Source organism: Rhodococcus sp. A14 (assembly GCF_011603105.1).
GTDB lineage: Bacteria > Actinomycetota > Actinomycetes > Mycobacteriales > Mycobacteriaceae > Rhodococcus_F > Rhodococcus_F opacus.
The window spans coordinates 114203-171873 of sequence record NZ_JAAOQS010000001.1 but is presented as its reverse complement, the minus strand read 5'-3'; the positions used below and the strand labels follow the sequence as shown (position 1 = coordinate 171873).

At 68.2% G+C, this 57671-nt stretch carries 51 protein-coding genes and 2 pseudogenes (1 of these 53 cut by a window edge); 9 read left to right on the top strand and 44 right to left on the bottom strand.

What is annotated here, in order from left to right; genetic code table 11:
• The first annotated feature begins 17 nt into the window (after window positions 1-17).
• Window positions 18-545, top strand: a complete 528-nt coding sequence (locus G9373_RS00860) for a M23 family metallopeptidase (RefSeq protein WP_133986850.1) — start codon at window positions 18-20, stop codon at window positions 543-545.
• Here the strand turns inward: G9373_RS00860 and G9373_RS00855 are convergent.
• The 3 genes and pseudogenes from G9373_RS00855 to G9373_RS00845 form a co-directional block, all read right to left on the bottom strand.
• Complete coding sequence (locus tag G9373_RS00855) at window positions 542-1567, bottom strand: MinD/ParA family protein (RefSeq protein WP_133986547.1); 1026 nt, start codon at window positions 1565-1567, stop codon at window positions 542-544. The genes G9373_RS00860 and G9373_RS00855 overlap by 4 nt on opposite strands.
• Before the next feature lie 125 nt (window positions 1568-1692).
• Window positions 1693-2356: pseudogene (locus tag G9373_RS00850) on the bottom strand (tyrosine-type recombinase/integrase); the annotation flags it as partial.
• A 513-nt stretch (window positions 2357-2869) separates the two neighbouring features.
• Window positions 2870-3439, bottom strand: coding sequence for a transposase (locus tag G9373_RS00845; RefSeq protein WP_240960284.1), 570 nt, complete (start codon window positions 3437-3439; stop codon window positions 2870-2872).
• Between the two features lie 277 nt (window positions 3440-3716).
• Between G9373_RS00845 and G9373_RS00840 the strand changes: the two genes are divergently transcribed.
• A complete protein-coding gene (locus tag G9373_RS00840; protein ID WP_240960283.1) occupies window positions 3717-5591 on the top strand; it encodes a zinc ribbon domain-containing protein in 1875 nt (624 codons plus the stop codon).
• Here the strand turns inward: G9373_RS00840 and G9373_RS00835 are convergent.
• Window positions 5546-5848, bottom strand: a complete 303-nt coding sequence (locus tag G9373_RS00835) for a site-specific integrase (RefSeq protein WP_240960282.1) — start codon at window positions 5846-5848, stop codon at window positions 5546-5548. The genes G9373_RS00840 and G9373_RS00835 overlap by 46 nt on opposite strands.
• Before the next feature lie 85 nt (window positions 5849-5933).
• Here G9373_RS00835 and G9373_RS00830 point away from each other — a divergent pair, with 85 nt between their 5' ends.
• Complete coding sequence (locus G9373_RS00830) at window positions 5934-7103, top strand: multidrug effflux MFS transporter (protein WP_133986546.1); 1170 nt, start codon at window positions 5934-5936, stop codon at window positions 7101-7103.
• A gap of 18 nt (window positions 7104-7121) precedes the next feature.
• On the opposite strand, the gene G9373_RS00825 is transcribed toward G9373_RS00830, so the two are convergent.
• The 7 genes and pseudogenes from G9373_RS00825 to G9373_RS00795 form a co-directional block, all read right to left on the bottom strand.
• A complete protein-coding gene (locus tag G9373_RS00825; RefSeq protein ID WP_133986545.1) occupies window positions 7122-7901 on the bottom strand; it encodes a siderophore-interacting protein in 780 nt (259 codons plus the stop codon).
• Between the two features lie 72 nt (window positions 7902-7973).
• Window positions 7974-9520, bottom strand: a pseudogene (locus G9373_RS00820) (acyl-CoA carboxylase subunit beta).
• Window positions 9521-9960: 440 nt separating this feature from the next.
• Window positions 9961-11115 carry a DNA-processing protein DprA gene (dprA, locus tag G9373_RS00815; protein ID WP_283292058.1) on the bottom strand — a complete coding sequence of 385 codons (1155 nt, stop codon included), beginning with the start codon at window positions 11113-11115 and terminating at the stop codon, window positions 9961-9963.
• Window positions 11112-12620, bottom strand: a complete 1509-nt coding sequence (locus G9373_RS00810; RefSeq protein ID WP_133986544.1) for a YifB family Mg chelatase-like AAA ATPase — start codon at window positions 12618-12620, stop codon at window positions 11112-11114. Before G9373_RS00810 ends, dprA begins: the two co-directional genes overlap by 4 nt.
• Window positions 12620-12976 (bottom strand): YraN family protein, encoded by a 357-nt coding sequence (locus tag G9373_RS00805; protein WP_005259362.1) that lies wholly within the window; start codon window positions 12974-12976, stop codon window positions 12620-12622. The genes G9373_RS00810 and G9373_RS00805 overlap by 1 nt, the downstream gene beginning before the upstream one ends.
• Window positions 12977-13185: 209 nt before the next feature.
• Window positions 13186-14058, bottom strand: coding sequence for an LLM class F420-dependent oxidoreductase (locus G9373_RS00800; RefSeq protein ID WP_005571189.1), 873 nt, complete (start codon window positions 14056-14058; stop codon window positions 13186-13188).
• 53 nt (window positions 14059-14111) lie between these two features.
• On the bottom strand, window positions 14112-15014 hold the full coding sequence (locus tag G9373_RS00795; RefSeq protein WP_005571191.1) for an AsnC family transcriptional regulator: 903 nt from the start codon (window positions 15012-15014) through the stop codon (window positions 14112-14114).
• A gap of 222 nt (window positions 15015-15236) precedes the next feature.
• Here G9373_RS00795 and G9373_RS00790 point away from each other — a divergent pair, with 222 nt between their 5' ends.
• Together G9373_RS00790 and G9373_RS00785 are read left to right on the top strand one after the other, a co-directional pair.
• A complete protein-coding gene (locus tag G9373_RS00790) occupies window positions 15237-16955 on the top strand; it encodes an amidohydrolase (protein WP_005571193.1) in 1719 nt (572 codons plus the stop codon).
• The gene (locus tag G9373_RS00785; RefSeq protein ID WP_167113572.1) at window positions 16952-18286 is read left to right on the top strand and encodes an MFS transporter; all 1335 of its coding nucleotides are present in this window, start codon (window positions 16952-16954) and stop codon (window positions 18284-18286) included. Before G9373_RS00790 ends, G9373_RS00785 begins: the two co-directional genes overlap by 4 nt.
• Window positions 18287-18343: 57 nt before the next feature.
• Here the strand turns inward: G9373_RS00785 and G9373_RS00780 are convergent, their stop codons facing one another.
• The 7 genes from G9373_RS00780 to G9373_RS00750 form a co-directional block, all read right to left on the bottom strand.
• Window positions 18344-19387 (bottom strand): patatin-like phospholipase family protein, encoded by a 1044-nt coding sequence (locus tag G9373_RS00780; RefSeq protein ID WP_005571198.1) that lies wholly within the window; start codon window positions 19385-19387, stop codon window positions 18344-18346.
• A 33-nt stretch (window positions 19388-19420) separates the two neighbouring features.
• On the bottom strand, window positions 19421-19738 hold the full coding sequence (locus tag G9373_RS00775; RefSeq protein WP_005240496.1) for a DUF2469 domain-containing protein: 318 nt from the start codon (window positions 19736-19738) through the stop codon (window positions 19421-19423).
• 37 nt (window positions 19739-19775) lie between these two features.
• Window positions 19776-20456, bottom strand: a complete 681-nt coding sequence (locus tag G9373_RS00770; protein ID WP_043792350.1) for a ribonuclease HII — start codon at window positions 20454-20456, stop codon at window positions 19776-19778.
• Window positions 20453-21235, bottom strand: a complete 783-nt coding sequence (gene lepB / locus G9373_RS00765) for a signal peptidase I (RefSeq protein ID WP_005259374.1) — start codon at window positions 21233-21235, stop codon at window positions 20453-20455. The genes G9373_RS00770 and lepB overlap by 4 nt, the downstream gene beginning before the upstream one ends.
• Before the next feature lie 81 nt (window positions 21236-21316).
• On the bottom strand, window positions 21317-21658 hold the full coding sequence (gene rplS, locus G9373_RS00760; protein ID WP_005240490.1) for a 50S ribosomal protein L19: 342 nt from the start codon (window positions 21656-21658) through the stop codon (window positions 21317-21319).
• 94 nt (window positions 21659-21752) lie between these two features.
• Window positions 21753-22658: a hypothetical protein gene (locus tag G9373_RS00755; RefSeq protein WP_005571203.1), complete on the bottom strand. Its 906-nt coding sequence runs from the start codon at window positions 22656-22658 to the stop codon at window positions 21753-21755.
• Between the two features lie 74 nt (window positions 22659-22732).
• On the bottom strand, window positions 22733-25066 hold the full coding sequence (locus G9373_RS00750; protein WP_169695603.1) for a Tex family protein: 2334 nt from the start codon (window positions 25064-25066) through the stop codon (window positions 22733-22735).
• Between the two features lie 75 nt (window positions 25067-25141).
• Between G9373_RS00750 and G9373_RS00745 the strand changes: the two genes are divergently transcribed.
• Entirely contained in the window at window positions 25142-26179 is a 1038-nt protein-coding gene (locus tag G9373_RS00745; RefSeq protein ID WP_206031412.1) for a serine hydrolase, read from the top strand.
• Window positions 26180-26204: 25 nt separating this feature from the next.
• Here the strand turns inward: G9373_RS00745 and trmD are convergent, their stop codons facing one another.
• The 14 genes from trmD to G9373_RS00675 form a co-directional block, all read right to left on the bottom strand.
• Window positions 26205-26897: a tRNA (guanosine(37)-N1)-methyltransferase TrmD gene (gene trmD, locus G9373_RS00740; RefSeq protein ID WP_005259386.1), complete on the bottom strand. Its 693-nt coding sequence runs from the start codon at window positions 26895-26897 to the stop codon at window positions 26205-26207.
• A gap of 10 nt (window positions 26898-26907) precedes the next feature.
• Window positions 26908-27459: a ribosome maturation factor RimM gene (gene rimM, locus G9373_RS00735; RefSeq protein ID WP_005564862.1), complete on the bottom strand. Its 552-nt coding sequence runs from the start codon at window positions 27457-27459 to the stop codon at window positions 26908-26910.
• 13 nt (window positions 27460-27472) lie between these two features.
• Window positions 27473-27715: an RNA-binding protein gene (locus G9373_RS00730; RefSeq protein ID WP_005240479.1), complete on the bottom strand. Its 243-nt coding sequence runs from the start codon at window positions 27713-27715 to the stop codon at window positions 27473-27475.
• Window positions 27712-28173 (bottom strand): 30S ribosomal protein S16, encoded by a 462-nt coding sequence (rpsP, locus tag G9373_RS00725; RefSeq protein WP_005240477.1) that lies wholly within the window; start codon window positions 28171-28173, stop codon window positions 27712-27714. Before rpsP ends, G9373_RS00730 begins: the two co-directional genes overlap by 4 nt.
• Window positions 28174-28350: 177 nt before the next feature.
• Window positions 28351-29436 carry an amidohydrolase family protein gene (locus tag G9373_RS00720; protein ID WP_005564861.1) on the bottom strand — a complete coding sequence of 362 codons (1086 nt, stop codon included), beginning with the start codon at window positions 29434-29436 and terminating at the stop codon, window positions 28351-28353.
• Between the two features lie 3 nt (window positions 29437-29439).
• Window positions 29440-31026, bottom strand: a complete 1587-nt coding sequence (gene ffh / locus G9373_RS00715) for a signal recognition particle protein (protein ID WP_133986542.1) — start codon at window positions 31024-31026, stop codon at window positions 29440-29442.
• Window positions 31027-31102: 76 nt separating this feature from the next.
• Window positions 31103-33655, bottom strand: a complete 2553-nt coding sequence (locus G9373_RS00710; protein WP_005564857.1) for a [protein-PII] uridylyltransferase — start codon at window positions 33653-33655, stop codon at window positions 31103-31105.
• Window positions 33645-33983, bottom strand: a complete 339-nt coding sequence (locus G9373_RS00705; protein ID WP_005240467.1) for a P-II family nitrogen regulator — start codon at window positions 33981-33983, stop codon at window positions 33645-33647. Before G9373_RS00705 ends, G9373_RS00710 begins: the two co-directional genes overlap by 11 nt.
• A 4-nt stretch (window positions 33984-33987) precedes the next feature.
• Window positions 33988-35355, bottom strand: a complete 1368-nt coding sequence (locus G9373_RS00700) for an ammonium transporter (protein WP_167113569.1) — start codon at window positions 35353-35355, stop codon at window positions 33988-33990.
• Between the two features lie 211 nt (window positions 35356-35566).
• Window positions 35567-37006 (bottom strand): signal recognition particle-docking protein FtsY, encoded by a 1440-nt coding sequence (gene ftsY, locus G9373_RS00695; RefSeq protein WP_206031410.1) that lies wholly within the window; start codon window positions 37004-37006, stop codon window positions 35567-35569.
• A 66-nt stretch (window positions 37007-37072) separates the two neighbouring features.
• Window positions 37073-40678 (bottom strand): chromosome segregation protein SMC, encoded by a 3606-nt coding sequence (gene smc, locus G9373_RS00690; protein ID WP_133986540.1) that lies wholly within the window; start codon window positions 40676-40678, stop codon window positions 37073-37075.
• Between the two features lie 22 nt (window positions 40679-40700).
• Window positions 40701-40970, bottom strand: coding sequence for an acylphosphatase (locus tag G9373_RS00685; protein ID WP_011598391.1), 270 nt, complete (start codon window positions 40968-40970; stop codon window positions 40701-40703).
• Window positions 40971-40975: 5 nt separating this feature from the next.
• Window positions 40976-41905: a hypothetical protein gene (locus G9373_RS00680; protein WP_081276545.1), complete on the bottom strand. Its 930-nt coding sequence runs from the start codon at window positions 41903-41905 to the stop codon at window positions 40976-40978.
• On the bottom strand, window positions 41905-42345 hold the full coding sequence (locus G9373_RS00675) for an OsmC family protein (RefSeq protein WP_005240454.1): 441 nt from the start codon (window positions 42343-42345) through the stop codon (window positions 41905-41907). Before G9373_RS00675 ends, G9373_RS00680 begins: the two co-directional genes overlap by 1 nt.
• Before the next feature lie 147 nt (window positions 42346-42492).
• Here G9373_RS00675 and G9373_RS00670 point away from each other — a divergent pair, with 147 nt between their 5' ends.
• A complete protein-coding gene (locus G9373_RS00670) occupies window positions 42493-43197 on the top strand; it encodes a pyridoxamine 5'-phosphate oxidase family protein (RefSeq protein ID WP_133986539.1) in 705 nt (234 codons plus the stop codon).
• Here G9373_RS00670 and mutM read toward each other — a convergent pair.
• From mutM to G9373_RS00620, 10 genes are all read right to left on the bottom strand, one after another.
• Window positions 43139-44017 (bottom strand): bifunctional DNA-formamidopyrimidine glycosylase/DNA-(apurinic or apyrimidinic site) lyase, encoded by an 879-nt coding sequence (mutM, locus tag G9373_RS00665; RefSeq protein ID WP_007296873.1) that lies wholly within the window; start codon window positions 44015-44017, stop codon window positions 43139-43141. The genes G9373_RS00670 and mutM overlap by 59 nt on opposite strands.
• Window positions 44010-44768, bottom strand: coding sequence for a ribonuclease III (gene rnc / locus G9373_RS00660; RefSeq protein WP_005566192.1), 759 nt, complete (start codon window positions 44766-44768; stop codon window positions 44010-44012). Before rnc ends, mutM begins: the two co-directional genes overlap by 8 nt.
• A gap of 19 nt (window positions 44769-44787) precedes the next feature.
• Window positions 44788-44970: a 50S ribosomal protein L32 gene (gene rpmF / locus G9373_RS00655; protein WP_005240446.1), complete on the bottom strand. Its 183-nt coding sequence runs from the start codon at window positions 44968-44970 to the stop codon at window positions 44788-44790.
• A 2-nt stretch (window positions 44971-44972) separates the two neighbouring features.
• On the bottom strand, window positions 44973-45533 hold the full coding sequence (locus G9373_RS00650) for a DUF177 domain-containing protein (RefSeq protein WP_005259408.1): 561 nt from the start codon (window positions 45531-45533) through the stop codon (window positions 44973-44975).
• A 158-nt stretch (window positions 45534-45691) separates the two neighbouring features.
• Window positions 45692-46465, bottom strand: coding sequence for a DivIVA domain-containing protein (locus tag G9373_RS00645; RefSeq protein ID WP_005566190.1), 774 nt, complete (start codon window positions 46463-46465; stop codon window positions 45692-45694).
• Between the two features lie 108 nt (window positions 46466-46573).
• Window positions 46574-47068, bottom strand: a complete 495-nt coding sequence (gene coaD, locus G9373_RS00640; protein ID WP_005240440.1) for a pantetheine-phosphate adenylyltransferase — start codon at window positions 47066-47068, stop codon at window positions 46574-46576.
• Window positions 47065-47631, bottom strand: a complete 567-nt coding sequence (rsmD, locus tag G9373_RS00635) for a 16S rRNA (guanine(966)-N(2))-methyltransferase RsmD (RefSeq protein WP_133986538.1) — start codon at window positions 47629-47631, stop codon at window positions 47065-47067. Before rsmD ends, coaD begins: the two co-directional genes overlap by 4 nt.
• Entirely contained in the window at window positions 47628-51032 is a 3405-nt protein-coding gene (locus tag G9373_RS00630; RefSeq protein ID WP_005259420.1) for a pyruvate carboxylase, read from the bottom strand. Before G9373_RS00630 ends, rsmD begins: the two co-directional genes overlap by 4 nt.
• Window positions 51033-51187: 155 nt before the next feature.
• Window positions 51188-53446: an ATP-dependent DNA helicase RecG gene (recG, locus tag G9373_RS00625; protein WP_133986537.1), complete on the bottom strand. Its 2259-nt coding sequence runs from the start codon at window positions 53444-53446 to the stop codon at window positions 51188-51190.
• An 8-nt stretch (window positions 53447-53454) separates the two neighbouring features.
• On the bottom strand, window positions 53455-55149 hold the full coding sequence (locus G9373_RS00620) for a DAK2 domain-containing protein (protein WP_133986847.1): 1695 nt from the start codon (window positions 55147-55149) through the stop codon (window positions 53455-53457).
• Window positions 55150-55385: 236 nt separating this feature from the next.
• Between G9373_RS00620 and rpmB the strand changes: the two genes are divergently transcribed.
• A complete protein-coding gene (rpmB, locus tag G9373_RS00615; RefSeq protein WP_005240429.1) occupies window positions 55386-55577 on the top strand; it encodes a 50S ribosomal protein L28 in 192 nt (63 codons plus the stop codon).
• Between the two features lie 148 nt (window positions 55578-55725).
• Window positions 55726-56514 (top strand): enoyl-CoA hydratase-related protein, encoded by a 789-nt coding sequence (locus G9373_RS00610; RefSeq protein ID WP_007296866.1) that lies wholly within the window; start codon window positions 55726-55728, stop codon window positions 56512-56514.
• A 77-nt stretch (window positions 56515-56591) separates the two neighbouring features.
• On the opposite strand, the gene G9373_RS00605 is transcribed toward G9373_RS00610, so the two are convergent.
• A complete protein-coding gene (locus G9373_RS00605) occupies window positions 56592-57269 on the bottom strand; it encodes a uracil-DNA glycosylase (protein ID WP_206031438.1) in 678 nt (225 codons plus the stop codon).
• Window positions 57266-57671 carry the 3' portion of a gamma carbonic anhydrase family protein gene (locus tag G9373_RS00600; RefSeq protein ID WP_005561411.1) on the bottom strand. 116 nt of this gene lie beyond the right edge of the window, so 406 of the gene's 522 nt are visible here — the last part of the coding sequence; the start codon falls outside the window, past its right edge; it ends in the stop codon at window positions 57266-57268. The genes G9373_RS00605 and G9373_RS00600 overlap by 4 nt, the downstream gene beginning before the upstream one ends.

The window sequence follows — 57671 nt, the reverse complement described above, 5'->3', positions numbered from 1 at the left end:
TGCGGGATCGTTCATCCATGACGAAGTTCGGGGCGATTCTGCGGGCGCTCACGGCGACGGCCACGGCGTCCACGCTGCTGACCGCCGCGGCGCTCGTCGCCCCGCCCGCCGATGCCGCGCCGAGCGGCGACTTCGACTGGCCGCCGCACCCACGACCGCGGGTGGTCCGGGCGTTCGACAACCCCGAGCACGACTGGCTTCCCGGCCATCGCGGCGTGGATCTGGGTGGCGTGCCCGACGAGGCCGTCCTGTCCGCAGATGCGGGTGTGGTGGTATTCGCCGGCACGGTGGCCGGCAAGCCCGTCGTCTCCGTCGACCACCCGGGTGGGCTCCGCACCACGTACGAACCGGTGACCGCCCGGGTCACCCCCGGACAGCGCGTGGGCCGCGGGACCGTCGTCGGCACGCTCGAACCCGGACACCCGGGCTGCATCGCACCCGTCGCCGCGTGCCTGCACTGGGGTCTTCGACGCGACCGCGAATACCTCGACCCGCTCGGACTCGTCCGCGTGACTCCGGTACGGCTCGAACCCGTCGGCGGCTAGCGCCACTCCGCGACGGCGTGCCTGCCTGCCGACTCCGGGAAGTCGTCCGCGACCATCGCCGCGAGTTCGACGAACGCCTTCCGCGTCGCGGGACGCAGCAGATCCAGATCCACCACCGAACCCTCGGCGAGGTGCTCGTCGAACGGCACCACCTTCACGGCCCGGCACCGGAGCAGGAAGTGATTGGTCAGTTCCGTCATGTCGATCGTGCTCGAGCCGGGCCGGGCGGCGCTGATCACGACGACCGTCCGCGAGACCAGGTGCCCGTAACCGTGGTGCTGCAACCAGTCCAGCGTGGCGGCGGCACTGCGGGCGCCGTCTATTGCCGGCAAACTCACCAGCACCAGGGAATTGGCGAGTTGCAGAACACCGTTCATCGCCGAATGCATGATGCCGGTGCCGCAGTCGGTGAGGATGATGTTGTAGTACACCTGCAGGATGTCGATCGCCCACCGGTAGTCGTCCTCACTGAACGCCTCGGAGATCGCCGGGTCCTGTTCGCTCGCGAGCACCTCGAGACGGCTCGGCGCCTGCGACGTGTGGGCCCGCACATCCGAGTACCGCCGGATCGTCGACTCCGCCCCGATGAGATCACCGACGGTCGAATGCGTCTGCAGCGGCACGCGCTGCGCGAGTGTCCCGAAGTCGGGGTTGGCGTCGACGGCGATCACGCAGTCGCCGCGCAGTGACGCGAACATCGATCCCAGCCCGATCGTGGTCGTCGTCTTGCCGACACCGCCCTTCAAGGACAGGAATGCAATTCGATAGTCCCCCTGGATCGGCTGCCGGATGCGGTCGAGCAGTGCCGCTTCGCGCGCCTCACCTGCCGACTCCCCCGGATTCACCGATCCCCCGGTGAGCCGGTGCAGTCCGCGCCGCCACCCTCGGCTCGGCGCCCTGCGTGCCCGTTCGAGGAGAGCATCCGCCACCAGATCCTGACTGGTCACCTGATGCCGGCTCGGCTCCAGGGCGGGACCGTCCCAGGATTGCCGCCCCCACGGATCTGCCGCAGTGTCGCCCACCGGGGCGCCGCCACCATCGTTCAGCCAGGACGGCTGCGGTCGAGCCAAATCTTCGCGGTCAACTACTTACCCCGGGATAGTGCAGAAACAACTGCAGATTCGTGGCGCGACGCTACCAAACCGGGTCAGGCCCGGGGATGCGCCTGATCGTGCACCGCACGGAGCCTCGCCACGGACACGTGCGTGTACAGCTGGGTGGTCGCGAGGCTCGCGTGCCCGAGGAGTTCCTGCACGACGCGCAGGTCCGCGCCGCCTTCGAGGAGGTGCGTGGCCGCCGTGTGGCGCAGGCCGTGTGGGCTCAGGTTCGGTGCGCCGGGGACCGCGGACAGGACCTCGTGGACGACGCTGCGCGCCTGCCGCTGGTCCAGACGCTTCCCTCGTTTGCCAAGGAGAAGCGCCAGCCCGGAACTGTCCGTCGCGACCGCGCGCCTGCCGACGTGCAACCAGAGGTCCACGGCGTCGGCGGCCGGTTTTCCGTACGGCACCGAGCGCTTCCTTGTCTCCCTTGCCGATTACGCGAAGCAGCCGCCGTTCGCGATCGACCGAACCGAGGTCGAGGCCGCACAGCTCCCCCGCCCGTATTCCCGTTGCATAGAGCAGTTCCACGATGAGACGGTCGCGCAGGGCGATCGGATCGTTCCGCTGAGCGCCCGATTCGGCGGCGTCCGTCACATCGGCCGCCTGCGACTGCCGCAGCACCGGGGGCAGCGTCCGGTGGGCCTTCGCGGCCCCAGCCGGGCGCCGAGATCGGCGGCGATGCGCCGGGTCCGCAGCAGCCAGCCTTAAACTGTTGCCGATATATCCAACACTAATTATTCGGTTCTGACACTGTCTGCCGGTGTGAATTGGCGAGGCCGCGGAATACTTGGATGGCGGTGGTTGGGGTGTGCAGGGCGGCGTGGGAGGGCCGGTGGCCTTTTCGGCGCACCGGTTTCGGGTCACCGAATCTTTGACCGCGCGGACCTCGACTCCTATCCGGGCAGGCCCGGATGGGAGTGTGCGGGAGCGACGCCGGGGAGGGCGGAGGCAGTGTATTGCCCGGTGTCGGGCTCGACAGGACAAAGGGGCGTCGATGGCCGATCGGGATAAGGATGTTGCGGGAGAGCGCTACTGGTGAGGTGAATCGGGGGTGTACAAGGTGGTTCGCGGTTCGGGTCGCGAGGGGGCAGTGGGCGGGGCGCGGCCGGATGCTCGACGACGCGACCGAGGGTCGGTTCGCGGTGGTGCGGGTGGTGTGGGCGAGATCGTTTGGCCCGGTTCGCCGGTGGTGTGGAGGGGCGGTGCTTGAGTTCCTAACGGAGGTCAAGCCACATGGCGGCTCGCAGGCTTGGTCTTGGCGGGCTGGGCTGTTGGAGCGCATCGCGACTCCTGGGACTCCTGGCCCGCCGCCTGCTTGCGGCGCTCACGCATCCGCTGGTATCGGACGTTGTCGCGCCGCCGCGGGTCGATCTTGTAGCGCGCCTTGACGATCGCCCGGCCCTCGGCCTCGGTGATCGGCGTGCCGTCGACGTGCCGCAAGGCGTACGGCTGGCCGGTACGCATGCAGGCGGCGATCCGGGTGACCAGATCGGTGGCCAGATGACAGATCGCGGACTCGTGGTGCCGGTCGCCGACCATCAACCGCTGGTACTTCGCCGCGAACTGGGGATCGACCCTGCGGGCCTGGTCGGCAGCGGTGCACAGCATCTCACGCAACAGCGGATCCCCGGCCTTGGTGATCGAGGACTCGACCTTGCTGACGCAGGACTGGCTGACCTTGGGAACCCGGTGTGCGCGCGGATCGCGGCCAGGAACGTGAACCGTTGCCCCGCCCGGACAGCCACGTCGATCCCTAACGTCAATGCCATCGTCATTGCTCCTGTCGGTCCACATCCCTGTTCACCAGGTGACTGACCATCGCGGCCACGGCCCAGACATTCTCTAAGCAGGAGTCCACGCCTACCGGCCGGCTCCAAGTTCCCGAACAAGGACACCGCTCGACCAGACACCGAGCCCGCAGACGACCACTCAAAAGCCAGGGATCACCAGGTATCCCGGTCGGACGTTCGGCCCGCCTGCGGACTCTCCACAGAGGCTAAATGTCGGAGGTCGGCGTTACAGTACGAGGCCGTACGAGAGGGGGGTGCCACATGTGCTGGTGGGAGGGTTGATGGATGACGTCACGGCGGTGCCGGCATCGTTGTTCGGCCCGTTCTCTGGGCGCTGTGGTCGAAACAGAATCAACGACGGGGTCTCCACGACGCCGCGGCAGTTCGCGTTTACCACCCGCGCCCATGTGGCGGTCGACGACGCGACCGGCGAGCCGATCGGCCTCGACGACGTCGATATCCGGGTGGGGTGGCTGCTCGACCTGATCGCCGCAGCCGGCGGCGAGTTGATGTCGCGACTGTGGCAACCGGCGACGTTCGACGTGCTCGCCGCCGGCCGTGACCGCCACGACCACAGACTGCCCACACAAGGTCACGTCGCCGCGGCCCGCCTCGGCTGGAACCCGCGATACCCGGACGGGGCTTATGTGCCGTCGCGGGTGAGCCGGGTGGTGACCGCTCAGGTGGTGGCGACCCTGCGAACGCTGGCCTACCGTGACGCCGCGATCGCGGCGCTGTCGACCCGATTCGATCCGGCCACCGGGGTTGTGGCGCCGCCGATCGGGTCGGGCGATCACGTGTCTGCGGGTTTCGCTCGGGGCGTGCAACGTCAGCTCGTCGCCCGCGCCCGCTCCAGTGGCGGGGCACCGGCCGGCCGGGTGCGGATCACCGACCTGCAGGGACCACCGCGAATGGCGGCCATGGCCCGACTCTCCGCCGCCGATCGACAGCTCGCACAGATCACCGTGGCAGACCACGAGCTGGTGTTGACGGTGAACCTGCCAACCAGCCCCGCACCGGCCGGGCGGGCGCAGTGGCGCGGGGTCCGGCTGACCGCCGCCATCCCCGCGCACCTACACCGCCGGGCGATCACCGATTGGCATCTGCCGACCCTGATCCTCGACCGCCGGGGCCTGCTCTGGCAGTGCGCCGCGACCGAACTCGTCCCCGCGGACGACCCGGAATCGGCCGCGGTCGCGGTCGGGGTCGACTGGTCCCCGTCCACGCTCGGTGCCGCCGCCATCACCACCGAGAACCCGGAGGGGCTGGTGTCGGATTACCGAGGTTGGACCTACGACGACCGCGGCCTCGGGATCAAACTGGCGCGCCTCCAAGCCGAGGGGCAGCTGCTACACCGGAAGGCCGCCCGGCTGACACAGCTCGCCGCCACCGCCGAACCCGAGGTCCGCGCCCTGCTGGAGGAGAAGATCGCCGTCCTGAACGAGCATCGCGAGGCGGTGGGCATCAAGCGGGGGAAGATCAACCGGGAACTGGCGTTCCACTTCGGCCGTCAGGTCACCGACTACGCCGCCGCCGCCCAGGCGCAGCTGATTGCGGTGGAAGATCTCACCACCCTCGAGACCCGCGGCCACGGACACGTCAACAACAACCGGGCCGCGCAGTCCGCCCGCCGCCAAGCCGTCGCCGCCCTCGCCCACACCGCCGCCGGTGTCGGCATCACAGTGGTCTCAGTGCCCGCCCGAGGATCCTCCGCACAATGTCCGGGCTGCGACGAACCACTCGCACGCCCCGGCGGCTACCACACCGCGTGGTGCCCTGGCTGCCGGGTCGGCGGCAACCGCGACCACGTCGCGGGGGTGAACCTGGCCAAACGCGCACTGCTCGCCAGAAACAAGCCCACCCGGCGGCGCGGGCAACTGCCCGCGATCCGGGTCGCCGAGCACGCGCCGGTGCGCCGGTGCCGCGACAAGAACAGTCCCACCCCGAGCAGGCCACGGCACCGCCGGGTCCGCCGCAGCCTGCCCACCGTGACACCGCGGATGGGGGTGACTCCGAAACAGCATGTTCCTGCACCACAAGCGTCGGTGTGGGACACGGTCAAACCCACACCGCCACACGGTGATACGGGTAGCCGTGACACACGTCTATCTCAGGCGCCTGCCACACCAGCGGCAGACAGTATGAGATCTACGTAGACGCTGTGAAGTTGCGCACCGCCGGTCGTCCGGGCGATGCTGGCCGCAGACTGACCCGCGAGCCGCGACCGCAGCACCTGGATGTCGAGCTCGCCGAGGTGTGCCTCCGGTGACGTCGACAACCAGTGCCGCAGCAGCGACTGCGCGTCCGCGACGTACGCCTTCACGGTGTGCTGCGATCGGCCGCGTTCGAGCCCGAGATGACGCGCGTACTCCTCGAGTATCAGCGCCAACGGTGCCGGAAAGTCTCTGCTCATTGAGGCAACCGTCGACCCGGGCCGGAGATAAATCAAGCAGCCGCGCCGCTAGAGTTCTTTTGTGCAGCGAACGATCTCCATTCCCATGTTGTGTGTCCTGGCATTACTGTCCGCGATCGCGCCGCTGGCTACCGACATGTATCTCCCCGGCCTCCCCCTGATGACGGAGAGCCTGAACACGTCGGCGCCGAGCGTGCAGCTGACGTTGACCACGTTCATGGCCGGGCTCGGCATCGGTCAGCTCGTCGTCGGACCGCTGTCGGACGGCCTCGGACGCCGGCGCCTGCTGATCGGCGCCACCGTCGTCACGACCCTCGCCGCGATGGCGTGCGCTCTCGCGCCGACCGTCGAAACGCTCATCGCTGCACGACTTTTCCAGGGGCTGAGCGGTGGCGCGGCGATCGTGGTCGCACGCGCCTGTATTGCCGACCGGGCCCGCGGAGACAACGCCGCCCGGCTCTTCAGCATCATGATGATCATCGGCGGGGTCGCGCCGGTCGTCGCGCCGCTGATGGGCGGCGCCCTGCTCGGGCCGGTCGGCTGGCGAGGGATCTTCTGGGTTCTCACCGCCGCCGGTGTGGCGATGTTCGCGGGAGTGCTGATCCTGGTCCCGGAGACGCTTCCCATGGAGAACCGGCACGGCGGCGGGCTCACTGCACTGGTCCGGAATCTGCGCTACGTCGTCGGGAACCGTGTCTATCTGGGTTACGCGTTCACGTTCATGTTCGGGTTCGTCGCGCTCTTCTCGTACATCTCCGCGTCCCCGTTTGTCGTGCAGAACGTCCTCGGGCTCAGCCCGGGGCAGTTCTCCATGGTGTTCGCGGTGAACGCGGCGGGCATGGTGGGCGCCGCGATCGTAAACACGCGGCTCGTGGGCACATTCCATGCGCGGCAGCTGCTGGGTTTCGGGGTCACGCTGCTCCTGGCAGGGGGCGTCGCGCTGTTGCTCGCCGCGACGCTGATCGATTCGCCGCCCTGGTGGGCGATCCTCATTCCGCTGTTCGTCTCGGTGTCGAGCATCGGTTTCGTGATGGGCAATGCGACGGCGCTGGCTCAGGGCGAGGTGACCAAGGCGTCCGGCACTGGGTCCGCGCTCCTCGGTGCCGGCCAGTTCGGCCTCGCCGCGGTGGTCTCGCCGCTCGTCGGCATCGCCGGCCCCGACACCGCGGTTCCGATGGCCGTCGCGATCCCGTCGGCGGGCGCCGTGGCGATGCTGTCTCTGCTGGTGCTGACGCGGCGGACGCCCATCTCGTAGCGCGTCCGCCGCAGTGGGTCAGCGGAAGGCACCCTCGCTCGCGGCGAGCTCGGACTTCCACACCCGGAAGCCCTCCTCGGTGCGACCGCGACGCCAGTAACCGGAGATCGACGCGGCCGACGCGGGGACGCCCCGTTCCTTGCGTACGTAGGAGCGCAGGTTGTGCATGACGGCCTGCGCCTCACCGTGAATGAACACCTGCGCCGTTCCGGGCAGCCACGCGGTGTCGCGCACCGCCGCGACGAGGGGTGCGTTGTCCCCCGACGCGTCTTCGCCGATCCGGTCCGACGTGTCGCCGCGGTGGATCCACGTGACGTCGACGCCCGCGGGCGAGCCGAAGGCGATTTCGTCCTCGGGGCCGGCGACCTCGATGATCACCCGTCCGACCGCCGACGCGTCCAGCTTCTCGACGGACGCCGAGATAGCGGGGATTGCGGTCTCGTCGCCCGCGAGCAGGTACCAGTCGGCTGCCGGGTCCGGCGCGAACGCGCCTCCGGGGCCACGTAGCCGGAGCACGTCGCCGGCCGCCGCGGACGCCGCCCACGGTCCGGCGACACCGGCGTCGCCGTGCACCACGAAGTCGATGGCGATCTCTCGCTTCACCGGATCCACCGACCGGATCGTGTACGTGCGCAGGACGGGCTCTTCGGGACTCCCGAATTCGAGTTTCGCGTACGCATCGGTGAAGGCATTGGGAACGAAGCTGTCGAATCCCGGGTCGCCGAGGAATACCCGCACCATGTGCGGGGTCAGCCATTCGGCCCGGAGCACGGTCAGTGTCGCAGTCGGCTTTGCCACAGGCATCTCTCCAATGAACTCAAGTTGGTTAGTGTTACCTAACTACGGTACATGAGTGACTGCCGACGGCGGTCAGAGCGGAATCAAGTGGTGCTTCTCCTCGCCGCGGGCGGAGTGCTTGTCGCGGAGCAACGTCAGCGCCCGCCGGATCTCAAGCCGGGTGGCGGACGGTTCGATCACCGCGTCGATGTAGCCGCGCTCGGCGGCCGAATACGGAGTCGCGACGTTCTCGTTGTAGGCGTCGACGAGTTGCTGCCGCATCGCGTCCTGTTCGTCGCCGGCGGCTTCGAGTTCGCGGTGGTAGAGGAGACTGATCGCGGCCTCGGCGCCCATGACCGCGATGCGTGCGGTCGGCCAGGCGAAGTTCACGTCGGCACCGAGTTGCTTGCACCCCATCACCGCATATCCACCGCCGTAGGACTTGCGGACCACCACAGTCACTTTCGGCACCGTGGCCGCCGCGAACGCCTGCAGGAAGCGGCCGCCGCTGCAGAGCACACCGTTCCGCTCCTGTTCCAGCCCGGGCAGGAAGCCCGGTGTGTCCACGACGAACACGAGGGGAATCTCGTACGCGTCGCAGATCCGCACGAAGCGGGCCGCCTTGTCCGCGCTGACCTGATCCAGTGCCCCACTGAGAAATTGCGGCTGGTTGGCCACGACTCCGACGGATCGCCCGTCCACCCGGGAGAATCCGGTGATCACGTTCGGTGCCGTCTGCGCGGCGAGTTCGTGAAAGTCACCGTCGTCGAAGATGTTCAACAGCAGGTCGTGCATGTCGTAGGCGTCGTTGTCGGCGTCCGGCATGAACTCGTTCAATGCCAGATCGTTGTCGGTGATCTCGGGTTCGAGGCCGGGGTTCACGATCGGCGCCTCTTCGTGCCTGCTGGACGGGAGGAAGCCGAGATACTCACGCACCCAGGCGAACGCCGCCTCTTCGCTCGGCGCGACGTGGTGGACGTTCCCGTTCTCGGCCTGGGCGCGGGCGCCGCCGAGTTCGTCGAGGGTGACGTCCTCGCCGGTGACGGATTTGATGACTCCGGGACCGGTGACGAACATGTACGCCTGCTCGTCCACGGCGACAACGAGATCGGTGTTGATCGGGGCGTACGCCGCACCGCCCGCACATTTGCCGAGGAGGATCGAGACCTGCGGGCACACTCCGGACAGCGGGATCTGGCGGCGGCCCATCTCGGCGTACCAGGCGAGCGACGTGACAGCGTCCTGTACGCGTGCGCCGCCAGAGCCGTTGATGCCCACGCAGGGGCAGCCGATCCGCGCCGCGAACTCCATGATCGACGCGACCTTGCGACCGAACATCTCCCCCCACGCTGCCACCGAACACGGTGTGGTCGTGCGAGAACACCGCCACCGGACGTCCGTCGACAGTTCCGTGGCCGGTGACGACGCCGTCACCGTACGGGTTGTCGGGGGCTCCCGGGTTCCTCGCCATCTGTCCGACCTCGATGAAACTACCGCGGTCGAGCAGCATCCGGATCCGTTCGCGGGGTCCGGGCAGGCTTCTCCTTGCGGCGCGCGATGGCCCTCGGGCTCCCTGGATTCAGCGATTGCTCGAGCCGAACCTCCAGGTCAGCGAGCAGTTCCGCCGTGGTCCTGGTCATGTGAGATTCCTCCTCGAGACGCCCCCTCGAGCGGATTGCACTCGCGGCGCGCCGGTAGTTACCTCATCAGAGACCGTACGTGCACCGACCGGGCGCTGCACCGGTGAACGGACTGGAATCCAGGCAGCCACGACGCGCGTAACTACCCCTCCGACACAACGCTGGGTGGAGTGGTACGTGTCGACCGGAGGCGCCGTGAGGAGGCAAATACCTCCGCTACGAGCCGGAAGCGATCAACAGGCTCAACACCTGCGCGACAAAGTTCCGCCACAAGTCCTCGGCTGATCCCATATCTCACTCCTTCGTGCGGTTGTGAGGTGCGTTATAGGAAAGTTTCTACCCCAACCTGTCGTCGAGCGGTCGCTTCGACTCGCACTTCGGACAACCGAGCACGATGAAGTACGCGCCGAGCGGACTCTCGACCGGCTCGGCCTCAGGTGTCACCTCTGCCGCGACCATCCGGTGTCGTCGGAGCCGACGAAGCCCTCCATCTCCAGCAACGGCAGCACGGCCCGAACCTGCTCCAGCGCGACGCCGGACAGTTCGGACAACTCCCGGACCCCACGCGGCCCGACCGCAGGCAACGCCTCGTACACCCGCAAGGCATCACCGGACAGCGCATCGAGATCGCGGACCACGTCGAGGCCTTCCCGCAGCCCGATCGGCCCGGCCTCCTCCACCACGTCACCGGCATTCGCGACCAACCGCGCCTCCCCTTCCCGAATCATCCGATTGCACCCCGTCGACGACGCCGACGTCACCGGCCCCGGTACCGCCATCACCGGACGCCCCAGTTTGCGGGCCCAACTCGCCGTGTTCCGCGCACCGCTGCGCCACCCCGCCTCCACCACGACCAACCCGTCGGACAGGCTCGCCACCAAACGATTCCTCGTCAGAAACCGATGCTTCGCCGGTGTCGTGCCCGGCGCGTACTCACTGATCACCGCACCGTTCTGCGCGATCTGCCGCAGCATGCGCGCATGCCCCGCCGGGTACGCACGATCCACACCACACGCCAGCACCGCGACCGTCAGCCCCCCGACACCCAACGCCGCACGATGCGCGGCACCATCGACCCCGAACGCCGCACCCGACACGATCGTCCACCCGTCGACGGCGAGATCACCGGAAATCTCGCCAGTCACGTGCTCGCCGTATCCACTCGCCGGCCGCGTCCCCACGATCGAGATCGCCCGATCGGTCAGTTCGGCCACCGGCCGCGAACCGAGCACCCACAACGCCAACGGCGGGCCCTCGTCCCGCGACCGGGACAGATTCCCGAAACCGAGAAGCCGCCACTGCGGCCACTCGTCGTCGTCCGGCGTCACGAGCCGGCCACCCATCCCCGCCACCAGTTCGAGATCGTGTGCGGCGGTATCCACATGCGCCCGGGCAATCGTGCGCTCCCCCAGCATCTCCGACAGGTCCCGCTCCCGCACGGCACGCGCAGCTTCCTCCGGACCCACCTCCTCGACGAGCCGCGACAGCGCCGGGCACGGCCCCTGAACCACCTTCGACAGATACGCCCACGCCAACCGCCGCGGATCCTGAACCCCACTCGGATCGCCTGCACCACTCCGACTTTCCACCGTCACTGAAAGCTCCGATCACGAAATCCCAACGCGGTGACCACCTGCTCCGGGCCCGGCATGTCGAGCCCCGCCAGATCGCCCACCGTCCAGGCCACACGCAACGCCCGATCGGCGCCTCGGGCCGTGATCAGTCCCTTCCGCAGCGCTCGCTCCACCGGCGCCAGCGCGGGCCGCGCCAACCGGAACTTCTGCCGCAGGGCCGGTCCGGGCACCTCCGCGTTGGTGCGCCACCCGTAGTCGCTCCACCGCTCGCCGGCGGCGGCCCGCGCCTCGGCCACCCGCTGCCGGACGTCCTCGGTGCTCTCACCGACCTCGTCGATGAACGCCCCGGTCGCGACGGCCTGCATCCGCACCCGCAGATCCACCCGATCCATCAACGGTCCCGACAGCTTCCCGAGGTAGCGTCGCCGGGCGGTCGGCGCGCACACGCAGTCGGCCTCCCGCGCGGGCGCGCACGGGCAGGGATTGGCCGCGAGGATCAGCTGGAAGCGCGCCGGATAGCGGGCGACCCCGTCCCGGCGCGCGATACGCACCTCCCCGTCCTCGAGCGGGGTCCGCAGGGCTTCGAGGACCTTGGTTCCGATCTCGGCGCACTCGTCGAGAAACAGCACCCCACGGTGGGCGCGACTGACGGCGCCGGGCTTCGCGACACCGCTTCCGCCGCCGACGAGCGCGCTCACGGACGCGGTGTGGTGCGGTGCGATGAACGGCGGCACGTCGATGAGGGGACGCTCGGGCGGCAGGAGCCCGGCCACGGAGTGGATGGCAGTCACCTCGAGCGATTCACTCTCGGTCAGCGGGGGCAGAACGCCGGGAAGTCGTTGCGCCAGCATCGTCTTCCCCACGCCGGGTGGGCCGGTGAGCATCAGGTGGTGCGCTCCCGCCGCCGCCACCTCGATGGCCCAGCGCGCCTCGGCCTGACCCACCACCTCACTCAGATCGGCGCGCACCGGTTGCGCGACCCACTGGGCCGGCTCCGGGTACTCGAGATCGCGCTCCTCCCGCAGCCACGCGATCGCCGCCCTCAGATCGTGCGCGCCGAGCACCTCGACACCACCGACGAGTCCCGCCTCGGGCAGCGACTGCACCGGGACCACCACCGTCGCCCACCCCGCATTCTTCGCCGCGAGCACCGCGGGCAGGATCCCGCGCACCGACCGGAGCCGCCCGTCCAGCGCCAGTTCTCCGAGCAGAACGGTCTCGCGCAGCCGCTGCCGCTTCACCTGCTTGGCCGCGTCCAGCACGGCAGCGACGAACGCGAGATCGTAGACCGACCCGACCTTCGGCAGCGTCGCCGGCGACAACGCGAGGATCACCTTCGAATCCGGCCACTCCTCGCCCGAATTCGCCACGGCAGCCCTGATCCGGTCCCGAGCCTCCTGCAGCGCAGTGTCCGGCAGCCCGACCAGATGCACCGCGGGTAGCCCGCGGCCGATATCGGCCTCGATCTCGACCAGTTGACCGTCGACCCCGGTCACCGCCACCGAATGTGCTCGCCCCAGTGCCATCAGAACGCATCCCGGACGTGTTCGATCTGGGGCTGCGGACCGTGCCCGATCATGATCGCGACCACGTCGAACCGCACCCGCGACCAGTGCCGGCCCGAGTCCCGCAGCCACTCCACGGCCAACAGGCGGATCCTGCGCTGTTTCGAGAACGTCACCGCTTCGGCCGGGCTGCCGTATCCCAGGCCGCGCCGTGTCTTCACCTCCACGAACACGAGCCAGTCTCCCTCTGCTGCAATGAGATCGACTTCCCCGTATCGGGATCGCCAGTTTCGGTCGACGATCTCCATGCCCGCCTCGGTGAGATACCGGGCGGCCAGATCCTCCCCATGTGCTCCAAGCGCGAGATTGTGCGCCACAGCAGCCTCCACCCCGTCCCCCGGCGGCCCACCGATGCGAACCGCGCCTCTCGCACCACCGTGCCCGACCCGATTCCGGGAAGAGGCACTCGAACTGGGCGAACGAACTGGGCTGTGCATGAAGTGCACGTTGTGGACAACTCGGCACTCCGCGGCCCGCGATCACCCCATAGGCCCAGGCCAGGGCTGTCAAGCCTGAAATCGGACAGTCAGCCGAGCGCAGGCATCCATCGGCGCGCGAGAGCCGCCACCCAGTCGGCGGCCTCACCGGGATCCCCGGGTGGCGACTCGACGAGGACGAGTTCGTCGACTCCCGCATCGACCAGCGACTCGACGTCGGAGGGGTCCACCTCCCGGAGGGCGACGGCGAGGCGCAACTCCTCGGCGTCGCGCCCCGCGTCCCGGCACAGTGCGTGGATCGTCCGGATCCGTTCGGTGACGGCGTCGACGCCGTCCAGGTTGAACCCGTACCAGCCGTCGCCCCACGCCGCGACCCGGCGGAGCGCGGCGTCGCTGTTGCCCCCGAGCACGACCGGAATCCGGCGATCGCGCACGGGTTTCGGATTGACCCGCACCGAGTCGACACGGACGAACTCACCCTCGAACGTCGCGACGTCGTCACGCCACAGCGAGCGCATCGCCGCGACGTACTCGGCCGCCCGCGCGCCACGGCCTTCGAACGGAATGCCGAGCGCAGCGAATTCTTCCCTGGACCAGCCGATCCCCACGCCGAGCGTCAGCCGGCCACCACTCATCAGATCCAACGTGGCCGCCTGCTTGGCCATGAGGACGGGATTGTGTTCGGGCAGCAGCAGCACACCGGTGGCGACGCCGATCGTGTGGGTGGCAGCGGCGGCGAAGCTCAGCCCGATCATCGGGTCGAGCCAATCCGCGACGGCGGGGACCGCGATCCGGCCGTCGTCCGCGTACGGATACCGCGACTCCGACCGGTCCACCATCACGACGTGCTCGCCGGCCCACAGCGTGGCGAATCCGCTGTTCTCGGCGGCAACCGCGACCGAGTCGATCACCGCGCGACGAGCGCCGGTGCCGATCCCGAGTGCGTGCAACCCGAGGCGCATCGGCTGATCGTCTCACAGTTGCCCGGCCCACGTGACTCGCTTCCGGCACGCTCCTATCCGCGGACGTCGAGGCTGCGGGCGTAGTGCTCCTTGAACACCTCGAGATGCGTCCAGGTCTCCAGGGCCCTCACTCCGTCGATCGTCCGGATGTGCTCGGCGAGAGAGTAGAGGTCACCCGACGAATCGGCGGCGACCGTTCCGATCAGGTCGAATCGGCCGAGTGTGCGCGCCAGGAACTCGATACCCGGCAGAGCCTCGATCTGCGCGCACGCCTCCCGGTCCCGCGATCCGAGGCTGACGCCGATGCCCATGGCGAGTGTTCTGCCGCCGCCGCGGCGCTTCACGACGGCTCCGACGCGCAACGCGGTGCTGTCGATCAGATGGTTCACTCGATTCCGCGCCGCACTGGGCGAGAGCCCGGTGCGTTCGGCCAGTTCCAGAAACGGCATCCGCCCGTTCCTTTCCAGCAACTCGATGAGCGCGACGTCTTTCGCGTCCAGTCGAACATCGGCGCGCAATGCGCTCTTGGGCATGAAGATTCCCTTGATGACATCGGCGTAGAACAGCGTGTTGACGGTGCGGACACCGGGTTCCGCACGGATCGCGGCGATGGCGTCGTAGAGGTCCTGCTGGCTGGGGACGCGCAGCTCGGCGATGATGTTGTACTGCCCGCTCACCGCGGAAATGTAGACGGCCGCCTCCGACGCGCAGAGCGCCTCGGCCACGGGACCCACCGGACCCGACACGGCGACGGACACGTGAGCCATCGCCTTGAGGCCCAGCAACTCGGGATGGGCGACGGCAACGACGCTCACCGTGCCGGTGTCGAGCAGCGTCTGCACGCGCGTGGACACCGCGGCACGGGGTGCGCCCACGGTCGCGGCGAGCTCCCGATAAGTCGCGCGACCATTCGACTGCAACGCCGCGATGAGCTTGGAATCCAGTTCGACACTCATGATGCCCCGAGATTGCTCGATTTCTTTCTGCACTCCCGACAGAGAAGAAGAATCGCACACATTGCCAGATTCTGCGAATCGGTGCGAATCTGCTCGAAAAGCTGAACACATTTGTCGTGTACCGCTTGCTCCGGAATTTTGATGTATTGCGCAGCCGCTGGTCAGGGCGTAATTTTCCCTCCCAGCCGAACGTGACCCACACCACCATCGTGAAGGATCCCCATGCGCACGCTGTTTCACCACGAGGCGTCCCCCCTCGACGCCACCGCCACCGTCTTCACCGGTGGCACGCTCCGCACCGTGGACGCAGACACCGAGGGCGCCGAGGCCTTCCTCGTCTTCGGTAACCGGTTCGCCGCCGTCGGCACCGTTGCGGAATGCCGTGAGGAAGCGCGGAGGATCGGCAACCGGACCACGGACGTCATCGATCTCGCCGGGGCGACCGTCGTGCCCGGGTTCGTCGATCCGCACGCTCACCCCCTGATGTACGGCCAGATGCTCAGCTGGGTGGACTGCGGCCCCGGGAAGGCGCGCACCATCCCCGAGATCGTCGCTCTGCTGCAGGAAGCGGCCCGGAACCAGCCTTCCGGGATCCCGGTGCGCGGGTACGGCTACGAGCACCGCAACCTCGTCGAGGGCCGTCATCCCACGAAGGAAGAACTCGATCAGGTCGGTACCGACCGCGAGGTGTACCTGATGAACGCGAGCGGCCACGGCGGCGTCGTCAACACATTCACCCTCGAATTCCACGGCGTCACCCGCGACACCCCGAATCCGCGCGGCGGCGAGTTCTTCCGCGACGCGGACGGTGAACTGACCGGCGAACTGTCCGACGCCGCCTGCAACATCCTCACCGGTGTGAACGGCGTCAAGGTCGGTCACCACGGCCCGAACTTCCACCTCGAGGACGAACCGGAGGAACATCTGCGGCAGCTCTCCGTGGCGCAGGAGAAGTTCCTCGAGGGCGGCGTCACCACGATCGGCGACTGCCAGGTGACGCGGCGCGAGTTCGACATGTACCTGCGCCTGGCGGAGCAGGGCCGGCTCGAGACCCGGGTAAGCATGTACCTGCTCAGCCACTTGCTCGATCACGCGCTCGACACTGGATTGCATGGCGCGTTCGGCAACTCACGTCTCGCGTTCGGCGGGATCAAGTTCTACGCCGACGGCACTCTCGGCGGCTGGACCGCGTATTTCCCGGACGGGTACGTGGGCGACCCGTGCCGGACCGGACAGCTCTATCACGAGCCCACCGACTATGCGGCGCTGATCGCGAAGGCGCACGCCGTCGGCCTGCAGACTGCGACACACGCGCAGTCGCCGACCGCGATCGACATGGTCCTCGACGCGATCGACGCCGCGCAGAAGGCGCATCCCGACGCCGACGCCCGTCACCGCATCGAGCACTGCGGGTTGCCGACCCCCGAGCAGATCACTCGGATGCACTCACTCGGGGTGTACCCCGTCAACCAGCCGCAGCACTACTACAACTGGGGCGAGGGCGTCACCGCGGCCATCGGCACCCCGGGTGAGCGGTTCAATCCCCTGGGCGAATTCGTCGAAGCCGACGTGCCGGTCACGATCAGTTCCGACGCGCCGGTCGCCGAGCCGAAGCCTCTCGAGGCCATCCAGGCCGCGGTCACCCGCATCACCCGGCAGGGACATCAACTCGGCTCGAACGCGTTGCGACTGACAGCAGCCCAGGCCCTCACCGCGCACACGCTGAACGGGGCCCGCGCGCTCGGGCGCGAATCCGAACTCGGCAGCATCTCCCCCGGCAAGCGCGCCGATTTCGTGGTCCTCGGCGCCGACCCTCTCACCGTCGACCCGAACACCATCGCCGAAATCGAGGTCCGTGAAACCTGGATCGACGGCGAATTGGCGCATTCCACTCGCAGCGACCTATTCTCGACCACCGCAACCACCGAGGATCAGTCATGAGCCACGACACTCAGATCGCGAAGGCCCGCAAGGCGGGTTTCGCGGCCTTCGTCGGCACCACCATCGAGTGGTACGACTTCTACGTGTACGCCACGGCGGCGGCCCTGGTGTTCGGGGAGATCTTCTTCCCGTCCGACACCGACCGCCTGACGGGCATCGCCGCCGCGTTCGCCACCTACGCGGTGGGCTTCTTCGCCCGCCCACTCGGTGGCATCGTCTTCGGACACGTCGGCGACCGGATCGGCAGGCGGACGGCACTCGTCGTGACGCTCACCCTGATGGGCGCGGGCACGTTCCTGATCGGTGCGCTGCCGACGTACGCGCAGATCGGATTCTGGGCGCCGCTGCTGCTGGTCATTCTGCGGTTCGTGCAGGGCTTCGCGGTGGGCGGCGAGTGGGGCGGGGCCGTGCTGATGGCCGTCGAACACGCGCCCGAGGACAAGAAGACCTTCTACGGCGGATTCGCACAGTTGGGTAACCCCGCGGGCGCGCTGCTCGCCACCGGGTTCTTCAGCGTCCTCTCGACCTTCAGCGACGACGCCCTGCGGGACTGGGCGTGGCGCCTGCCGTTCCTGTGCTCGGCGCTGCTGATCGGCGTGGGGCTGCTGGTGCGTCTGAAGGTGGAGGAATCCCCCGTCTTCGAATCCGAGGTGCAGACGGCAACCGTCCCCGAGGCGCTGCCACTGAAGTACGCCATCGTCACGAACTGGCGCCCGATTCTGCTCGGCATGGGCATCCTGCCCGTCGCGGTGGGTGGCTACTACCTGGTGACGACGTTCATCACGGCCTACGCCACCGACCCGGACGTCGGACTGTCCGAGACACTCGTCCTCAACGCGCTCAGCGTCGCCGCCGTGGTGGAGTTGATCGCCACCCTCGCAGTGGCGTGGCTCGGTGACAAGGTCGGCCGGATCCGCGTGGCGATATACGGACTGCTGGCCGTCGCGGTGCTCGCGGCACCGCAGTTCCTGGTCCTGACATCCGGCTCGGTGGTCCTGATCTTCCTGACCTTCGCCGTCATGCGACTCGTCCTGGCCGCGACATACGGTCCGATCGCCGCAGTGTTGTCGCAGATGTTCCGGCCGCAGGCCCGGTACACCAGCATCTCCCTCGCCTACCAGGGGGCGGGTGCACTCTTCGGTGGGCTGTCGCCGTTGGTCTCGACCCTCATGTACCAGGCCACCGGCAGCGTGTGGCCGGTGATCGGGCTCCTGATCGGAATGTGCGCGGTCAGCATCCTCTGCCTGCTCGCGGCACCACAGCACGTCGATCACGTGGACGGCGAGTCCGTGAGCGACCTCGGCGCCGCCCGGACGCCGGCCTCGAACTGAACACCCCGTGACTCGGAGGGGCCGGTGCAGCATGGGCAGCACCGGCCCCTTCTCCTGTCAGGTGGGCTCGCCGTCCGAATCTGCCGGAGAGACGGCGACGGTCGTCGAGGTGAGTCCGGCGTCGTCGAGGGCGCGCTCGGTGAGCGCACGACCCAGTTCGATCATCTCGGCGGCGCGATGGAAATCGAGACTGCGGCAGGCGTTCCGAGGCACGCGAACCTGCACGTCCGGCGGGTACGCGGCGAGCTGGTATCGAGCCAGCGTCGCCTGCATCACGTCGAGCGAGCGGTTCATCACCGCGAACCGGCTGAACTTCGGGACAGCCACCGCATCGTCCTCGACCACCGTCTGACCGTCGATCGCCTGGCCGTCCGGCTCGTCCGACGGATCCGGATCGGTCTGCGCGGCGCCGAACCGTCCGACGACCGACCGCACGATGTCCAGGTCGCGCAGCTGCGCAGCGCTCCGGCGGAAACGTGTCATCCACTCGTCCACGGGCCGCGAGTCCGCGCTGACGTTCTCCGGTGCCAGAGAGCGACCGTCCCGATCCTCGGCGCCCAGGCTGATCCCGACGGTCAGGTCGGCGCTCACCGAGACGAGCGGGGCCATCGGCAGCGGGTCGAGCACCCCGCCGTCGGCGAGGACGCGGCCGTTGAGTACATACGGCGTGATGACGCCGGGAATCGCGATCGACGCACGGATGGCCGCGTCGACGGGTCCTCGCTGGAACCACACCGACCGGCCTGCAGCGAGATCCGTGGCCACCGCCGTATACGGAATGGGAAGGTCTTCGATACGGATCTCGCCGAGAATCTCCCTGACCCGTTGCAGGATCTTCTCGGCATGGATGGCACCGGGCGCGGACACGGACAGATCGAGAAGCCGCACGACGTCGAGCTGGGTCAGGCTGATCGCCCACCGGGTGAAATCGTCGAGCTTTCCCGCGGCGTGGAGGCCACCCACGAGGGCACCCATCGACGAGCCCGCGACACCGACGATCTCGAATCCGCGCTCCTCGAGTACCTGGATCGCCCCGATGTGGGCGTACCCTCGTGCGCCGCCGCTACCCAGAGCCAGCGCGACGCGCCTCCGTCCGGTCATCGAACGATCCTACGCGGACGAGGACGTCGCCCGTCAGGACAGACCGTTGTCCGGGAGCCGCAGGTCCGGCTTGTCGAGCTCCTCGATGTTCACGTCCTTGAACGTGATGACGCGGACATACTTCACGAAGCGCGCGGGACGGTACATGTCCCACACCCATGCATCGGACATACGCAGTTCGAAGTAGATCTCCCCGTCCGCGTTGTGTGGCAGCAACTCCACCGAGTTGGCCAGATAGAACCGGCGCTCGGTCTCCACGACATAGGAGAACTGACCGACGATGTCCCGATACTCGCGGTAGAGCGACAGCTCCATCTCGGTTTCGTACTTCTCGAGATCCTCGGCACTCATCGGTCTCGGAGTCCTCCTGCTCTGGTGTGAATTGTCATCATCTCGCACTTCCGGAACTGTTATCCACCCGGTGTATCAACGCCGCGACGTTCGACCACGAGCGGCGGTGCTCCGGGCACGGGCCCAGCTCCTCGAGTGCCGCAAGGTGCGCGGGCGTGTTGTAGCCCTTGTGGATCGCGAAACCGTAACCGGGATGTGCCTCGTCCATCGCGACCATCACCCGGTCACGAGACACCTTGGCCAGCACACTCGCCGCCGCGATGCATGCCGCCGCGGCGTCGCCGCCGATCACCGGCAGCGACGGGGCCGGGAGCCCCGGGACGCGGAAGCCGTCTGTGAGAACGTAACCCGGGGTGGTCGAGAGGCCGGCGACGGCACGTCGCATGCCCTCGATGTTGGCCACGTGGACACCCATGCGGTCGACTTCCTCGGCCGGGAAAGACACGACGCTCCACGCCACTGCCAGCCGGGTGATGGCCGGGAACAGCTCTTCACGCGTGCGTTCGGTGAGTTTCTTCGAATCGTCGAGGCGCGCCAGTGCCGGATACGGCTTCGGTGCGAGCACGCAGGCCGCCACGACGAGCGGGCCTGCACACGCACCCCGGCCCGCCTCGTCGACACCGGCCACCGGCCCGAGGCCGCTCCGGACCAGGGCCGACTCCATCGTCCGCAGACCGGACGACCTGCGAATGACGATGCGTGGAGGCCAGGAAGTCACTTGCCCTGGATATCGGGTGAGCTGATCGTGCCCATCCGCGCCGGCGGCAACGCGATGAAGACCGCCTTACCGATCACGTTGTCGAGCGGGATGGTGCCTTGCATGTCGTCGCCCACGTGGTACCGCGAGTCCGCGGAGTTGCTGCGGTTGTCGCCCATCACCCACAGGTGGCCGTCCGGGACGGTGACCGGACCGAAGCAGCGTGCCGACTTCAACGCGGTGTCGCAGGCCTGCGAGCCGGGGACGAACGGGAAGTCCATGACGACGTAGGGCTCGTCGAGCGGTGTGCCGTCGACCAGGATGCGGCCCTGGTCGTCGCAGCATTCGACGGTCTGACCGCCGGTGGCGATCACCCGCTTGACGAGGTCGTTCTCGTCCGGGGGGACGAGTCCGACGAGGGAACCGAGTTCCTGCGCACCGCGGATCACCACGTTGGAGGACCGGGTGGAGACGAAATCCTGCGACCACGAATCGGGGCCTCGGAACACGATGACGTCACCCGGTTGCGGTTCACCGAAGCGGTAACCGATCTTCTCGACCACGATGCGGTCGCCGGTGCAGCCCGCGCACCCGTGCAGCGTCGGTTCCATCGATTCGGACGGAATGAGATACACCCGGGCGACGAACGTCTGCAACAGGAAACTCAGAACGAGCGCGACCAGAATCAGGATCGGCAACTCGCGGAAGAAGGAGCGGGGCTTCTTCTCGGGCTCCGCCGTACCGCCGTTCACGGCGGAGGTGGCGGCCGAATCGCCGGTGGTCTCGGATTCCGACGACAATGCCCGCTCCTTCGAAGAATCTGTCACGAAGTCAGATTAGCCCGGCACTGCGAGTACGCAGTGCCGGGCTCATCGGAAAGGTCAGCGCTTTTCCTTGATCTTGGCGGCCTTGCCACGCAGATCGCGGAGGTAGTACAGCTTGGCGCGCCGGACGTCACCGCGGGTGACGACCTCGATCTGCGCCAGGTTCGGGCTGTGGACCGGGAAGGTGCGCTCGACGCCGACACCGAAGGAGACCTTGCGGACGGTGAAGGTCTCGCGGACGCCGCCGCCCTGACGGCGGATCACGACGCCCTTGAAGACCTGCACGCGCTCCTTCGAGCCTTCGATGACCTTGACGTGCACGTTGAGGGTGTCGCCGGGACGGAACTCGGGAATGTCGTCGCGGAGGGACTTCTTGTCCAGGAAATCGAGAGTGTTCATCGGTGTTCCATCCTTGCGTTTTCGCAGGAGCAGAGGAACCGAGCGGCACCCGGACGTTCGGAGAACACCGGTGCTCGTCTGGTTCGTGCCCAGATCAAGTATTGCTGCCTGGTCCAGGCAACCCGTCCATTGTGCCAGACGCCACCGGGTGAAGAGAAATCGGCGGTGGCGCCGCATGCACCACATGGTCGAGTTCCACCTCCGCCGCCACCCTGGCATGCTCCGCGGCTTCCTTCACGTGCTCCGCGCTGGGCGTCCCCGCGATGAAGTCCTGCACGAAGATCTTGGCCCGGATGACCGGCCGACGCCATTTTCGCTCCCGTTCGAGTGCGCGGAGCATCCGCTTCGGCTTGGAGGTGTACCGCCACCGCGCCCACGGCGCGCTCGGCCGGCTCAATCGGAGCGCCCCGATCAGCAGGATCGGGAAGATGAACAGGCCGAGCAGACCGGTCCAGATCTTCCCCTTCAGCAGCACCACCGCCGCGATGAGCAGGTTGATGACGGACGACACCCCGATCGCGACCCGCACCCACGGATCGGGCGAATCCCGGAAGTCGGTGACGTTGATCAGTTCGAGCGGCCGGAGTCCGAGGAGCAGCAGACCCGTCACCGCGATCGCCACGAACACGGCATCGACCGACGTCCGGCCCTCATCCGCCCAGTACACGTCCTGCAGGTAGAAGATCAGCGCGAATTCGTCCAGCACCAGCGCGGCGCCGATCCCGAAGAACGTGGCGAGGACGGCGCCGGTGGTCTGGGTGCCGTCCTCGTACACGGCGATGAGGGAAACTCCCGACACGAGCATCGTGACGACGCCGAACACCACGTGGTGGACGTGGTGCCCGCCGGGTTTCACATTGCCCGGCCACCACGACACCTCGGCGCGGATCATCCGCACGCTCAACCGGATGAACAGGAAAGCCGCGAGAAACCCGAGCAGGAAAAAGAGCAGAGGCAGCCGCCCGTGCCCGACGATTTCCCGATCCAGCCATTCGTACATCGGCATCCACTATCCCAGTAAAGAACTGGTCACTCCATCGAAAAGTGGTGGCTCGTGTCGGGATGGTGACCTGTTTACTTTCCGAATCCCGCCTTCCGCAGCGCGTCGGCCATCGAACCGCCGGGCGCCGTGCGGGAGTCACGCCCGCGATCGCGTCCACCCTGCTGCTGCGGCTTGCCGCCGCGCCGATCCTGCGGCTGCCCGCCACCGCGTCGGTCCGGCCGCTGCCCGCCGCCGCGGGGACCGTCGTTCTTGCGGCCGGCCCCGACCTCGTCGTCGAGCCGCAGCGTCAGCCCGATGCGCTGACGGGCCTCGTCCACCTCGAGGACCTTCACCTTCACGACGTCGCCCGACTTCACCACGTCCCGCGGGTCCTTGACGAAGTTGTGGGACATCGCGGACACGTGAACGAGGCCGTCCTGGTGGACGCCGACGTCGACGAACGCGCCGAACGCCGCCACGTTGGTGACGACACCCTCCAACGTCATCCCCGGCTTCAGGTGTGACACCTTCTCGATGCCGGCCGCGAACGTGGCCGTCTTGAACTCCGGGCGGGGGTCGCGGCCGGGCTTCTCGAGCTCACCGATGATGTCGGTGACCGTGGGCAGGCCGAACCGGTCGTCGACGAAGTCTGCCGGGTTCAGGCTGCGGAGCGCGGACGTGTTGCCGATGATCTCGCGCACGTCGGTGCCGCTGGCGCCGACGATCTTGCGCACCACCGGGTAGGCCTCGGGGTGAACGCTGGACGCGTCGAGCGGGTCGTCCCCGTTGGGGATGCGCAGGAAGCCGGCGCACTGCTCGAACGCCTTCGGACCGAGTCTCGCGACATCCTTGAGCCCCTTGCGGCTGCGGAACGGGCCGTTCTGGTCCCGGTGCGCGACGATGCTCTCGGCCAGCGAACCTGCGATACCGGACACGCGGGACAGCAGCGGCACCGACGCGGTGTTCACGTCGACGCCGACCGCGTTCACCGCGTCCTCGACGACCGCGCCGAGCGACCGTGCGAGCAGCGTCTCCGACACGTCGTGCTGGTACTGCCCGACGCCGATCGACTTCGGGTCGATCTTCACCAGTTCGGCGAGAGGATCCTGCAGTCGGCGCGCGATGGAGACCGCTCCACGGATCGACACGTCGAGGTCGGGCAACTCCGCCGAGGCGTACGCGGACGCCGAGTACACGGACGCGCCGGCCTCGGACACCACGATCTTCGTCAGGTTGGTGGTGCCCGACTTGGCGATCAGCTCGGTCGCGAGTGCATCCGTCTCGCGGGAGGCGGTGCCGTTCCCGATGGCGATGAGCTCCACGCCGTGCTTGGCGACGAGACCGGCGAGGGTGGCCAGGGAGGCGTCCCATTTGTTCTGCGGCTGATGCGGGTAGATCGTGTCGTGGGCCACCACCTTGCCGGTGGCGTCCACGACCGCGACCTTCGTACCGGTCCGGAAACCGGGGTCGAGGCCCATCGTGGCGCGGGTACCGGCAGGCGCTGCCAGCAACAGGTCGCGCAGGTTGTTGGCGAACACGTCGACGGCGTCCTTCTCCGCCGACTGCCGCAGGCGCATCCGGGTGTCGATGCCCAGCGTGACGATCATCTTGGTGCGCCACGCCCACCGCACGGTGTCGAGCAGCCACCGGTCGGCGGGCCTGCCGCGGTCGGCGATGCCGAACCGGCCGGCGATCCGGCCCTCGTAGACGGTGGGCTCGCCGGGGACGGGCTCCTCCGTGTCGGGTGCCAGGGTGAGCGTGAGCACCTCTTCCTTCTCGCCGCGCAGCACCGCCAGGATGCGGTGGGACGGGAGCTTGCCGAACGGCTCGGAGAACTCGAAGTAGTCGGCGAACTTCGCGCCCTCGGTCTCCTTGCCCTTGCGGACCGCGGACACCAGCTGCCCACGGGTCCACATCAGCTCGCGGAGCTCACCCACCAGGTCTGCGTCTTCGGCGAAACGCTCGACGAGGATCGCGCGCGCACCCTCGAGCTGTTCGGCCGTGTAGGACGCCGGATCGGTGGAGGGATCGGTGATCAGCGCGTCGGCGACGGGCTCGTGCCCGGCTTCGCGGGCGATCTGCGCCTTCGTGCGGCGCTTCGGCTTGAACGGCAGGTAGATGTCCTCGAGGCGCGCCTTCGTGTCGGCGGTCATGATCTGCCCACGCAACTGGTCGTCGAGCTTGCCCTGCGAGTCGATCGACTCGAGCACGGCAACCCGGCGCTCGTCCAGTTCCCGCAGGTAACGCAGGCGTTCCTCGAGCTGGCGGAGCTGAGCGTCGTCGAGCGTTCCGGTGACTTCCTTGCGGTACCGGGCGATGAAGGGCACGGTGGCTCCACCGTCGAGGAGGTCCACGGCGGCCGCGACCTGTCCCTCCCGGACGTCGAGCTCCTCGGCAATGCGCTGGTTCACGGTCTTGAGAGTCACGGAAATGGACCCTACCGCTACCCTGAGACAATATCGTCGGCGGTGAGGCCGTCACGGAAATCTCGGGAGAATTTCATGTCCAGGCTGATCCGTTGCCTGACGGTCCTGGTCTTCCTGCTGGCTGCGCCGCCGGCCTGCACCATCCCGACCGAGACGAACTCCGTGGTCGACATCCCGGCGACGTCACCCGCCGTCGCGACCCCCGACCTCCTCCCTGCCGACGAACCGCCGGCGGGTGACGGCGTGACCGTGAGCCCCGAGCCGTTCCCGTCCGCGCGAGTCCCCGTCACCGCACCCCTCGCCGAACGCATCTCGGCGGCGGTCGCGACGGCGGCCACCGAGCGCGGCGCCGACGTGTCTATCGCCGTTCTGGACCGCGCCGCCGGCAGCTATCTGGAGGGCGCCGCCGCCGAACCGGTCGAAACGGCGTCGTTGGCCAAGCTGTTCATCGCCGCCCAGATGTACCACCTCGACGCGCTCGGTGAGCGGACACTGTCCGACTACGACCGTGTCCTCCTGAAGCGGATGCTCGAGGCGTCCGACGACGACGCGGCCAACACTCTCTGGGACGATCTGGGCGGCTCGGACGTCGTCGTCGACGTCGCCGGGCGGTACGGACTCGCCGCGACCACACCGCCCTGGGACGGGTTGTGGTGGAACACCGAGACGACCGCCGCCGACCTCGTGACGTTCTATGCCGGGCTTCTCGACGACCGTGACGGCCTGGGCCCGGGTCGCATCGCCGAGTTCGTCGACTACCTGCGCTCGTCGACACCCGAGGGCATCGACGGTTACGACCAGCGCTTCGGCATCCCCGACGGGTTGCCCGGCGAGAACGTCGTCGGGGTGAAACAGGGTTGGATGTGCTGTGTGGGCGATCGGTGGATCCACGTGTCGACGGGCCTGATCGGTGACGACAACCGCTACATCGTGGCCGTCGCGTCCCGCGAGGACATCCGGTACGAGGACGACGAGGAGTCGTACCCGGACACCGCGACCACAGATGTCACCGAGGATTCCAGCGCCCGGCATGCACGGGACACGATGACCGGATTCGTGAAGTCCCTGTTCCCCACCGGTGTCGTCGACGACTGGGCACATCCCCAGGGCTAGCGCCCGGGCAGGACCGGAAATCGGTTCAGGGCAACAGGTCCGGACGGCGTTCGGCCGTGCGTTGCAGCGACTGCTCGTGTCGCCACGCAGCCACCTTCGCGTGATCACCCGACAGCAGGACGGGCGGGACGTCGAGTCCGCGCCACGTCGCCGGCCGCGTGTAGCTGGGTCCTTCGAGGAGGCCGTCGGAAAACGAATCCTCTTGGTGCGACTGCTGATTGCCGAGCACTCCGGGGATCAGGCGCACGAACGCCTCGGTCATCACCAGCACGGCCGCCTCGCCCCCGATGAGGACGTAGTCGCCGATGCTCACCTCTTCGACGCGCACCCGGCGGGCGGCGTCGTCGAACACGCGCTGATCGATGCCTTCGTAACGTCCGCAGGCGAAGACGATGTGCTTCTCCCCCGCCCAGCGCTCGGCGGTGGCCTGCGTGAAAGGAACACCGGCCGGTGTGGGGACGACCAGCAGCGTGTCCGAGTCGCCGTCGCCCGCGGCGAGGACATCGTCCAGCGCGGGCCCCCACACCGTGGGTTTCATCACCATCCCCGGCCCGCCGCCGTACGGAGAATCGTCGACGGCCTTGTGGACGTCGTGCGTCCAGTCCCGCAGATCGTGCACGTCGACGGAGATGAGGCCCTTGTCGATGGCCTTGCCGAGCAACGCCGCTCGAAGCGGTTCGAGGTACTCGGGGAAGATGGTGACCACGTCGAGACGCATGGCTACCGACTCACTTCCCGTCGGCGGATTCACCGAAGTCGGGATCGAGCAACCCTTCCGGCGGATCGATCTCGACGACGCCGTCGGCGACGGACACCGACGTGACGATCGCGGCCACGAACGGGACGAGAAGTTCGCCGGACTGTTCGCCGGCCCGGCGGATCGAGAGCAATTCGCCTGCCGCGGAATGCAATACCTCGATGACGGTTCCCACCTCGGTGCCGTCCGCGAGGCGCACCGACAGTCCCTCGAGTTCGTGATCGTAGAATTCGTCAGGGTCGTCGGACGGCTCGAGTTCGGCGCTGTCGATGACGAACAGCGTGCCCCGCAGGGCATCCGCCGCGGTGCGGTCCGACACCCCTTCGAGGCGCAGCAGAAGCCGCCCGGAATGGTCCCGGGCGGCTTCCACCGTGTATGTGCTCACAGTCTGCTCGCGCGGCTTGTGCCCCCGCAGCACGGCACCGACGGCGAATCGATCCTCGGGTTCGTCGGTGCGAACCTCGACCACGACCTCACCCTTGATGCCGTGCGACTTGGCGACACGGCCGACGACGAGCTCCACTGCTGTAAGGCCTCTACTGATCGGTGTCGACGACGTCGACACGGATCCCGCGGCCACCGATACCGGAGACCAGCGTCCGCAGAGCGGTCGCGGTGCGGCCACCGCGACCGATGACCTTGCCGAGATCGTCAGGGTTGACGTGCACCTCGACAGTGCGCCCCCGACGCCCGGTGATCAGCTCGACACGAACGTCGTCGGGGTTGGCGACGATGCCACGAACGAGGTGCTCCACGGCATCGGCGACGACGGCACTCACTTGTCAGCAGCCTCGGACTCTGCAGCAGCCTCGGCGGGAGCGTCGGCAGCAGCCTCGGCGTCCTCGGCCTTCGCCTTCTTCTTCTTGGGCGTGATGGCCTCGCCGACGGGCTCGTTCTCGGCCTGCGCGAGCGCAGCCTGGAACAGCTCCAGCTTGGAGGGCTTGGCTTCCTTGACGCGGAGGGTGCCCTCGGCGCCCGGCAGGCCCTTGAACTTCTGCCAGTCACCGGTGATCTTGAGGATGGCCTCGACGGGCTCGGTGGGCTGGGCGCCGACGCCGAGCCAGTACTGAGCGCGCTCGGAATCGACCTCGATCAGCGAGGGCTCTTCCTTGGGGTGGTACTTCCCGATGGTCTCGATCGCACGGCCGTTGCGGCGGGTGCGGGAGTCGGCGACGACGATGCGGTACTGCGGGTTCCGGATCTTGCCGAGCCGGGTGAGCTTGATCTTGACAGCCACTGCTGTACTTCTCCTTCAGTGCGCACACGAGTGCCCACGTGTCACGTGCAATTCGGCGACGCGCAGGAATAGCGCGCCCGGTTTTGCCTCCAACCTGTGACCGCCGCGCGGTGCGTGACCGGATGCGACGAACAGCGGTTCATTCTGCCAGACGAACACCGTCAGGGGGAAACCAGGTCATCGGGTCTTGACGACGGTGCCCCGCAGCACCACGACATCGGGCGCGGCGAGGGCGTCGCTGCTCGCGCGCGGGTCGTTCCGGAATACCAGCAGATCCGCGGGCGCACCCGCTTCCACTCCCGGATGTCCGAGCCACGCGCGCGCGTCCCAGCATGCGGCGCCGAGCGCCTCGGACGGGGTCAGTCCGACCGCCTTCAGTTCCTCGACTTCGTCGGCGATGCGTCCGTGGACGATCGATCCGCCGGCGTCGGTGCCGGCGTAGATCGGGATCCCCGCGTCGTGCGCGGCACCGATGGTGTCCTTCACCCGCGAGTGCAGGTCACGCATGTGCGCGGCGTAGATCGGGAACCGCGAGGCGGACTCGGCGATGTCCGGGAACGTCGCGATATTGATCAACGTCGGGACGAGGGCGGTTCCGTGCGAGACCATCAGCTCGATCGTCTCGTCGGTGAGCCCGGTGCCGTGCTCGATGCAGTCGATTCCGGCGTTGATCAGGCCCGGAAGCGCATCCTCGGCGAAGACGTGCGCGGTGACACGAGCCCCTTCGCGGTGCGCGGCCGCGATCGCCTCGACGAGGATGTCGTCGCTCCACAAGGGCGCCAGGTCGCCCGAGGAGCGGTCGATCCAGTCGCCGACGAGCTTGACCCATCCGTCGCCGGCCCGGGCCTGGCGCACCACCTCGTCCGGCAGTTGCGACTCGTCCTCCAGATCGACCGGGAGTCCGCGGATGTACCGCTTGGGCGCGGCGATGTGCTGCCCGGCGCGGATGATCCTCGGCAGGTCGGGGCGGTTGTCGACGAACCGGGTGTCGACCGGCGAACCCGCGTCACGGATCAGCAGGACCCCACAGTCGCGCTCGGTCTCCGCCTGCGCGATCAACCCTTCGACGCTCTCGCCGCCCCCACCGCCGAACCGGATGCCGACGTGGCAGTGAGCGTCGACGAGACCGGGCACGATCCATCCCGATTCGCAGACGGTCTCGGCGCCGGGAACCGGTTCCGTCGAGATCACACCGCCGTCGACCCAGAACTCGACCGGCTGTTCGTCGGGCAGACCGGTCCCCCGGAAGTGCAGTGCAGCCATCGGCTACTTCTTCGGCAGCTTCAGCTGGGACAGGTCGATGCCCTCGAGTCCGGGCGGCAATTCGTCCAGGCCCTTCGGCATGTTCGACAAATCCGGCATCCCCGCGGGAAGACCGCCGGGCGGCATTCCCGGGAACCCACCGGGCAGACCGCCGGGGAATCCTCCGCGCACCTTCGGCGGCGTCGGTCCCTTGCCCCCCTTCTTGCCCTTCTTGCCCTTCTTGCTGCGGTGCTGCTTCCGTGAACCGGGCATGCCCATCCGCCCGGCCATCGCGGCCATCATCTTGCGGGCCTCGAAGAAACGGTCGACGAGCTGGTTGACGTCGGAGACCTTGACGCCCGAACCGTTGGCGATCCGCAGCCTGCGGGAGGCGTTGATGATCTTGGGATCGTCGCGCTCGGCGGGGGTCATGCCGCGGATGATGGCCTGCACCCGGTCGAGCTGCTTCTCGTCGACGTTCGCGAGAGCGTCCTTCATCTGTCCCGCACCCGGGAGCATGCCCAGGAGGTTGCCGATGGGGCCCATCTTGCGGACGGCCATCATCTGCTCGAGGAAGTCCTCCAGTGTGAGCTGGCCCGAGCCGATCTTCTGTGCGGTGGCCTCGGCCTGCTCGGCGTCGAAGTGCTGCTCGGCCGCCTCGATCAGGCTGAGGACGTCACCCATGCCGAGGATGCGGCTGGCCATGCGATCGGGGTGGAAGACGTCGAAGTCCTCGAGCTTCTCACCCGTGGACGCGAACAGGATGGGCTGCCCGGTGACCTCGCGGACGCTGAGCGCCGCACCACCGCGGGCGTCGCCGTCGAGCTTCGTGAGCACGACACCGGTGAATCCGACACCCTCACGGAACGCCTCGGCCGTGCTGACCGCGTCCTGACCGATCATCGCGTCGAGAACGAAGATCGTCTCGTCCGGGTTCACGGCGTCGCGGATACCCGCCGCCTGCGCCATCAGGTCGGCGTCGATACCCAGGCGGCCCGCGGTGTCGACGATGACCACGTCGAACTGCTTGTTGCGGGCTTCCTCGACACCTGCCCGGGCCACCTCGATCGGGTCGGCCGCGGTGATGCCCAGCTCGTTGTCGCCGCCGCCGATGGACGTGCCGGGGTGCGGAGCGAACACCGTGGCGCCCGCCCTCTCGCCGACGATCTGCAGCTGGGTGACGGCGCCGGGACGCTGCAGGTCGCAGGCGACGAGCAGCGGGGTGTGCCCCTGGTCGCGCAGCCACTTCGCGAGCTTGCCTGCGAGCGTCGTCTTACCGGAACCCTGCAGACCGGCGAGCATGATGACCGTCGGCGGCGTCTTGGCGAACACCAGACGGCGGGTCTCGCCACCGAGGATCCCGACAAGTTCCTCGTTGACGATCTTGACGACCTGCTGCGCCGGGTTCAGCGCCGCCGACACCTCGACGCCCTTGGCGCGTTCCTTGATCTTGGCGATGAACGCGCGGACGACGGGCAGCGCGACGTCTGCCTCGAGCAGGGCCAACCGGATCTCACGGCAGGTGGCATCGATGTCGGCTCCGGAAAGGCGACCCTTGCCACGCAGATCCTTGAGGGTTCCGGTCAACCTGTCGGAAAGGGATTCGAACACCGAGTGCGCTCCTGAAGTCATACGAGTGTGCGGTGGATATTCTCGGGCACCAGCCTAGCCGCTCACGTCCTGCCGTTCATTCTCCCCCGCTGCCCTCCTGCTTCTTCGGCTTCGTCAGCGGAACGACGCCGAGGATCGCGCTCTCGACCTGTTCCCGGCTCGCCCGGGTGTCCCCGCCGCCGAGATCGAGGCAGAACGAGTCGATCACCGACGAACCCAGGGTGGTCACCCGCGCCCAGCGGACGTCGGCCCCGCACGTGTCGAACGCGTCGGCCAGCCTGGACAGCAGCCCCAGCCGATCCTCGGCCCTGAGCTCGAGGATGACCTCGCCGGGCGACGCGGTGTCGAACCAGATGACCCGCGGCGGCGCCTGCGCGTACTGCACCGGAACCGCGGCTTCGCCCCGTTCCTCCACGGCGGCCACGCGCTGGCTCTCGCGAGCCTCCTCTTCCTTGGCCGTCAGCATCTCCAGCAGATTCAGCTCTCCCGCCAGCGCGCGGATCAGCTCCTGCCGCAGCAGACCCGCCTGCGGCGGCGCCCCGAATCTCGGAGACACGACGAACGAATTGACAGCCGACCCCTCGGCACTGCCCAGCGACGCGGAGTGGACCCGCAGCGAATGAAGCGCGAGCACACCTGCCGCTTTCGACAGCAGACCACGCTGGTCGGGGGCGATGACCGTCACCACGTACGTGTGGGGACTGTCGGCGGGGACCAGCGCGACGTGCACGCCACCCGACGCCGCAAGCGCGACGTGTTCCGGATCGAGCGGATCGGGTGCGGGAAGAACCTCGCCCGCCATGACCATGCGGCAGCGCCGCACGAGTTCCCCGATCAGCGAGGACTTCCAGTCGCCCCACACACCGGGACCCGTCGCCAGTGAATCCGCCTCCGCCAGCGCGTGCAGCAACTCCAGCAGAACGCCGTCACCGCCGAGTGCCTCCACCACCTTCTCGACCGTCTCGGGATCGTCGAGGTCACGCCGCGTCGCGGTGTGCGGCAGCAGCAGATGGTGGCGCACGATCGCCGTCAGCAGCGCGACGTCCGAAGGCCACAATCCGAGACGCTTACCGATCTGGGTGGCCAGTTCCGCGCCGACCACACTGTGGTCGCCGCCGCGGCCCTTGCCGATGTCGTGCAGCAACGCACCGAGCATCAGCAGGTCCGGGCGCGCGACGCGGGTGGTGAACCCACTGGCGTAGGCGGCGGTCTCGACGAGGTGACGATCCACGGTCCACGTGTGCACCGCGTCCCGCGGCGGCAGATCCCGGACGGCACCCCACTCGGGAAGAAGCCTGCCCCACAGCCCGGTCCGATCGAGAGCCTCGATCGCCGCGACGGCACGGCTACCCGAGCCGAGCATCACCAGCAGATCGTTCAGCGCCTCCTTCGGCCACGGCTCGCGCAGCTCGGGGGCGTTGTCGGCCAAGCGATTCAGAGTGGACGCCGACATCGGCATCCCCGTCGTCGCCGACGCCGACGCGACCCGCAGCACGAGGCCGGGGTCCTTCGCCGGCCGGGCATCGCGCGCCAGCACCACTTCCCCGGCGTGCTCGACGACACCCTCGTCGAGGGGCCGTCGCACCGGCGGTCGGCGCAACCGCGCCAGACCGCGCCGCGGCAGGGCGTGTCCGGCCGTCCGCACACCGACCTCGACGGAATAGCTGATGGTGCGCGCGGCGTCGCTGAGCATGCGCGCGAGGTCGAATCGATCGCCGATCCGCAATGCGGCGCCGATCTCGTCGGCGTCCTGCGCTCGCAACTGATCCCGGGAGCGGCCTGCGACCCGGTGCAGTTCGGTGCGGACGTCGAGGAGCCGGCGATGTGCGAGTGCCAGTCCCCCGCCGGGCGACTCGGGACCGAGCCCGGGCATGCCGTCGGTGAGCTGCGCGATGGACAGCGCGTTGAGCAACTGTACGTCCCGCAGTCCACCGCGACCGCTCTTCAGGTCGGGCTCTGCGCGGTGGGCGATCTCGCCGCTGCGTTCCCAGCGCGACCGGGTCTGCTCGATGAGGCCGTCGAAACGGTTGCGGATGTCGGTGCGCCACTGCCGGCGCACCCCGCTGATGAGCAGATTGGTCAGCTCGACGTCGCCGACGATGTGACGGGCCTCGAGCATTCCCAGCGCCGCGGTGATGTCCGTGTCCGCCACCTGCAGGGCCTGAGGGATGGTGCGGACGCTGTGGTCGAGCTTGATGTGCGCGTCCCACAACGGATACCAGAGCTGGTCGGCCACCTGCGAGACGACCGTCGGATCCATGTCGTCGTGAAGCAGAAGGAGGTCGAGATCCGAATACGGCAGGAGTTCCCGGCGACCGAGCCCACCGACCGCGACGAGCGCGAAGCCGCTGTCGGGTTTGATGCCCAGCTCGGCACCCTTTGTGGTCAACCAGAACTCGTGCAGGTCGACGAGCGCGTGACGGAGCGCGGCAGCGTCGAGTCGACGCCCGTGACCTGCGGAATTCCTTGCGCCGGGGCTGGTCTCGGAGCCACCGGTGAGCAGTTGCCTGCGTGCGCGGGCCAGGTCCGCTGCTTGGTCCGATCCGCCTGACGCAACCGGCCCTGGTTCCGTCGCCTTGGCGACGGGACCAGGGCCGGTCTTACCGGACCCGTTGGGGTCAGAGCGCATCCGCGCCGCGTTCCCCGGTACGCACCCGGATCACCGACTCGACCGGTGAGACCCAGACCTTGCCGTCACCGATCTTGCCGGTGCGTGCCGCCTCGACGATCACCTCGACGACCTTGTCCACAGCAGCGTCGTCCACGACGACCTCGACCCGGACCTTCGGAACGAAATCGACCGAGTACTCGGCACCTCGGTAGACCTCGGTGTGGCCCTTCTGCCGGCCGTACCCCTGAACCTCGCTGACGGTCATCCCGAGGACGCCCGCCTGCTCGAGGCCCGTCTTCACGTCCTCCAGAGTGAACGGCTTGACAATTGCTGTGATCAGCTTCATTTCCTCATCCCTCCTTGCCGGATACACGAGCAGTTGCCGAGTTTCCGCCGAGAGCGGCGAAATCGTAGCCAGTTTCTGCGTGTTCCGACTCGTCCACTCCAAGTGATTCACCCTCGTCGCTGAGCCGCAGACTGATCGTGAACTTCACGATCAACGCGACGACGGCTGTACCGACGAGCGAGTAAAGCAGTACTGCTCCGGCGCCCACTGCCTGACGCCAGAGTTGGTCGAGGCCTCCACCATAGAACAGTCCGACAACACCCGCGGGCGCCTCAGCCGTTGCGACCAGGCCCACCATCAGCGTTCCGACGATGCCGCCGACGAGGTGGACACCGACGACATCGAGCGAGTCGTCGAATCCGAAGCGGAACTTGAGTCCGACCGCGAGCGCGCAGAGTGCGCCTGCCACGACGCCGATGGCGAGTGCGCCGAGGACGTTCACCGAGGAGCAGGAAGGCGTGATGGCAACCAGGCCGGCCACGATTCCGGACGCCGCGCCGAGTGTGGTGGCGTGGCCGTCGCGAATCCGCTCGACCAGGAGCCAGGCGAGCATGGCCGCGCACGTTCCGATGACGGTGGTGATGAAGGTTGCTCCGGCGATGCCGTTGGACCCGACGGCCGAACCGGCGTTGAAACCGAACCAGCCGAACCAGAGGAGGCCGGCGCCGAGCATCACGAAGGGCAGGTTGTGCGGGCGGAACGGGGTTCCCGGCCATCCCTTGCGCTTGCCGAGAATGATCGCGAGGACGAGGCCGGCGGCGCCGGCGTTGATGTGGACGGCGGTACCACCCGCGAAGTCGACCGCGGCGAGCTTGTTGGCGATCCAGCCACCGGTCTCGGCGGTGACACCGTCGAAGGCGAACACCCAGTGCGCCACGGGGAAGTACACGACCGTCGCCCAGAGGCCGGCGAACAGCAGCCAGGGCCCGAAGCGCAGGCGATCCGCCACGGCACCCGAAATGAGGGCGACGGTGATGATCGCGAACATGGCCTGGAACGCGACGAACACCGTCGCGGGGATGGTGCCGACGAGCGGGATCGCGGAATCGGCGATGACCGAACCTGCGTCGTCGGTCTCGGCGAGGTAGGACCCGCCGAACAGTCCCTTGAGTCCGAAGTACTGGAACGGATCACCGACAAGGTTTCCCTTGTCCTCACCGAAGGCCATGGAGTAGCCGTAGAGAACCCACAGGATGCCGACGACACCCATCGCGCTGATGCTCATCATGAGCATGTTCAGCACGCTCTTGGCCCGCACCATGCCGCCGTAGAAGAACGCAAGACCCGGAGTCATGAGCAACACGAGCGCGGCGCTGGTCAGCATCCACGCTGTGTCCCCGGTGTCCGGTGCACCGATAGTGGGGAAATCCACCTTGAGCCTCCTCCTTCTCTGCCCAGCCGGTAGCGGCTGACGACCTGAGAAGAAGGGTGCTCAGTTGGTGTTTCGGCTATGCCACTGCACTGTTTCGCGCTCGTGAACGCATCGGCCTATTTTGTTGCGTCCAGGTTTCGCCAGGCGATTTGCGGTCGGTTTCATCGCCCCGGAGCGGTCCGGGACCCCGCGACGACCCCGAATCGCTGCGTCAGCCGAGCAACGCGTCGACGAAGGCGCCCGGCTCGAACGGCGCCAGATCGTCGGCGCCCTCACCGAGCCCGACGAGCTTCACGGGAACCCCCAGTTCGTGCTGAACCTGGAACACGATGCCGCCCTTGGCGGTGCCGTCGAGCTTGGTGAGGACCACACCGGTGATGTCGACGACCTCGGCGAACACCCGCGCCTGCGCGAGGCCGTTCTGGCCGATGGTCGCGTCGAGGACGAGGAGCACGTCGTCGACCGAGGCCTTCTTCTCGATGACCCGCTTCACCTTGCCGAGCTCGTCCATCAGTCCCGTCTTCGTGTGGAGCCGGCCGGCGGTATCGATCAGCACGACGTCGACGCCGGTATCGATTCCCTTGGACACGGCGTCGAACGCGACGGCCGCCGGATCTGCGGCTTCCTTCCCGCGCACCACCTCGGCGCCCACTCGCTCGGCCCACGTCTGCAATTGGTCCGCGGCGGCGGCACGGAACGTGTCGGCGGCACCGAGCAGGACGCGCCTGCCGTCGGCCACGAGCACCCGTGCGAGCTTGCCGGTCGTGGTGGTCTTGCCGGTGCCGTTCACACCGACGACCAGCAGGACCGCCGGGTGGTCGTCGTGCGGCAGGGCACGGATCGAGCGATCGAGTTCCGGCCGGAGTTCGGCGACCAGGACTTCACGCAGCAGCGCGCGGGCATCGGCCTCGGTGCGGACGCTGCGCGATGCCATCTGCTCACGCAGCGACGTGACGATCTTCGTGGTGGTCGCCGAGCCGAGGTCGGCGATGAGGAGCGTGTCCTCCACCTCTTCCCAGGAGTCCTCGTCGAGATCACCACCACCGAGCAGTCCGAGCAGGCTCTTGCCCACCGCGGACTGGGAACGGGACAGCCGCCCCCGCAGGCGGTCGAGCCGTCCTTCGGTGGGGGCGATGACGTCGAGCACCGGCACGGCGGCAGCCGGTTCGGGTTCGGGTGCGGGCGCGACCTCGGGTTCCGCTTCGACCTCCGGCGCGACGACCGGCTCGTAGGTGACCGGCTCCGCCGGGGCCGTCGGCTTCTCCGGGGCCTTCTCCGGGGCCTTCTCCGGGGCCTTCTCCGGGGCCTTCTCAGGGGCCTTCTCAGGGGCCTTCTCCGGCGCCGGGGGCGCGACGACCTCGGGTTCGGGCGCGGCCACCTCGGGTTCGGGCGCCGGTTTCGGCAGAACCGGCTCGGGCGCAGGCGGACGCGGCGGTGCCGTCGCCGTCGACCCCTGGCTGAAGTTGAACCCGCCGTCCGCCCGGTAACTGCCCGAACGGTCCTTCTCCGCCGTGGTGACCTGCGGGGTGTCCGGCGCCTTCAGGGAAATCCGGCGACGCCGATACAGCAGGGACCCGACGACGAGAACGACGAGAAGTACGGCCAGTGCGGCCGCGATGGCAATCCAAGCTCCGGTAGTCACGCCGCCCATTGTTTCAGGCTCCGGATCTCGTCGCGCACTGCCTTCCCGCCCGCGCCGTCCCGGAGCGGGTCGAAATCAGGCGTCCGCGGCCGCCATGTCCTGGCCACGGAGCCGCTGGGAGATGACGGTGGTGATGCCGTCGCCGCGCATGCTGACGCCGTAGAGCGCGTCGGCCACCTCCATCGTCGGCTTCTGGTGGGTGATGACGATCAGCTGCGACTTCTCCCGCAACTGCTCGAACAACCCGATGAGACGACGCAGGTTCGTGTCGTCCAGCGCGGCCTCCACCTCGTCCATCACATAGAAAGGGGACGGCCTGGCCCGGAAGATCGCCACGAGCATCGCCACCGCCGTCAAAGACTTCTCGCCACCGGACAGCAGCGACAGCCGCTTGACCTTCTTGCCGGGCGGGCGGGCCTCCACCTCGATTCCGGTGGTCAGCATGTTCGACGGGTCGGTGAGCACCAGCCTGCCCTCACCACCGGGGAACAGCTTCGCGAACACTTGCACGAATTCGCGTTCGACGTCCGAATAGGCCTCGGTGAACACCTGCAGGATGCGGGCATCGACGTCGGCCACCACACCGAGGAGATCCTTGCGGGCGGTCTTCACGTCCTCGAGTTGAGTCGAGAGGAAGTTGTAGCGCTCCTCGAGTGCGGCGAACTCCTCGAGTGCCAGGGGGTTGACCTTGCCGAGCGTCGCCAGGTCCTTCTCGGCACGTTTCGCGCGACGTTCCTGCGTGGCGCGGTCGTACGGAATCGGTGCGGGCATCGTGACCTGCTCGCCGCGCTCTTTCGCCTGCTCGTACTCCTCCATCTCGAGTGCGGACGGCGGCAGCGCGACATCGGGGCCGTATTCGGCGATCAGATCGTCCAGGCCGATCCCGTGCTGTTCGAGGATCGCCTCCTCGAGCTGCTCGATGCGCAGCGCGGCCTGGGCGCGAGCCACCTCGTCGCGGTGCACGGCATCGGTGAGCGACGCCAGCTGTCCGGTCAGCTGACGCACCCTTTCCTTCACCTGTTCGAGTTGGGTCGTCCGCTCGGTGCGCGCCCGGGCGAGTTCGTCACGGTGCGCCATCGCGGCGTCGACGACGTCACCGAGGTGCTCGGCGACCCGCTGTCCCGACTCGGCGACCGCCGCCGCGACGGCGGCCGCGTTCTGGCGGGCCTTCATCACGCGTTCGGCGCGGGCGCGCGCGTCGCGTTCCACCTGTGCGGCGCGGCGCAGGGAGTCGGCCTTGCCGCGCACCGACTCGGCGCGCTCCTCGGCCGTGCGCACGGACAGCCGGGCTTCCACTTCCACGGCCCGCACTTCGGCCAGTGCGGCGGCCGCCATTTCACGATCGATGCTCGTCGTGTCGGAACCGCCCGTGTCGGCGCCGGCGGGCGACCCGTCCTGTTCCGCCAGGCGCAGCCGTTCCTCGAGTTCGGCGAGCGCGGTCAGTGTGTCCTCGCGGCCGCTCTCGGCCTTGTCGCGCTGCGCCATGAGCCGATCGGATTCTGCGTGCGCGGCCCGCGCGGCCTGGCCGAGGCGGCCGAGGCGCTCGTAGATGGCGGACATCGCGGCGTCGGACTCGTTCAGCGCGGCCAGTGCCTGCTCGGCGTTCTCCTGGCGGTCGGCCTGTTCCGCGACCGCGCCGGACAGTGCCGCGGACAGTTCCTCGGCGCGACGTTCGGCGCGGGCGAGATCCTGCACCGAGTTGTCGATGGCGGCCTGGACCTCGAGGGTGCTCGGCTGACGGTCCGATCCGCCGCTCATCCAGCCCGCTCCGAGGAGATCTCCGTCGCGGGTGACGGCGCGCACGTCGGGCCTGCGCCGGACGGTTTCGACGGCGTCGTCGAGGGAATCGACCACGACCACTCCAGCCAGGAGCGCCGCGAGTCCGGTCCGCAGTTCGGCAGGGCAGTCGATGACGTCGACGGCCCACCGGGCGCCGGAGTCCAGGTGTCCGCCGTTCGGCGCCGCCAGATCGGTTCCGATGACCAGGGACGCCCGACCGCTGTCCGTCTCCTTCAGCGCACCGACTGCGCTACGGGCGGCGTCGAGGGATTCGGCGACGACGGCGTCGGCGGCGGGGCCCATGGCGGCCGCGACGGCGCCCTCGTACCCCTTCTCGACGGTGATGAGGCCACCGATCGGTCCGCGGATGCCGTGTTCGCCGCGATTCTCGACGAGCCAGCCGGCGCCGTCCTTGCGTTCGAGGCCCATCGACAGTGCGTCGATCCGGGCACGCAGGGATGCCACTTCCTGCCCGGCTGCGCGCTCCTCGGCCTGGAGTTCGGTGACGCGTTCGGTGATCAGGCGCAGTGCCTCGACGGCACGCTCGTGGTGGGAATCCAGTCCGAGCTCGCCGGCGTCGAGGTCACCGATCTCGTCCTGGACGACCTCGAACTCTGACTGTGCCGCGTCGCCGCGCTGGCGGGCCTCCTCGATCGCGACGGTCAGCCGGGACACTTCGGCGTCGACGGAGTCGGCGCGGGTGCGCAGCGTGTCGACCTGGCCGGACAGCCGGGCCAGGCCTTCACGGCGGTCGGCGATCGCCCGGACCGCTGCCATGTGGGCTCGTTCCGCCTCGGCGGCGGTCTCCTCCCCCAGTGCCAGCTGCTCCTTGGCCGCGTCCAGCGCCGCGCGCGCCATCTCGACGGCTTCGACGAGCTCCATTTCCTCCGCGGCGATCCGGTCGGCGCGGGCCTCCATCTCGTCGGGATCCTGACCGCGGTTCGCGGAGGGCTCGGCGTCGAGGTGACGCGCCCGCTCGCGGGCGATGCGGATGGTCGCGTTGACGCGCTCGGCGAGTGCCGACAGCTGGAACCAGGTCTGCGCGGCCGCTTCCGCACCCGGTGTGAGCCTCGACAGTTCCTGTTCGTGCCGTCCCAGCTCGAGATTGGCTTCGTCGAGTGCCTCGGTGACCTGGTCGTGCTGCTCTCGCGCGATCTTCTCGTCCTGAGCCTGGCTGGCCAGGTCCTCGCGTCGCGTGACCAGGTCGTCCGCGGCGAGCCGCAGCTTCGCGTCGCGGAGGTCGGCCTGCACGGTCTGGGCGCGGCGTGCCACCTCGGCCTGCCGTCCGAGTGGTTTGAGCTGGCGCCGCAGTTCCGCCGTGAGGTCGTTCAGGCGCGCCAGGTTGGCCTGCATCGCGTCGAGTTTGCGGACCGCCTTTTCCTTGCGTTTGCGGTGCTTGAGGACACCGGCTGCTTCCTCGATGAACGCGCGCCGGTCCTCCGGACGGGATTCGAGGATGGCGGCGAGGCGACCCTGACCGACGATCACGTGCATCTCCCGGCCGATGCCGGAGTCGCTGAGCAGTTCCTGCACGTCCATCAGCCGGCACGAGCTGCCGTTGATCTCGTATTCGCCGGCTCCGTCGCGGAACATGCGCCGGGTGATCGACACCTCGGAGTAGTCGATCGGCAGGGCGCCGTCGGAGTTGTCGATGGTCAGCGTGACCTCGGCGCGTCCGAGGGGCGCCCGCCCGGCGGTGCCGGCGAAGATGACGTCTTCCATCTTGCCGCCGCGCAGCGCCTTCGCCCCCTGCTCGCCCATCACCCAGGTGAGCGCGTCGACGACGTTGGACTTACCCGACCCGTTGGGCCCCACGACACAGGTGATTCCCGGCTCGAATCGCAGAGTCGTTGCGGACGCAAAGGATTTGAATCCCTTCAGCGTCAGACTCTTCAGATGCATGACGGAGAACTTTACCTGCGGTTCACCGTTCCACGAACCCGGTGAGGTCGCCGCGGGCGGAATCCCATTGCTCCACGACGAGATCCACCGCGCCCGGCGTGTCTCCCGACCGCAGCAGCGTCAGGAGGGTCTCCAGCTTGTCGCGAGGCCCCTCGGCGATGACGAGCACGCGGCCGTCCTTCTGGTTGGCCGCGTATCCGACGAGGCCGAGTTCCAGCGCGCGGGCGCGGGTCCACCACCGGAATCCCACACCCTGCACGAATCCGTGCACCCACGCGGTCATTCTCTCCATGTCCGTCACGACCGTTCGAGTTTGTAGATCTTCCCGGTGAAGCTGGTGGCGTAGAGCGCGTCCGGATCCCAGCCCGGCCCGGCGCCGAACCGCACCGACGACACCAGCGGCAGCCCGGACGCGAGGGCGCAGCTCTCCCCCGTCGTGGGATCGACCCGCACCACTTTGCCGCCGCCGTTGTAGGCGACGTAGACGATGCCGTCCGGTCCGACGGTGAGATCGTCGGCCGCGTTGAGGGGCCCGGAGCCGGGCAGTTCGACCGACACGACGGGACCGCTCAGGTCGTCTTCGCGGAGGATGCGCAGCGTGGTGGTCGTGTCGAACGTCGTCACCGTGTAGACGTTGCCGTCGTGCGCGGCGAGACCGTCGACCGTTCCCAGATCGGTGCGCACGACCTCCGGTGTATGGGGATCCGCGGCGGGGACGCGGGTCAGCCCCGCCCCGGAGCCCAGATTCCGGGCGGTGAGAATGTCTCCGTTACTCAGCCGGACCAGCCCGTTCGGCATGACCAGCCCCTCGGCCACGGTTCGTCTGTCACTCGTGGCGAGGTTCACGACGTCGACCGTGCCGTTCGCCGAGCCCGTGACCCCGGCGGCGAAGGAGTTCCCCGTGGCGAAGTACGCGTCGGCACCGTCCACGGCGATTCCGCCGGGCGACTCGACCTCGGGCACGATCGGGGTGACGGTGCCGTCGGGGGCGACCCCGTCGAGGGCTCCGCCGCCGACCAGGCCTGTTCGCGACACCAGCATGGTGCCCGCCCCGTCGAAGGCCAGGTTCTCGAGAACCCCCGCCCCGGACGCCACCTCCGACACCGACCACGGGGTGCACGCGCCGCCGGGCGGCGAGAACGCGGGCCCAGCGGCCGCGGGCGCGACCACGAGCAGACCCGCGCAGAGCGCCGCCCCGCCCGCGAGCGCGGCCAGCTCACGCCGCATCATGCTTCTCTCTCGACGGTCAGCGTCACTTTCGTCCCGGCCTTCAGCGTCCGCCCGACCGTGCAGACCTTGTCCACCGACCGTTCCACGAGCGCCACCAGACGCTCCTGCGCATCGGCGTCGAGTTCGCTGAGGTCCAGCTCCATGACCTCGTCCAGCTGCGGGTACACCTCGTTCTCCCGGTCCGCGGCACCGGACACCCGGATGGTGGCGTCGTAGTTGTCGCCCAGCCGCCGCGACAGCGGGAAGTCCGAGCTCATTCCGCTGCACGCGGCGAGTGCGATCTTCAGGAGTTCCCCGGGGGTGAACACGCCCTCCACGCCCTCGGAGCCGATCAGGACCTCGGCGCCGCGCGAGCTGCGGCCGGTGTACCGCCGGGTGCCCGTTCGCTCGACCCACAGTGAGGTGGGCGCCGTCGTGTCGGAAGTCTGTTCTGCCATGCGCTCAATCCTGCCACCGATCGACGCACCACCAGGTAGGTGGGTGGGCGGCAGTGGTTTCCGCGCAATTGTGAACGAGGATTCTCAGCAGAGGGAACCGGTGGGCCGTAGGGTGAACCGACCAATGACGCCGAGACGTAGCGGGGAATGCAGATGGGCCAGATCGGTAGTGCGGGAGAGCGCCAGCTTCAGTCCGAGTACGGGACCGAGGATCGTGCCGTCAAGTTCTACGCGGATCAGATGCTGGACCATCTCAATCCGACGATGATCGAGTTCATCGGACGCCAGGAGATCGCCTTCATCGCCACCGCCGACGCGTCCGGCGAATGCGACAACAGTCTGCGCGCCGGGACACCGGGATTCATGCACGTCATCGACTCGAAGACCCTCGCGTACCCGGAGTACCGCGGCAACGGCGTGATGGCGAGCCTCGGCAACATCCGGGAAAACCCGCACGTCGGAATCATTCTCGTGGACTTCGTGCAGGACCTCATCGGACTGCACGTGAACGGTTCGGCCCGGATCGTCGAAGACCCGGTCCTCCGCTCCGACATCGCGGATCTGCCTGCGGACCACACGAACGGCCGGATCCCGGAACGCTGGGTGGTGGTGGAGGTGGAGGAGGCATACATCCACTGCCGAAAGCACATTCCGAGAATGGCACCGGTCCCCCGCCACCGCGAATGGGGCACCGACGACGTGAAACGCAAGGGCGGCGACTACTTCGACGCCAAGGCGACACCGCGCCACGACACCGACGGACAGTTCGCCGACGAGCCCGTGACCGCCGAACTCACACAGACGATTTCGCCGGGCTTCTCCGTGGGGCCGGCTGGCACTTCGGGCAACTGAACGACGAGCGGTTCATGAATTTCTCCCGCCGGATCGCGGTGCCGCACCGCGGGCACGGGCGATCCTCCTGACCGTAGGCGGACAGCGAACGGTCGAAATAGCCCGACTCGCCGTTGACGTTCACGTAGAGCGCGTCGAAGGACGTGCCGCCCTGCGTGAGTGCCTCACGCATGACCTCCCGGGCGGCCGTGAGCAGTTCACGGACCTTGGGACCACTCACCCTGTCGGTGAGCCGATTTCCGTGGATCTGTGCGCGCCACAGCGCCTCGTCCGCGTAGATGTTGCCGATGCCTGAGACGACGGTCTGGTCGAGAAGCGCACGCTTGATCTCGGTGTGCTTGCCGCGCACGACCTTCACGGTCGCCGCGAGGTCGAACCGCGGATCCAGTGGGTCACGGGCGATGTGCGCCACCGAGTCCGGCACGAGCGAGCCGTCGACGTCGACGAGCGGTGCCAGCGCCCAGCCCCCGAACGTCCGCTGGTCGACGAACCGGAGGTCGAGACCGGAATCGAGCCGGGCACGGATGCGCAGATGCTTCTCGGTCGGCAATTCTGGTGGCTGCACGAGCATTTGACCACTCATGCCGAGATGCACCACGAGAGCGACCGTGCTGGGTTCGAGGACCAGCCACAGATACTTTCCACGACGGTCGGCGCTCGCGATGCGTTCGCCGGTGAGCTGTCCGGCGAGGTCTGCGGCGCCGGGCAGATGACGCCGGATCGCCCGCGGGTGCAGGATGTCGACGGAATCGATCGACGCCCCCACGATATGGCGTTCGAGTCCGCGCCGGACCACCTCGACTTCGGGCAGTTCAGGCACTGACGTCGTCGGCCGCTACGTCGGGGCCTGCGTCGGACAACGCATTCCACGCCGTGCTCGCAGCCTTCTGCTCGGCCTCTTTCTTGGAGCGGCCGATACCGACGCCGAGGGGCTTGCCGCCGACGATCACGGTGGCGGTGAATTCCTTGTCGTGGTCCGGGCCGGTCGCGGTGATCTCGTACGCCGGGACGCCGACGCCACGCTCCGCGGTCAACTCCTGCAGACTCGTCTTCCAGTCCAGACCCGCACCGAGACGGGGGGCCCGCTGGAGGAGGTCGCTGAAGAGGTCGAGTACGACGCGTCGCGCCGTATCGATGCCGTGCTCGAGGTGGATGGCGCCGAGAATCGACTCCATGCCATCGGCCAGGATGCTCGGCTTGTCACGGCCACCGGTCATCTCCTCGCCCTTACCGAGCAGGAGATGGGCACCGAGGCCGCCCTCACCGAGACTGCGGGCCACCTCCGCGAGCGCGTGCATGTTGACGATGCTCGCCCGGATCTTCGCGAGGTCGCCCTCGGACTTGTCCGGATGCGCAAGGTAGAGCTTCTCGGTGACGGTGACTCCGAGCACGGAGTCGCCGAGAAATTCGAGACGCTCGTTGGTGGGCAGACCACCGTTCTCGTACGCATACGAGCGGTGCGTCAACGCCAAGGTGAGCAGCGAAGGCTCGATTTCTACGCCGAGGGCGGCGAGGAGGGAAGCATGATCCTCCTCGCCGCCGGCGGGTGTATTACTGATGTCGCTCGTCACAACGCCTCTCCGCGGAGAACTAGACGGCGGCAGTGACCTGGCGGCCCTTGTATGTGCCACACGACGGGCACGCGACGTGGGGCAGCGTCTTCTCGCCGCAGCCACGGTTGGGGCAGGTGACGAGAGTAGGCACAGTGGTCTTCCACTGGCTGCGACGCGACCTCGTGTTGGATCGCGACATTCTGCGCTTGGGGACAGCCACTTCTACTTCTCCTCGGCTTCGGTGTTCACAAGATTCTTGCTGGGTTCTGATTCCACGCCAAATTTGGCTGCAAGACCAGCCCAGCGAGGATCAAGTATGTCATGCCCATGGCCAGATTCGGCAATCGCCAGGCGAACGCCACATTCTGGGCACAATCCTTGGCAGTCGTCACTGCAGAGCGGCTGCAATGGCAGTGCGAGGCCGACGGCATCGATCACGACGGGTTCGAGATCGATCTCGTCGTCCACGACGTGATAGACCTCCCCCTCCTCCGTGGTCTCTTCCGTAGTGCTGTCCGGGTATGCGAACAGCTCCGTGAGAGTCAGGTCCACCGTGTCGGAGAACGGCTCGAGACATCTCGAGCACTCCCCCACGGTGTCGGCTCGCAACGAACCGGTGACCAGGACCCCCTCGGATACGGCCTCCAATCGGAGATCGAGATCGATCTCCGATCCTTCCTCGATGGCGATCAGGTCGAGACCGATGCGCTGTGGCGCCGTCACCACCCGTTCCACGGTGCGCATCGAACCGGGACGACGGCCGAGTTTGACCGTGTCCAGCACGAAGTCCGCGTCCCGTCGGGAACGCGATGAGCTGTGGCGATGGGATGACAACAAACTTCACTTTCGAGAAAAGGGAAACGACAAAGGGCAACCACTCCACGATACGCAATCTGCGCGGTGGAGCCAAATTCGATCGAGTGCGGCGACCCGACCGTCGCTCAGCGGCGACGCTCGGCGCGGCGGTCGTCGACGTCGTAGTCCGAGGCGTAGTCGGGAACACCCGAACCGGTCCGCAACTGCTGACGTCCCCGGCCGACGGACCGGACGGTGCCGTTCAGGAAGTCCTCGAATTCCGCGAGCTTCGTGTCGACGTACAGATCGCAGTCCGAGCGGAGACGATCGGATTCGGCGTGCGCGGAGTCGATCACCCGGGCAGACTCGGCGTGCGCCTCCTGGACGACCTCCGTCTGCGAGACGAGGCGCGCCTGCTCCGCCGTGCCCTCCGCAACGGACCTCTCGTACGATGCCTTGCCCGACTCGATCATGCGATCTGCCTCGGCCCGCGCTCGACCCGTGAGTGCGTCGTACTCGCGCTGGCCTTCCGCGACCGAGGACTCGGCCTCGGCGCGCGCGTCGGTGACCAACTGCTCGGCGTGCGCGCGGGCCTCGGCGACCATCCGGTCGGCCTGCGCCTTCGCGTCCGCCAGAATGCGGTCGGCGTCGTCTCGCGCGTTCTCGATGGTGGAGTTCGCCTCGGCGTTGGCGCTGGAGATCGTCTTCTCCGCGTTGGACCGCGCGTCCCCCACCAGTTTGTCCTTGTGGTCCAGGACGTCCTGGGCGTCGTCGAGTTCACCGGGAATCGCATCGCGCACGTCGTCGAGCAGTTCGAGGACGTCACCGCGTGGAACCACGCAGCCGGCGGTCATCGGTACGCCGCGTGCCTCTTCGACAATCGCGACAAGTTCGTCGAGCGCCTCGAATACCCGGTACACAAGCAACCCCAATCATCCATGACCCTCAGCAGGTCGGCGCAGCCTTCTCCGTGCAAGTCTGCCCGACCGGACGCCGAGGGTGTGACGTGGCAGCCGGTGTGTCGGGTATCAGCTGCTCTCGGCGGCGCGCTCGGCGATCCTCGCGAGAAGACGGGCGTGGACCTTCTCAGGCAGCATGTCGGAGACGTCGCCACCGAACGTGGCCACTTCCTTCACGAGCGAACTCGACAGGTAGCTGTACGTGGGATTGGTCGGGATGAAGAGGGTGTCGACACCACTGAGCTTCTGGTTCATCTGCGCCATCTGCAGCTCGTAGTCGAAGTCGTTGGCGCCGCGCAGGCCCTTGACGATCGCTGTGATCCCTTGCTGCTTGGCGTAATCCACCAGCAGGCCGTGCCAGGACGAGACCCGCACGTTGGGCAGCTCACTGGTCGAGTCTTCGAGCATCTCGATGCGCTCTTCGACGGTGAACAGGCCACGCTTGCTCTTGTTGACCATGACCGTCACGATGACCTCGTCGAACTGCGCGGCAGCTCTGCCGATCACGTCAAGGTGGCCATTGGTCACGGGGTCGAAGGATCCGGGGCAGACAGCGCCAGTCATGAGTCCAGACCGTAGCAGGTCGCCAATTCGATTCTCGCCTCGCCGTACTTCTTCGCCTTGACGGGTGCGAAGCCTTCGGGCCAGGCCGTCTCGGGTGACCTCGACGACCGCTCGAGCACCACGATCGAGCCGTCGCCGACCCAGCCGTTGACCCGCAGGTGGCCGAGCACCGTCTGCACCGCCTGGTCGTCGACGGCGTACGGCGGATCCGCCATCACCAGGTCGTACGGCCGGTCGGCGGCGCCCGCGAGCACCGCCGCCACCGGAGCGCCGCGGACTTCCGCGCCCGGTAGACCGACGGTGCTCACGTTGTGTTTGATGATGCCCGCCGCTTTCGCGTCGGACTCGACGAGGACGACGCGGTCCGCACCCCGGGAGAGCGCTTCCAGGCCGAGCGCCCCCGATCCCGCGTAGAGATCGAGGACGGACGCGCCCTCGAGGTCCATCCGGCTGTGCAGTGCGCTGAACAATGCCTCGCGGACCCGGTCCGAAGTGGGCCGGGTCCCGCTCGGCGGGACCCGCAGGCGTCGACCGCCCGCGAGCCCCGCGATGATCCGAGTCACTCGCTCGCGGACTCCCCTGTCGCCACGACGGCGAGCAGGTCGCCGCCCTCCACCTGCTGGACCGATCCGATGGCCAGCCGGGAGACCGTGCCACTCCGCGGGGCGGTGATGGCCGCTTCCATCTTCATGGCCTCGATGGTCGCGATCGTGTCGCCCGCGGAGATGTGCTGGCCCTCGGTCACGGCGAGGGTCACCACACCGGCGAACGGCGCCGGCACGTGGCCGGGGTTGTTCTTGTCCGCCTTCTCCGCGGCGGGCATCTCACTGGAGATGGACCGGTCGCGCACCGACACCGGACGCAGCTGCCCGTTGAGGATGCACATGACGGTGCGGTATCCCCGCTCGTCGGGTTCGGAGATGGCCTCGAGCCCGATGATCAGCTCGACACCCTGCGCGAGGCGGACCCGGTGCTCGTCGCCGCGGCGCAGGCCGTAGAAGAACTGGTTGGCCGAGAGCTGCGACGTGTCGCCGTACTTGTCGCGGTGCTCGAGGAATTCCTTCGTAGGGCCGGGGAACAGCAGCCGGTTGAGCGTCGCGCGGCGTTCCGCGGACGTGCCGGAGAGGGCCTTCTCGTCCTCCGCGGACAGCGGCACCTCGGGCTTCGCTTCGCCGCGGCCTTCGAGTGCCCGGGTGCGGAACGGTTCGGGCCAGCCACCGGGCGGGGTGCCCAGTTCGCCGCGCAGGAATCCGACCACCGAGTCGGGGATGTCGAACTTCGCCGGGTTGTCCTTGAATTCCTCGGTGGAGGCACCGGATCCGACGAGGTGCAGGGCGAGGTCGCCGACGACCTTCGACGACGGGGTGACCTTCACGAGGCGGCCGAGCATGCGGTCGGCGGCCGCGTACTTGGCCTCGACCTCCTCGAACTTGTCGCCGAGACCGAGGGCCACGGCCTGGGTGCGCAGGTTCGACAGCTGACCGCCCGGGATCTCGTGCGTGTAGACGCGTCCGGTCGGGGCCGGCAGCCCCGACTCGAAGGGCTTGTAGACCTTGCGCAGCGCCTCCCAGTACGGCTCGAGGTCGCACACGGCCTGCAGGTCCAGGCCGGTGTCGTACTCCGAATGCGCGGCGGCCGCCACGATCGCCGACAACGCCGGCTGACTGGTGGTGCCCGCCAGCGCGGCCGAGGCCCCGTCGACCGCGTCCGCGCCTGCCTGCCACGCGGCCAGGTAGGTCGCGAGCTGACCACCCGGGGTGTCGTGGGTGTGCACGTGCACGGGCAGGTCGAAGTTCTTGCGCAGCGCCGTCACCAGGGTGGTGGCGGCCGGGGCGCGAAGCAGTCCGGCCATGTCCTTGATCGCGATGACGTGCGCACCGGCCTCGACGATTTCCTCCGCCAGGCGCAGGTAGTAGTCGAGGGTGTACAGGTTCTCGTTCGGGTTCGACAGGTCGCCCGTGTACGACAGCGCGACCTCGGCGAGCGCGGTGCCGGTCTCGCGGACGGCGTCGATGGCCGGCCGCATCTGGTCGACGTTGTTGAGGGCGTCGAAGATGCGGAAGATGTCGATGCCGCTGTTCGTGGCTTCCTCGACGAACGCCCGCGTCACCTTCTCCGGGTACGGGGTGTACCCGACGGTGTTCCGGCCACGCAGCAGCATCTGCAGGCAGATGTTCGGCACGGCCTCACGCAGCGCCGACAGCCGGTACCAGGGATCCTCGTGCAGGAACCGCAGAGCCACGTCGTAGGTGGCACCACCCCAGGCCTCGATGGAGAGCAGTTCCGGGGTCAGCCGGGCGACGTGTCCGGCGACGTCGAGCAGACCGCTGGTGCGCACGCGGGTCGCGAGCAGCGACTGGTGTGCGTCGCGGAACGTGGTCTCCGTGACGGCGAGGGCCTTCTGCTCCCGCAGTGCCTTGGCGAATCCTTCCGGGCCGAGGGCGAGGAGCTTCTGGCGACTGCCGTCCGGCGGCGGGGTGGACAGGTCGATCTGGGGCAGCTTGTCGCGCGGGTACACAGCCGACGGCCGCTCGCCGTGCGGCTTGTTGACGGTCACGTCGGCGAGGTAGGTGAGGATTTTGGTGCCACGGTCCGCGGAGCTGCGCAGCGTGAGCAGCTGGGGGCGCTCCTCGATGAAGGACGTGGTGACCCGGCCGGCCTTGAAATCGGGGTCGTCGAGCACCGCCTGCAGGAACGGGATGTTCGTCGACACGCCGCGGATGCGGAACTCGGTGACCGCGCGGCGGGCCCGGGCGACGGCGGTTTCGAAGTCGCGGCCGCGGCAGGTGAGCTTGACGAGCATCGAATCGAAGTACGCGGAGACCTCTGCGCCGACCGACGTTCCGCCGTCGAGGCGGATACCGGCACCACCCGGGGTGCGGTAGCCGGTGATCCGACCGGTGTCCGGGCGGAACCCGTTGGCAGGGTCTTCGGTGGTGATGCGGCACTGCAGGGCCGCACCGCGCAGCGTGATCTTGTCCTGGCTCAGGCCCAGATCCGCGAGGGTCTCCCCCGACGCGATCCGCAACTGCGATTGCACGAGGTCGACGTCCGTGACCTCTTCGGTGACGGTGTGCTCGACCTGGATGCGGGGGTTCATCTCGATGAAGACGTGGTTGCCGCGGGTGTCGAGGAGGAATTCGACGGTGCCGGCACAGGAGTAGTTGATCTCCTTCGCGAACGCGACGGCGTCCGCGCAGATCTTCGCCCGCAGCTCTTCCGAAAGGTTCGGGGCAGGCGCGAGCTCGATCACCTTCTGGTGACGGCGCTGCAGCGAGCAGTCGCGCTCGAACAGGTGGATGACGTTGCCCTGACCGTCGGCCAGGATCTGGACCTCGATGTGACGCGGGTCGACGACGGCCTGCTCGAGGAACACCGTCGGGTCGCCGAACGCCGACTCGGCCTCACGCGCGGCGGCCTCGATGGACTCCTTGAGCTGAGCCCGCTCGGCGACGCGCCGCATGCCGCGGCCACCGCCGCCGGCGACGGCCTTCACGAACAGCGGGAACTGCATGGTCTCGGCCGCGGCCAGCAACTCGTCCACATCGGCGGACGGCTCCGACGACGCCAGCACCGGCAGACCGGCGGCCTTCGCCGCGGCGATCGCGCGCGCCTTGTTGCCGGTGAGCTCGAGTACCTCGGCGGACGGACCCACGAACGTGATGCCCGCCTCGGCGCACGCGGCGGCGAGATCCGGGTTCTCGGAAAGGAAGCCGTAGCCGGGGTAGATGGCGTCGGCGCCTGCCTGCTTGGCCGCGGAGACGATCTCGTCGACGGAGAGGTACGCCCGAACCGGGTGTCCCTCCTCGCCGATCTGATAACTCTCATCAGCCTTCAGACGGTGGATCGAGTTCCGATCCTCGTACGGGAACACCGCGACCGTTCCAGCACCTAGTTCGTAGGCGGCACGGAAAGCGCGGATCGCAATTTCGCCACGGTTGGCGACCAGGACTTTGGAGAACATTGGAGCAAACTACCCCGCCGTCGACGGCCGCGGATAAATGGCATCCCACATTTCAGGATCCTCCACAAACTTCACAAAGACCCCCCTGACGTGTGCGAATTCTGCAACAGACCCGAAACAGACGAGCAAAGATTTACGTGAAGCGAAGTAAGTTCTCACGTTTTCTCCAGATATTCGATGCGGTCCGCGTCGAGCGCCGACGTCACCATCGCCGACAGTCCGGGATGGTTCTCGAGGCGCGGGTCGTCTGCGATCACCGAACGCGCGAACTCGGACGCCGCGGCGATGACGTCCTCGTGGCCGAGCAGCGACAACAGCCGCAACGTGGACGTCGTGCCCGACTGCGCCGCACCGAGAATGTCGCCCTCGCGGCGCGTGGCGAGGTCGAGTTGCGCGAGTTCGAAGCCGTCGTTGGTCGACGCCACGCTCGACAATCGCTCGTAGGCGGGACCGCCCGGATTCATCTTCGTGACGAGAATGCACAGGCCCTGGTGTTTGCCACGGCCGACGCGTCCGCGCAGCTGGTGCAGCTGACTCACACCGAAACGGTCCGCGTCGACGATCACCATGATCGTCGCGTTCGGGACGTCGACACCGACCTCCACGACCGTGGTGCACACGAGGACGTCGATGTCGCCGGCCGTGAAGTCGCGCATCACCGCGTCCTTCTCGTCCGCGGGAAGCCGGCCGTGCAGCAGACCCACCCGCAGGTCCGGCATGACGCTGCCGCTCAACTCCTCGAACACCTCGACGGCGGACTTCGTCTCGGGCGCTTTCTCGTCGAACGCGTCTTCACCGTCGCCCTTCTCGCCGTCGCCGATGCGCGAGCACACGACGTACGCCTGCCGCCCCTCGGCCACGTCCTCGCGGATCCGTTCCCACGCGCGCGCGACCCACTGCGGCTTCTGCGACGCGGGTACCACACTGCTCTTGATCGGTGACCGCCCCTTCGGCAGCTGGCGCAGCGTCGACACCTCGAGATCGCCGAGCACCGTCATCGCGATGGTGCGGGGAATCGGCGTCGCCGTCATCACCAGCAGATGCGGGCTCAGGCCCTCCCGCGCCCTCGACCGCAGCCGGTCGCGCTGCTCGACACCGAACCGGTGCTGCTCGTCGACCACCACCATCCCGAGATTGAAGAATTCGACGTTGTCCTGGATCAGGGCGTGCGTGCCGATGACGATCCCGGCGTCGCCGGTGATCGCCTCGTTCAGAGCCGTGCGTTTGGCTGCGACCGGCATCGACCCCGTCAGCAGCGCCACCCGTGTGGCCTTCTCGTGCGCCCCGAGCTCCCCCGCGGTCGCGAGGGGGCCGAGCATCGCCCGCAGCGACCGGGCGTGCTGCGTCGCGAGGACCTCGGTCGGCGCGAGCAGGGCGCACTGGTAGCCGGCGTCGACCACCTGGAGCATGGCGCGCAGGGCCACGATCGTCTTACCCGAACCCACCTCACCCTGCAACAGCCTGCTCATCGGGTGCGGCTGCGCCAGATCGGCCGAGATCTCGTCGGCGACCGCGTGCTGACCGTCGGTGAGCTGGAACGGAAGCATTTTCTCGAACACGTCGGCGATCCCGCCGGGCACGGGCGGGCACTCGGGCGCGACTCGCTCGGCGTTGTCGTGGCGGCGACGGGCGAGAACCAGCTGCAGCGCCGTCGCCTCGTCGAACCGCAGACGGTCGTGGGCGTTCTCCACGTCCTCGCGGGTGTCGGGCAGGTGGACCGATCGGAGGGCTTCGTCGAGACCGATCAGGTCGCGTTCGGCCCGGATGTTTTCCGGCAGGGGGTCGTCGACGTGATCGAGCTGGTCCAGGATCTGGCGGACGCACTTCATGATCGTCCAGCTCTCCACGTCCCGGGTGGCCGGATAGAGCGGGATCAGCGCCCGGCCGAACACGGACAGGTCGACCCCCGCACCGGGTTCCTGCGACGCCCGGGCGATTCCCGCGAGATCCCCGGCACCGCGGATCCTGTCGACGTTCACGACGGGGTCCTCGCTGCCGGCACGCGGCTCGGGAAGGATGAGGTAGCTCGGATGGGTGAGGCTCCACTTCTGGCGGAAGTACTTGACCGTTCCCGAGAACATCGCGCGCACACCCGGCTTGATCACGTGCTTGACCTTCTGCGGGCTGAAGAACGTGACGTCCACGTTCTGGGTGTCGGTCGACAGGACCACCTTGAGCATGCTGCCCGGCCGGTTCTTCATCTTCACGACGGCCGCGGACGTGACCCGGGCGATGATCGTGATGTGCTCGCCCTCCGGCGGGTCCTTCTCCGCGAGCTCGCGGCCCTGCGAGGCGTACCGGTGCGGGTAATGCCGCAGCAGGTCCTCGACCGTGCGGATGTCGAACGCCTCCTCGAGCGCGTCGGCGGTCTTCTTCCCCAGCAGATGATCGAGCCGGTCGGACAATGTGGCCATCGAATTCCTCATTCCACCCCGAGTTGCAACAGATCTCCAGGTTGTCCACCGTGGTAGATCATCACCTCGACGCCGGGGTGCCGCTGCGAGATGTGATCGGCCAATTCCGTGTCCAGCCCCTCCGGCGCCTCCGACCCCATCAGGAGCGTCACCAGTTCGCCACCCGCGCCGAGGACGAGGTCGACGAGCCGCCGTCCGGCCGCGACCGCGTCCGGTTCGATGACGATCACCTCGTGACCCATCAGTCCGATCCCGTTGCCCGGTTCGCAGGTGCCCACGTAGGTGAGGGCCCGTTCCCGGGCGATGCGCAACGATCCCCAGCGGGTGGCGGCGGCCGCCTCCGACATCGCGAACGCGTCGTCCACCGCCTCACGCTCGGGGTCGTGCACCGCCAGGGACGCGAGTCCCTGCACCATCGCGGACGTCGCGAGCAGCAGGACCTCGTGGCGGGCATCCCTCGCCGCGGCACTGACCGCGACGAGTTCCTGGGCCGTCAGCGCGCCGTTGGGGAGGACGAGCACCTCGGTGCGTCCCATCTGTCTGATGATGCCGAGAAGCTGGGCCCGGGTGACGGGGGCGTCATCGCACCGGAGGACGGTCGCGCCTTCGCTGGCGAACAGTTCGGCGGCGCCGTCCCCGGCCACGACGGCGACGATTCCCCGCTCCCCCTGATCCGGCCGGGTCCGGACCGGTGGAACGAGCAACCCCTGGTCCCGCGCATCCACGAGGAAGCTGCTGACCCGGATTCCGTGGATGCGTCCCGCCGACAGTCCGGCCTCCACGGCGGCGCCCGCGTCCGTGCAGTGCACGTGCACCGACCAGCCGCCGCCGCCGTCGCCGACGATCACGATCGAGTCCCCGAGGGCGTTCAGCGTGGTGCGCAACTCCCCCATGCGGTCCTCGTCGGACTCCGCGACCAGGTACATCACCTCGAAGTCCTGATCCGAGCCCTCGTCGCAGTCGGGTCCGGGTCCCGGATGCGCATGCGGGCCCTGCGACGCGGGCGGCGCGACAACGGGGACGGGCTCTGCGCGATGCGTGGACGGGGTGCGGCGCGGAACGTGGAGCGCGATCGGTGCGCGATCCGGCGGCGCACCCGTCACGGCCGTGACGAGAGCGTCGAGGATCACCACGAGGCCGAGTCCTCCCGCATCGACGACGCCCGCGGTGCCCAGCACGTCGAGTTGCGACGGCGTCCTGGTGAGCGCGGACGCCGCCGCATCCGCGGCTGCGCGTGCCGTGACCGCGATCGGCGCCTCGTCCGGGAACTCCGCCGCCGCGTCGGCCGCGCAGCGCAGCACGGTGACGATGGTGCCCTCCACCAGGTAGCTCACCGCGTCCGTCACCAGATTCGTGGCCATCAGCAGTCCGGTCCGGACCGTCCGGGTGTCGACGGCGGAGGTGACGGCCGCTTCCGCGACCCCTCGCAGCACCTGGGACAGGATCACTCCGGAATTCCCGCGCGCGCCGGCGACCGCGCCCCGAGCCAGGGCGATGGCAACCTGCCGGACGTCCTTGGTGCCGCTTGCAGTGCCCGCGTACTCGTCGATCGCACCCAGCGCCGCCCGCATGGTGAACAGCAGGTTGGTACCCGTGTCGGAGTCCGGGATCGGAAAGACGTTGAGGCTGTTGATCTCCTCGCACCGCTTTTCCAGACCCGCGACGGCGGTCCGCGCCCACGATTCGAGGACTCGACCGTCCATCGGGAGCTCAGGGGCCACTGTCGTCCTCTCCGGCCAGGGGAATGGGAAGGTGCCGTCAGACTAGTCGGGGGAAGATGATCGGGCCCGCGGTCCGAGCCCTTCGGGACCGGGTTTGGCCAATCCGCACTCGAGCGGCTACTCTTGCACGGTTGCCTCGTACAGGGCGCGCTTGCTGTGCCCTGTCTCCACGAGGCCAGCAAATTTCACAGTTCACTATCTTGAAGGAGTTCGCGACTATGGCTGCCGTCTGCGACGTATGCGCCAAGGGGCCCGGCTTCGGTAAGTCGGTCTCGCACTCGCACCGGCGTACCAACCGTCGCTGGAACCCGAACATTCAGACTGTTCGTGCCGAGGTTGCCCCCGGAAACACCCGGAAGGTCAACGTCTGCACCTCTTGCCTGAAGGCTGGAAAGGTTGCTCGGGGCTGACCCGACGCTGCGTGCGATGTCACTGCGCCCCCGACACTTCGGTGTCGGGGGCGCAGTTTTTTATGCCGCCGCACCTTGTCCGATTCGGCATCGTCGCAGCGCATCGGGGCACGTCGGGCACCGGCAGGGGCCCACGTAAGGTGCAACGGTGACTTCTCTCGATGGACTCAGCAAAGTACAGCTCGAAGACGGCGTCCTGCGCATCACGATCGCGACGGCGGAGAACGGCACCTCGCTGGACGGCGAGGGCATGGTGCAGGGTGCCCGGGCACTCGAAGCGGTCGGTGACCGAATCGGCAGCGTCCTCCTCGTCGGGGAGGGCCCGAACTTCTGCGCGGGCGGCAACGTCCACGCCTTCGCGTCCGCACCGGTGCGAAGCGAATACGTCGCCGAGGTGGCGCGCGTGTTCCACGAATTCGTTCGTGCGCTCGACGCCGTGACCGTTCCGGTGATCGCCGGTGTGCACGGGTGGGCTGCGGGCGCCGGTATGAGCCTTGTCTGCCTCACGGACGTCGCCATCGGCGGCCCGGGCACCAAGCTGCGCCCGGCCTACCCGTCCATCGGCTTCACCCCGGACGGCGGCATGTCCTGGACCCTTCCGCGCATCGTCGGCGACGCTCGCGCGCGCGAGATCCTGATCACCGACGCCGTTCTCAGCGGTGACGAGGCCGTCCGCCTGGGCATCCTCAGCCGCCTCGTCGGCGACGACGTCGTTCAGGACGAGGCACTCCGGCTCGCCCGCACGCTCGCTGCCGGCCCGACGCCGTCCTTCTCGGGGATCAAGACGCTCGTCCGCGCCTCCCGATATCGCACGCTCGCCGAGCAACTCGACGCGGAGGCCGCGTCGATCGCCACCGCGGCCGACAGCCCGGTGGGACGCGAGGGCGTCGACGCCTTCGTCGAGAAGCGGCGTGCCGACTTCTCGTCTGTGCAGTGAAGCGGCGTGCCGACTTCTCGTCTGTGCAGTGAAGCGGCGTGCCGACTTCTCGTCGGTGCAGTAGGGAGATTCGCCGATTACGGCAGCTGCCAGTTCACCGGCTCGGCACCCAGTCCGTCGAGGAGTTCGTTCGCCCGGCTGAACGGTCGCGATCCGAAGAATCCGCGCGACGCGGACAACGGTGAGGGGTGGGCCGACTCGATGGTCGGCACGTCGCCGAGCATCGGTTTCAACGTGGACGCGTCCCGGCCCCACAGAATTGCGACGAGGGGTTCGGGGCGCGCCACGAGAGCGCGAATGGCCTGCTCGGTCACCGCTTCCCAGCCCTTCTTCCGGTGTGAGGCCGGGAGTCCGGGCTGCACGGTGAGAACCCTGTTCAGCAGAAGCACTCCCTGGCGCGACCACGGGGTGAGGTCCCCGGTGGTGGGTGTCTCGTAGCCGAGGTCCTTGCTGTATTCGGTGAAGATGTTGCCGAGGCTGCGCGGCACCGGGCGCACGTCCGAGGCCACCGAGAAACTGAGACCGACCGCGTGCCCGGGTGTGGGGTACGGGTCCTGACCCACGATCAGGACCTTGACCTCGGAGAACGGGTGGGTGAACGCCCGCAGGACGTTCTCTCCCGTGGGGAGGTACTCACGCCCGTCGGCGATTTCCGCGCGCAGGAACTCGCCCATCTCCGCGATCCGCCCGGACACGGGTTCGAGTGCGTCTGCCCATCCGGCCTCGACGAGGTCCGACAGCGGCGCCGCCATCAGTCGAGCCTGCGCAGCGAGTCGCGGTAGTAGGCCGCGTTCGCGGCGTACATCTTCACGTTCATCGCGAGGTGCCCCTCGGGAACCTCGTAACCCTGCCGGATCTTCGCGGGGACGCCGAGTGCCATGCTGCGCGGTGGAACCTCGAACTTGAACGGAACGACGGCGCCGGCTCCGACGACCGAACCGGCACCGATGACCGAACCGTTGAGCACGATCGATCCGGACGCGATCAGGCAGTGGTCGCCGATCGTGGATCCTTCGATGTGCGCGGCGTGACCGACGACGCACCCCGAGCCGATGACGGTGGGATCGACCATCGTGCAATGGATCACGGTGCCGTCCTGGATGTTCGTGTCGGCGCCGACGGTGATGGTGCCGTAGTCGGCGCGGAGCACGGCCTGT

Excerpts from the sequence above, each read along its gene's own strand:
- G9373_RS00860 (WP_133986850.1), top strand. The coding sequence starts at position 18 with ATGACGAAGTTCGGGGCGATTCTGCGGGCGCTCACGGCGACGGCCACG.
- G9373_RS00845 (WP_240960284.1), bottom strand. The coding sequence starts at position 3,439 with ATGTGGACCGACAGGAGCAATGACGATGGCATTGACGTTAGGGATCGA.
- G9373_RS00840 (WP_240960283.1), top strand. The coding sequence starts at position 3,717 with ATGGATGACGTCACGGCGGTGCCGGCATCGTTGTTCGGCCCGTTCTCT.
- G9373_RS00835 (WP_240960282.1), bottom strand. The coding sequence starts at position 5,848 with ATGAGCAGAGACTTTCCGGCACCGTTGGCGCTGATACTCGAGGAGTAC.
- G9373_RS00830 (WP_133986546.1), top strand. The coding sequence starts at position 5,934 with ATGTTGTGTGTCCTGGCATTACTGTCCGCGATCGCGCCGCTGGCTACC.
- G9373_RS00810 (WP_133986544.1), bottom strand. The coding sequence starts at position 12,620 with ATGGCACTGGGGCGAGCACATTCGGTGGCGGTGACCGGGGTCGACGGT.
- G9373_RS00800 (WP_005571189.1), bottom strand. The coding sequence starts at position 14,058 with ATGCGCCTCGGGTTGCACGCACTCGGGATCGGCACCGGCGCTCGTCGC.
- G9373_RS00795 (WP_005571191.1), bottom strand. The coding sequence starts at position 15,014 with ATGAGTGTCGAACTGGATTCCAAGCTCATCGCGGCGTTGCAGTCGAAT.
- G9373_RS00790 (WP_005571193.1), top strand. The coding sequence starts at position 15,237 with ATGCGCACGCTGTTTCACCACGAGGCGTCCCCCCTCGACGCCACCGCC.
- G9373_RS00785 (WP_167113572.1), top strand. The coding sequence starts at position 16,952 with ATGAGCCACGACACTCAGATCGCGAAGGCCCGCAAGGCGGGTTTCGCG.
- G9373_RS00780 (WP_005571198.1), bottom strand. The coding sequence starts at position 19,387 with ATGACCGGACGGAGGCGCGTCGCGCTGGCTCTGGGTAGCGGCGGCGCA.
- G9373_RS00775 (WP_005240496.1), bottom strand. The coding sequence starts at position 19,738 with ATGAGTGCCGAGGATCTCGAGAAGTACGAAACCGAGATGGAGCTGTCG.
- rplS (WP_005240490.1), bottom strand. The coding sequence starts at position 21,658 with ATGAACACTCTCGATTTCCTGGACAAGAAGTCCCTCCGCGACGACATT.
- G9373_RS00755 (WP_005571203.1), bottom strand. The coding sequence starts at position 22,658 with ATGTACGAATGGCTGGATCGGGAAATCGTCGGGCACGGGCGGCTGCCT.
- G9373_RS00745 (WP_206031412.1), top strand. The coding sequence starts at position 25,142 with ATGTCCAGGCTGATCCGTTGCCTGACGGTCCTGGTCTTCCTGCTGGCT.
- trmD (WP_005259386.1), bottom strand. The coding sequence starts at position 26,897 with ATGCGTCTCGACGTGGTCACCATCTTCCCCGAGTACCTCGAACCGCTT.
- G9373_RS00720 (WP_005564861.1), bottom strand. The coding sequence starts at position 29,436 with ATGGCTGCACTGCACTTCCGGGGGACCGGTCTGCCCGACGAACAGCCG.
- G9373_RS00710 (WP_005564857.1), bottom strand. The coding sequence starts at position 33,655 with ATGCGCTCTGACCCCAACGGGTCCGGTAAGACCGGCCCTGGTCCCGTC.
- G9373_RS00705 (WP_005240467.1), bottom strand. The coding sequence starts at position 33,983 with ATGAAGCTGATCACAGCAATTGTCAAGCCGTTCACTCTGGAGGACGTG.
- ftsY (WP_206031410.1), bottom strand. The coding sequence starts at position 37,006 with ATGGGCGGCGTGACTACCGGAGCTTGGATTGCCATCGCGGCCGCACTG.
- smc (WP_133986540.1), bottom strand. The coding sequence starts at position 40,678 with ATGCATCTGAAGAGTCTGACGCTGAAGGGATTCAAATCCTTTGCGTCC.
- G9373_RS00685 (WP_011598391.1), bottom strand. The coding sequence starts at position 40,970 with ATGGAGAGAATGACCGCGTGGGTGCACGGATTCGTGCAGGGTGTGGGA.
- G9373_RS00680 (WP_081276545.1), bottom strand. The coding sequence starts at position 41,905 with ATGCGGCGTGAGCTGGCCGCGCTCGCGGGCGGGGCGGCGCTCTGCGCG.
- G9373_RS00675 (WP_005240454.1), bottom strand. The coding sequence starts at position 42,345 with ATGGCAGAACAGACTTCCGACACGACGGCGCCCACCTCACTGTGGGTC.
- G9373_RS00670 (WP_133986539.1), top strand. The coding sequence starts at position 42,493 with ATGCAGATGGGCCAGATCGGTAGTGCGGGAGAGCGCCAGCTTCAGTCC.
- coaD (WP_005240440.1), bottom strand. The coding sequence starts at position 47,068 with ATGACTGGCGCTGTCTGCCCCGGATCCTTCGACCCCGTGACCAATGGC.
- G9373_RS00630 (WP_005259420.1), bottom strand. The coding sequence starts at position 51,032 with ATGTTCTCCAAAGTCCTGGTCGCCAACCGTGGCGAAATTGCGATCCGC.
- recG (WP_133986537.1), bottom strand. The coding sequence starts at position 53,446 with ATGGCCACATTGTCCGACCGGCTCGATCATCTGCTGGGGAAGAAGACC.
- G9373_RS00620 (WP_133986847.1), bottom strand. The coding sequence starts at position 55,149 with ATGGACGGTCGAGTCCTCGAATCGTGGGCGCGGACCGCCGTCGCGGGT.
- rpmB (WP_005240429.1), top strand. The coding sequence starts at position 55,386 with ATGGCTGCCGTCTGCGACGTATGCGCCAAGGGGCCCGGCTTCGGTAAG.